General features: G+C 60.2%; 39 protein-coding genes and 2 pseudogenes (1 of these 41 cut by a window edge). 11 read left to right on the top strand and 30 right to left on the bottom strand.

The window, feature by feature from the left end:
* The 17 genes from ABWL39_RS15135 to ABWL39_RS15055 form a co-directional block, all read right to left on the bottom strand.
* Window positions 1-149: transposase (locus ABWL39_RS15135; RefSeq protein ID WP_367792944.1), on the bottom strand; the 149-nt coding region annotated here is incomplete at its 3' end.
* 99 nt (window positions 150-248) lie between these two features.
* On the bottom strand, window positions 249-2,171 hold the full coding sequence (locus tag ABWL39_RS15130) for a polysaccharide biosynthesis protein (RefSeq protein ID WP_367792917.1): 1,923 nt from the start codon (window positions 2,169-2,171) through the stop codon (window positions 249-251).
* Window positions 2,164-3,180 carry a glycosyltransferase family 4 protein gene (locus ABWL39_RS15125; RefSeq protein WP_367792914.1) on the bottom strand — a complete coding sequence of 339 codons (1,017 nt, stop codon included), beginning with the start codon at window positions 3,178-3,180 and terminating at the stop codon, window positions 2,164-2,166. The genes ABWL39_RS15130 and ABWL39_RS15125 overlap by 8 nt, the downstream gene beginning before the upstream one ends.
* 1 nt (window position 3,181) lies before the next feature.
* Window positions 3,182-4,144: an NAD-dependent epimerase/dehydratase family protein gene (locus tag ABWL39_RS15120; protein ID WP_367792911.1), complete on the bottom strand. Its 963-nt coding sequence runs from the start codon at window positions 4,142-4,144 to the stop codon at window positions 3,182-3,184.
* On the bottom strand, window positions 4,141-5,295 hold the full coding sequence (locus tag ABWL39_RS15115) for a glycosyltransferase family 4 protein (RefSeq protein WP_367792908.1): 1,155 nt from the start codon (window positions 5,293-5,295) through the stop codon (window positions 4,141-4,143). The genes ABWL39_RS15120 and ABWL39_RS15115 overlap by 4 nt, the downstream gene beginning before the upstream one ends.
* Before the next feature lie 172 nt (window positions 5,296-5,467).
* Window positions 5,468-7,468, bottom strand: coding sequence for an asparagine synthase (glutamine-hydrolyzing) (gene asnB, locus ABWL39_RS15110; RefSeq protein WP_367792905.1), 2,001 nt, complete (start codon window positions 7,466-7,468; stop codon window positions 5,468-5,470).
* Between the two features lies 1 nt (window position 7,469).
* Window positions 7,470-8,867: a hypothetical protein gene (locus ABWL39_RS15105; protein ID WP_367792902.1), complete on the bottom strand. Its 1,398-nt coding sequence runs from the start codon at window positions 8,865-8,867 to the stop codon at window positions 7,470-7,472.
* Window positions 8,864-10,018 (bottom strand): glycosyltransferase, encoded by a 1,155-nt coding sequence (locus tag ABWL39_RS15100; RefSeq protein ID WP_367792899.1) that lies wholly within the window; start codon window positions 10,016-10,018, stop codon window positions 8,864-8,866. The genes ABWL39_RS15105 and ABWL39_RS15100 overlap by 4 nt, the downstream gene beginning before the upstream one ends.
* A gap of 81 nt (window positions 10,019-10,099) precedes the next feature.
* The gene (locus ABWL39_RS15095; RefSeq protein WP_367792896.1) at window positions 10,100-11,233 is read right to left on the bottom strand and encodes a glycosyltransferase family 4 protein; all 1,134 of its coding nucleotides are present in this window, start codon (window positions 11,231-11,233) and stop codon (window positions 10,100-10,102) included.
* Complete coding sequence (murJ, locus tag ABWL39_RS15090) at window positions 11,230-12,693, bottom strand: murein biosynthesis integral membrane protein MurJ (protein WP_367792893.1); 1,464 nt, start codon at window positions 12,691-12,693, stop codon at window positions 11,230-11,232. Before murJ ends, ABWL39_RS15095 begins: the two co-directional genes overlap by 4 nt.
* A 196-nt stretch (window positions 12,694-12,889) precedes the next feature.
* On the bottom strand, window positions 12,890-13,927 hold the full coding sequence (locus ABWL39_RS15085; protein WP_367792890.1) for an SDR family oxidoreductase: 1,038 nt from the start codon (window positions 13,925-13,927) through the stop codon (window positions 12,890-12,892).
* Between the two features lie 15 nt (window positions 13,928-13,942).
* Window positions 13,943-15,229, bottom strand: a complete 1,287-nt coding sequence (locus ABWL39_RS15080; protein ID WP_367792940.1) for a nucleotide sugar dehydrogenase — start codon at window positions 15,227-15,229, stop codon at window positions 13,943-13,945.
* Between the two features lie 379 nt (window positions 15,230-15,608).
* Complete coding sequence (locus tag ABWL39_RS15075; RefSeq protein WP_367792887.1) at window positions 15,609-16,868, bottom strand: aminotransferase class I/II-fold pyridoxal phosphate-dependent enzyme; 1,260 nt, start codon at window positions 16,866-16,868, stop codon at window positions 15,609-15,611.
* A 131-nt stretch (window positions 16,869-16,999) separates the two neighbouring features.
* Window positions 17,000-17,386, bottom strand: coding sequence for a glutaredoxin domain-containing protein (locus ABWL39_RS15070; protein ID WP_367792884.1), 387 nt, complete (start codon window positions 17,384-17,386; stop codon window positions 17,000-17,002).
* A 68-nt stretch (window positions 17,387-17,454) separates the two neighbouring features.
* Complete coding sequence (locus ABWL39_RS15065; protein WP_367792881.1) at window positions 17,455-18,621, bottom strand: sorbosone dehydrogenase family protein; 1,167 nt, start codon at window positions 18,619-18,621, stop codon at window positions 17,455-17,457.
* Window positions 18,622-18,785: 164 nt separating this feature from the next.
* Window positions 18,786-19,448 carry an MOSC domain-containing protein gene (locus ABWL39_RS15060; protein ID WP_367792878.1) on the bottom strand — a complete coding sequence of 221 codons (663 nt, stop codon included), beginning with the start codon at window positions 19,446-19,448 and terminating at the stop codon, window positions 18,786-18,788.
* Between the two features lie 387 nt (window positions 19,449-19,835).
* Window positions 19,836-21,560, bottom strand: a complete 1,725-nt coding sequence (locus tag ABWL39_RS15055) for a helicase-related protein (protein ID WP_367792875.1) — start codon at window positions 21,558-21,560, stop codon at window positions 19,836-19,838.
* Window positions 21,561-21,954: 394 nt separating this feature from the next.
* Between ABWL39_RS15055 and ABWL39_RS15050 the strand changes: the two genes are divergently transcribed.
* On the top strand, window positions 21,955-23,175 hold the full coding sequence (locus tag ABWL39_RS15050; RefSeq protein WP_367792872.1) for a GGDEF domain-containing protein: 1,221 nt from the start codon (window positions 21,955-21,957) through the stop codon (window positions 23,173-23,175).
* A 63-nt stretch (window positions 23,176-23,238) separates the two neighbouring features.
* On the opposite strand, the gene ABWL39_RS15045 is transcribed toward ABWL39_RS15050, so the two are convergent.
* Window positions 23,239-24,165: a DMT family transporter gene (locus ABWL39_RS15045; RefSeq protein ID WP_367792869.1), complete on the bottom strand. Its 927-nt coding sequence runs from the start codon at window positions 24,163-24,165 to the stop codon at window positions 23,239-23,241.
* Window positions 24,166-24,254: 89 nt separating this feature from the next.
* Between ABWL39_RS15045 and ABWL39_RS15040 the strand changes: the two are divergent.
* A pseudogene (locus ABWL39_RS15040) lies at window positions 24,255-24,395 on the top strand (LysR family transcriptional regulator); the annotation flags it as partial.
* A gap of 232 nt (window positions 24,396-24,627) precedes the next feature.
* The gene (locus ABWL39_RS15035; protein ID WP_367792866.1) at window positions 24,628-25,152 is read left to right on the top strand and encodes a LysR substrate-binding domain-containing protein; all 525 of its coding nucleotides are present in this window, start codon (window positions 24,628-24,630) and stop codon (window positions 25,150-25,152) included.
* Between the two features lie 115 nt (window positions 25,153-25,267).
* Here ABWL39_RS15035 and ABWL39_RS15030 read toward each other — a convergent pair whose 3' ends face one another.
* Window positions 25,268-30,295, bottom strand: coding sequence for a diguanylate cyclase (locus ABWL39_RS15030; RefSeq protein ID WP_367792864.1), 5,028 nt, complete (start codon window positions 30,293-30,295; stop codon window positions 25,268-25,270).
* 271 nt (window positions 30,296-30,566) lie between these two features.
* Here ABWL39_RS15030 and ABWL39_RS15025 point away from each other — a divergent pair, with 271 nt between their 5' ends.
* The gene (locus tag ABWL39_RS15025) at window positions 30,567-32,207 is read left to right on the top strand and encodes a VRR-NUC domain-containing protein (protein WP_367792861.1); all 1,641 of its coding nucleotides are present in this window, start codon (window positions 30,567-30,569) and stop codon (window positions 32,205-32,207) included.
* Entirely contained in the window at window positions 32,204-34,486 is a 2,283-nt protein-coding gene (locus tag ABWL39_RS15020; protein ID WP_367792858.1) for an ATP-dependent DNA helicase, read from the top strand. The genes ABWL39_RS15025 and ABWL39_RS15020 overlap by 4 nt, the downstream gene beginning before the upstream one ends.
* Window positions 34,487-34,596: 110 nt before the next feature.
* Here ABWL39_RS15020 and ABWL39_RS15015 read toward each other — a convergent pair whose 3' ends face one another.
* The 3 genes from ABWL39_RS15015 to leuA all read right to left on the bottom strand — a co-directional run bounded on the left by ABWL39_RS15015 (window position 34,597) and on the right by leuA (window position 42,440).
* Window positions 34,597-36,735 (bottom strand): putative bifunctional diguanylate cyclase/phosphodiesterase, encoded by a 2,139-nt coding sequence (locus ABWL39_RS15015; RefSeq protein WP_367792854.1) that lies wholly within the window; start codon window positions 36,733-36,735, stop codon window positions 34,597-34,599.
* Window positions 36,732-40,280: an ATP-binding protein gene (locus ABWL39_RS15010; RefSeq protein WP_367792938.1), complete on the bottom strand. Its 3,549-nt coding sequence runs from the start codon at window positions 40,278-40,280 to the stop codon at window positions 36,732-36,734. Before ABWL39_RS15010 ends, ABWL39_RS15015 begins: the two co-directional genes overlap by 4 nt.
* A gap of 468 nt (window positions 40,281-40,748) precedes the next feature.
* The gene (gene leuA / locus ABWL39_RS15005; RefSeq protein WP_367792850.1) at window positions 40,749-42,440 is read right to left on the bottom strand and encodes a 2-isopropylmalate synthase; all 1,692 of its coding nucleotides are present in this window, start codon (window positions 42,438-42,440) and stop codon (window positions 40,749-40,751) included.
* A gap of 61 nt (window positions 42,441-42,501) precedes the next feature.
* On the opposite strand from leuA, the gene ABWL39_RS15000 reads away from it, so the two are divergent.
* Window positions 42,502-42,633, top strand: a complete 132-nt coding sequence (locus ABWL39_RS15000) for a hypothetical protein (RefSeq protein ID WP_367792847.1) — start codon at window positions 42,502-42,504, stop codon at window positions 42,631-42,633.
* Window positions 42,634-43,095: 462 nt separating this feature from the next.
* Here the strand turns inward: ABWL39_RS15000 and ABWL39_RS14995 are convergent.
* The 3 genes and pseudogenes from ABWL39_RS14995 to ABWL39_RS14985 all read right to left on the bottom strand — a co-directional run bounded on the left by ABWL39_RS14995 (window position 43,096) and on the right by ABWL39_RS14985 (window position 44,701).
* Window positions 43,096-43,362 (bottom strand): annotated as a pseudogene (locus ABWL39_RS14995) (DUF2798 domain-containing protein).
* A gap of 256 nt (window positions 43,363-43,618) precedes the next feature.
* On the bottom strand, window positions 43,619-43,960 hold the full coding sequence (locus ABWL39_RS14990) for an FKBP-type peptidyl-prolyl cis-trans isomerase (RefSeq protein ID WP_367792844.1): 342 nt from the start codon (window positions 43,958-43,960) through the stop codon (window positions 43,619-43,621).
* Window positions 43,961-44,065: 105 nt separating this feature from the next.
* Window positions 44,066-44,701: a hypothetical protein gene (locus ABWL39_RS14985; protein WP_367792841.1), complete on the bottom strand. Its 636-nt coding sequence runs from the start codon at window positions 44,699-44,701 to the stop codon at window positions 44,066-44,068.
* A gap of 78 nt (window positions 44,702-44,779) precedes the next feature.
* Here ABWL39_RS14985 and ABWL39_RS14980 point away from each other — a divergent pair, with 78 nt between their 5' ends.
* The 3 genes from ABWL39_RS14980 (at window position 44,780) to ABWL39_RS14970 (ending at window position 47,603) form a co-directional block, all read left to right on the top strand.
* Entirely contained in the window at window positions 44,780-45,820 is a 1,041-nt protein-coding gene (locus ABWL39_RS14980) for an AraC family transcriptional regulator (RefSeq protein ID WP_367792838.1), read from the top strand.
* Between the two features lie 112 nt (window positions 45,821-45,932).
* Window positions 45,933-47,282 (top strand): diguanylate cyclase, encoded by a 1,350-nt coding sequence (locus ABWL39_RS14975; protein ID WP_367792835.1) that lies wholly within the window; start codon window positions 45,933-45,935, stop codon window positions 47,280-47,282.
* Window positions 47,283-47,357: 75 nt separating this feature from the next.
* Window positions 47,358-47,603: a hypothetical protein gene (locus ABWL39_RS14970; RefSeq protein ID WP_367792832.1), complete on the top strand. Its 246-nt coding sequence runs from the start codon at window positions 47,358-47,360 to the stop codon at window positions 47,601-47,603.
* Between the two features lie 173 nt (window positions 47,604-47,776).
* Here the strand turns inward: ABWL39_RS14970 and ABWL39_RS14965 are convergent, their stop codons facing one another.
* A complete protein-coding gene (locus tag ABWL39_RS14965; RefSeq protein WP_367792829.1) occupies window positions 47,777-48,247 on the bottom strand; it encodes a hypothetical protein in 471 nt (156 codons plus the stop codon).
* A gap of 283 nt (window positions 48,248-48,530) precedes the next feature.
* Between ABWL39_RS14965 and ABWL39_RS14960 the strand changes: the two genes are divergently transcribed.
* Together ABWL39_RS14960 and ABWL39_RS14955 are read left to right on the top strand one after the other, a co-directional pair.
* Window positions 48,531-49,586: an RNA methyltransferase gene (locus ABWL39_RS14960; protein WP_367792826.1), complete on the top strand. Its 1,056-nt coding sequence runs from the start codon at window positions 48,531-48,533 to the stop codon at window positions 49,584-49,586.
* A 142-nt stretch (window positions 49,587-49,728) separates the two neighbouring features.
* Window positions 49,729-51,933, top strand: a complete 2,205-nt coding sequence (locus ABWL39_RS14955; protein ID WP_367792824.1) for an OsmC domain/YcaO domain-containing protein — start codon at window positions 49,729-49,731, stop codon at window positions 51,931-51,933.
* A 93-nt stretch (window positions 51,934-52,026) separates the two neighbouring features.
* On the opposite strand, the gene ABWL39_RS14950 is transcribed toward ABWL39_RS14955, so the two are convergent.
* The 4 genes from ABWL39_RS14950 to gyrB all read right to left on the bottom strand — a co-directional run.
* Window positions 52,027-52,902, bottom strand: coding sequence for a helix-hairpin-helix domain-containing protein (locus ABWL39_RS14950; protein ID WP_367792821.1), 876 nt, complete (start codon window positions 52,900-52,902; stop codon window positions 52,027-52,029).
* Window positions 52,903-52,931: 29 nt separating this feature from the next.
* Window positions 52,932-54,146 (bottom strand): DUF262 domain-containing protein, encoded by a 1,215-nt coding sequence (locus ABWL39_RS14945; protein ID WP_367792818.1) that lies wholly within the window; start codon window positions 54,144-54,146, stop codon window positions 52,932-52,934.
* Between the two features lie 17 nt (window positions 54,147-54,163).
* Window positions 54,164-55,465: a DNA methyltransferase gene (locus ABWL39_RS14940; RefSeq protein ID WP_367792935.1), complete on the bottom strand. Its 1,302-nt coding sequence runs from the start codon at window positions 55,463-55,465 to the stop codon at window positions 54,164-54,166.
* Between the two features lie 156 nt (window positions 55,466-55,621).
* On the bottom strand, window positions 55,622-56,995 hold the 3' portion of the coding sequence (gene gyrB / locus ABWL39_RS14935; protein WP_367792815.1) for a DNA topoisomerase (ATP-hydrolyzing) subunit B. 1,056 nt of this gene lie beyond the right edge of the window; only the last 1,374 of its 2,430 coding nucleotides appear in the window; the start codon falls outside the window, past its right edge — the gene reads right to left on this strand; its stop codon occupies window positions 55,622-55,624.

Genomic DNA, 56,995 nt, shown 5'->3' with positions numbered 1-56,995 from the left:
AACCGCTTGGGCAGGCCACGCCACTCGCAGCCGTGCTCGGCGACGTACAGCATGGCGTTAACCACCTGCAGATTGGTCAAACTGACATTGCCACACTGTCGCGGTAGGCAATGTTCGATGCGAGCGAATTGTGTGGGTGTGATTTCCATGACGACAGTGTTGCAGTCATGCCATTCGCTTGCTAATAGTGTTAACACACCCTAGGTCAAGATCAGTGGTAAGTGAGTGCTTGATCTGTCCACTATAATTCAGGCGCTACGTTGATATTTGGCGGCTTGGACTGGCCAAGCTATTTCCGTGTAGCGATCTTGAGTTGCCACACTCATTACGAGCTCCTTTGCCTTATCGCTATCTAATTGGTCAATCATTTTATGAAGCTGGCTCAATAGGCTAGTTAATTCTTCTGCCGTAGGGTAGGGCTCATTGGCACGCATAATTTTGGGATGATCTGTTCCACAGCCATTGGCACTGGAAATTAACAGTTCTTCATAGAGCTTCTCGCCTGGACGTAAACCTGTTACCACAATCTCGATATCTCCTTCTGGGTTATACTGATCGCGCACAGTTCTCCCCGCAAGGTGAATCATATTTCGTGCAAGATCGGCTATTTTTACAGGATCTCCCATGTCGAGTAAGAATATATCTCCACCGTTCGCCATACTGCCTGCCTGTATCACCAGCTCAACAGCCTCATGAATTGACATGAAGTAGCGAGTCACTTCCGAATGGGTAACTGTCACCGGCCCGCCTTGAGAAATCTGCTCCTTAAACAAAGGAATCACCGAGCCACTTGAGCCGAGAACATTCCCAAAGCGCACGGCACAAAAACGTTGATCAGTCCCAAGTTGTTGAGCCATTTGCGCAAAATTCTGCACAATCAACTCTGCCCACCGTTTCGTTGCTCCCATAACATTGGTTGGCCGAACTGCTTTGTCTGTGGAAATAAGTACAAAGGTACTCACTCCAGCCTTGAAAGCTGCGGAAGCTATAGTATTAGTACCAACAATATTGTTGTGAATTCCCTCGACGATATTGGCCTCAACAAGCGGAACATGTTTGTGCGCCGCTGCATGATATACCGTTTGTACCTTATATTTGCTCAGGAGTGACGATACAAGACGGAGATCCTCAACCGTACCAAGGCAACTCACAATCTCAGCATCGGTACTAAGTCTTACAATACGATCTATCTGATATAGAGCATGCTCGCAGGACTCGAGTAGAACCAATCGACGTGGCGATAGAGACGCAATTTGCCTACAGAGCTCCGATCCGATGGAACCCCCGGCTCCTGTAACTAAGACAGATTTACCTGTTATACATTTCCCAAGTAGTCCGGGGTCAGCAACTACTGGGTCACGGCCCAGCAAGTCTCCGACGTCAACCTCTCTTACCATATTGACCAAGAGTCTTCCACTTGCGATATCCGTTAACGCAGGCAGAATGCGTACCCTAATCATATGCTGCTCAAGAAAGGACACAACCTCACGACGCCTGAGGCCTGAGGCAGAAGGGAGGGTGACGATGACATCGCGAATCTCAAATCGCTCGATTAGCTTGGGCAACATTGACGGCGAATAGACGCGAAGACCCGCCACATCTGTTCCATGAATGCGTTGGTCATCGTCAAGGAAGCCTGCGGGAAAAAGCTCCTTCCCTTGGCGAAGGGTAGCTGCAAGTTGCTGCCCCGCAAGACCTGCCCCGTAGATCAACACTTGGTGGCCATTAAAGCGAGATCGCAAGGGGATCCAGAGTGCCCACCGCGCAATAATCCTGCTTCCACCAATAAATATCAGCCCTAACATCCAATAGAGTATAGGTACGGAGCGAGGAAGCCCGCCGTATCCAGTCATTTCCGTAAAGAAAGCGAGAATGGTCCATAGTATCGAAGCTAAAGTCATCGCCTTTACCATGGACCATAATGCATATTCGCTCATATAGCGAATTACCGATCGGTATAAGCCAAGCCGAATGAATATTGGGAGAGCAATTGCTGGTGCAGCGGCAATTAACAGCACCTGCCTCAAGTTTGGAGTGAAAATTTCGCCAAAACGTAGTACATATGCGCCCCATCCAGAAAATACCAAAAGCCATATATCTACTAGCCCCATTAGCAGTTGCTTGTGGCGCCGTTTCATTCCGCTTACTTTAGAAAGTAGCCGTTCAGGCATTATCTTGCCTCCCTGCACCTAATGCCAATGCCCCAAGTATGACTGGGACATAGGCCAATATTGTTATGCCGAGGGCGCATTGTGGGTTTCTGATGCTCAGTGTAGCCAGTGGTGCGAGCCAAAAGAGGTCTAGAGAAAGAACTAGCAAAGTTACTTGACGATGTGAATGCCATTTTCGAGATAAGCGCTGGTAGGCATGGTTGCGGTGTGCTTCATGCCAACGTTGCCGTGTCAATATTCTGGTTACTAGTGTTACCGTGGCATCAACTACAAACGGGCAACCCAAAATCATCCACATGAAATAAGTGGACCAGCCCTCATTTATGGAAATAAGAGCAAAGCCGTAAATTATAAACGCTAAATATGTGCTTCCAACATCGCCCATAAAGATTTTTGCAGGAGGCCAATTCATTACGAGGAAGCCAAATGTAGCGGTGGCGACCGTCAGCATTAACCACCATGCTAGAGAAGATGAAGCGGTGGAGTAATTAAAAGCCGAAATGCCACAGGCAAGAATGAGCATATATATAGCCTGGCCTCCAGCAATCCCATCTATTCCATCCATGAAATTGTACAAATTTATCCACCATACACCAGTAAACAAAAGCAACAAGAAGAAAACGCTTACGCTGGTGAATTGTATCGTTGGTGAAATGCCATCTGGCAGGAATCCAAGCGCCGCAATAAGGGCCGCACATAAGATGAACTGTATTCCAAATCGTATTTTTGCTTGCAGATGCCATATGTCATCCACCAGGCCAACGATAGCAAGTATCAGAGCTAAGAAGAACAGTGGGCCATACTGAGATGGCTTGGACCAAATTAGCAATATGCCCCCAAGTGTCGAACCTAGAACAACTCCTATCCCACCACCATGAGGAGTTAAGCAAGAATGAGAGGAGCGATGATTGGGCGCCTGTACTAGGCCCAATTTTAAAGCGTAGCGTTGAGTAAGATTTGTACTAACCCAGCTTACTACGCCTGCAACTACTAAGAAAAAAATATACATTCTATAAATTGAGATGCTTTTGTGTATCCAAATACCATCTGGCAGTTTGCCGAATACCTTCTGATAGTGAATACGGTGGTGACCAATTCAACCTATCTTGTATCTGTCGGGAATCTACAGTCAGCGAGCCAATTAACCGTTCAACTTGTTTACGTCTTCCTATTACAGTACCTATCCCTCGCAAAAGTCTCTCCGGGCAGGGTATCACTCGAGCCGGGCAATCAAGAGACGCTGCAAGTAATTTAATTAAATTAGAAGTAGATATGTGATCTTTGTCCGACACAAGGAATGTATTGATTTTCTCAATATCACAAACCAAACATGTATGTATAGCGTCTGCTAGGTTGCTGACATAGATCAGGCTTCTTGCATTCTCCACAGATCCAAGCGGAAGAGGTACGCCGGCCATAACCAGCTCTATGAGCTTCAGGAAATTGGCGCCGACTCCTGGGCCATAAACTAGAGGTGGGCGTAACACAACTAGCTTCATGTCAGAGGTGCTGATAATGTGTTTCAGCTGTTGTTCGGCTTCCCATTTTGACCAGGCATAAAGATCTTCTGGCGCTGGAGGATCCATTTCAGAGTATGGAATATCTCTTCCCTCCCCATTAACTTTAATCGAGCTAACAAAAAGAAAGCGTTTCACCCCGGCGACAATGGCTTGCCGCGCCAGATTCAAGGTTCCGTCTACATTTGTATGTCGATACTCTGCAGCCGGATCTGCGGCAGACTCATTCATTTTATGAACGCGGGCGGCGAGATGGACCACCATATCACACCCCGCTAGCGCTTTTTCCCAGCAAGTGTTTGGACCAATCTCTCCAACTATGCAAGTTTCCACGCCTGCTGGAAATGTAGCGCTCGTGGACCGCTGTGCAACGCGAACTTGATCACCGTTTTGTAATGCGAGCCGGACAAATGCACTTCCCACGAAGCCGCTACCACCGGTTACAAGAATCTTCATGGTTGAAGTAACTCTTTATATGTCGATAATGTCATGTCAATAGACATAGTAGAGGTGAACTCCATCTCAATGCGGCGTCTGCCATTGACCCCAAATCGGTCCCTCATCTCCGTATCTAAAATTAGTGTACGAATGGCATGAGCGAGGGCCTTTGCATCTCCAACGGGAACGAGCAGTCCATTATAGCCATCTTGAACAACATCTCTGCATCCGGGGGTGTCTGTTGTTATTATGGCTCGGCTACTGGCGGCCGCTTCCAGAAGTGCCTTGGGCAGCCCCTCTCTGTAGGATGGTAGGCAAACAATGTGCGTTTGCGAGAATACCTCCGCAATGTCAGATCTCCATCCCCAATACTCGATCGTCCCATCTGCAGCCCATGCGTGCAACTGATCCTCGGCTATCGAGTTTGGGTTCTGTGGATCGGGAGAGCCCACCAACGCAAAGCGTGCGTTGATTCCTTCATTGCGAAGGTCGCTTGCTGCCTGGACGAATTCATGTACCCCTTTGTCACGAAGCATGCGCGCAGGTAGTACGACCAAGCATGGCTGAGGTTGAGTCCTATTCTGAGTGGAATAAGTTGAGGGGTCTACGCCAACACCTCGAATAATTTTTATCGAGGATTGACGAACAACTCCCGCGTTAACTAATAGTTCCTGATCATCCCTATTTTGAAGAATTAGTGCACTGCGCTTGCCGTTGAGTGCGAAGCGGAGCAGTCTTTCGACTACTGGGCGAAGAAGGCGGGTCTTGATTGTTTGAGAGGTAAACACATAGCCAAGTCCCCCAAGCGCATTTACGATGGCCGGTACCCCTGCAAGTCTTGCTGCCAACGAGCCGATTACAACGGGCTTCATCGCGACGTGGTGAACCAGATCCGGCCGTAATCGGCGATATAGATTCAACACTCTGATGCTAAAAGCCAGCTCACGTAAAGGATTTAATCCCGACCGCTTGAATGGCAAGTCAATCAAATTGATACCAGCGCGTTCGATCTCTTGACGATATGAACTAACCTTGGTCGCCAACGTCACCCGGAATCCTGCATCAATAGCAGCTCGGGCAAGTGGTAATCGATGGGAGACAAAGTACCAATCCTCTGAAACTAAGAATACTAGATGTGGGCGGTCGTATGATTCGATGGAGTTACTCAAGAAACTACCTGCCTACTTTGATAATTAGCGGCCTAGATACTATCCATGGCTAGCGCGTCACAGATGAAATGAAATTGACAAGCGCCCTGTTGGATACTGCATACTTTCTTGGAGAAGTATGCCGCTTCCTTCAGGGTTTGATACTAGGAGTTCAAGCTGCCTAAATTAAGTACTAATTAACTCCAACGCTAAGTTCCTTTGCTGGGGTAGCGCTGCTAACGCGATTTGAATAGTGCTCCAGCCAGCTTTGGAACATCAATACATCCCAAAGCAGATACTGCCAGTTTCTCGCCCCCGATGTATGCTCATACCAAATACGTTGCACTACGTCTGCGTCGAAATATCCTTCCTGCCGGAGGCGATCAGGGGCCAGAAGCGTATACGCCCAATCTTTTAACGGACCGCGTAGCCAAGTGTCGATCGGTACGCCAAATCCCATCTTTGGGCGATCCATCAGGGGGCGCGGAACATACCGGTACAGTACCTGCCGCAGCGGCCACTTAGCTTCACCTTGATGTCTCAAGGTAGAAAGGGGTAGGCGCCAGGCGAACTCTACGATTCTATGATCTAGCAAAGGAATCCTGGACTCGAGGCTAACCCCCATCGACGCCCGATCGACTTTAGTCAGTATGTCATCCGGTAGATAGCTTACTAAGTCAAGGAACATCATTTTCTGTACGAAGTTTGATAGGTGAGGTAGCGCAAGCCCTCCTGTGAGAGCGGTGGTAGGCTCCTTCGCATTAAGTACTAAAGAGGCTGGATCGGTCCAATGCGATACCAATTGCCGGTAAAGTATCTCTGGGCTTGTAAGCCCAAGGATGCTCGCCAATTTATGTAGTTTGTCGCCGATATTCTTATGTCGGAATTTTGCCGGTGCCACTCGAAGAGGGAGTGAGAACAAGGAATTCCATGCCCCAGGAGATATGGACGTGATAAGTGATGCACTCGCCGTACGCAGGGGCTGCGGGATGCTAGAAATTTTCTTCCATAACTCGCCTGATAGGGCATAACGCGTATAGCCGGAAAATAGCTCATCTCCTCCATCACCAGATAGGGCTACTGTTACGGAGCGTTTGGCAAGCTGAGAAACAAGAAAGGTCGGTATTTGTGACGAGTCGGAGAATGGTTCGCTATAAATTTCTGGCAAGCGAGGAATAACATTGATCGCTTCCTTGGGGGAAACATACAGTTCGGTATGTTTTGTACCCAAATGCGTAGCCACTGCCTTTGCGTGTTTTGCCTCGTCATAGCCTTCTTCATTGAAGCCTATAGAGAACGTCTGAATGGGGCTCGAAGACATGGATTGCATAATCGCCACAACGGTAGACGAATCTATGCCACCGGACAAGAAGGCGCCTAATGGCACATCGGCCATCATTTGGCCTGCTAGCGATTGTTTGATTAGCGATTCAAGTTCATTTACCGAGTCTTCTGGAGATCCCTTAAATGGATGTTCCTGCCCTTCCTGAGCAACTTTTTTTGCATCCCAGTAGCTCTCAATGCTCTTTTGGTAGCCATTCTTGTCTAAGATAAGTAAATGCGCCGGCCGTAGTTTTGATATACCATCAAAGACTGAGTATGGGGCGGGAATGTAATTGTGACGCATTAGCAAAGCTAAGGCATCACGGTTTATATGACCTTGCCAATTCGGATGATCGTAGAAGCAGGCTAAGTCAGAGGAAAATACAAACGTATTTTTCAGCCAGCCATAGTACAAGGGCTTTTCGCCTATCCGATCTCTTCCAAGAGTAAGAGTCTCCGTTTCACGGTCCCACAGTGCAAATGCAAACATACCAACACAATGATCTAGTGCACTGCGCAACCCCCATGCTGAGATTGCAGCCAAGAGCACCTCTGTATCGGAATGCCCTCGCCAGCCCGCGCACCAACCCGAGGCCTCAAGCTTGGTGCGAAGGCTTGCGTGATTGTATATTTCTCCGTTGAAAGCGATGATCCAACGACCCGATGCAGATGCCATCGGTTGATGGCCTGTTGGTGACAGGTCGACAATTGAAAGCCTTCGGTGAGCAAGAGCTATTCCACTCTGAGGGTCAAGCCATATCCCCTCATCATCAGGGCCTCGATGGTGGATGGCACTGGCCATTTGACGAAGCCGAGTTTCGGCGCCACGTTGCAACCCACCTGACTCAATAAAGCCTGCAAATCCACACATATTAAGAGTTATATCCTTGGAAGCGTATTCTTGGAAGTACCGATTTGCCGATGGTATTGATAGCCAGCCCTAATAGCCAAGATACAGCAATAATGTATATGACCATTTTTAGAATACCTATTTCTATCAATACATCATTTCGGTGGAGATAAAGCCCCCACCATCCAACAATAACGGCAATGCAGGCGCGTAAAGGGCCACTCAAGTTAGAAAAGAGCCATGTCAGAAATGAAAGGCCAAAGGCATAGGCTACCGAAAAGATGAACACCATGCTAAATCTCCCTACAGAAAAGGCTTGGGCCCATGGGTTGTTCGCCATGCCAAACGTAGCCTTAGGGAAAAATTCTTTTTGGAAAAAATCATTGAATGATTTTGTGTCTGACACGTCAAGGCCAAATAGCGATTTCCCACCTGGCACGCCGCTTAATAGTTGATTAACTAGATTTTCGGCAGGTAGCTTGAAATCTCTATTTATTGTTTCATTCAGAGTTGCCTGAACCACCATGGGTTCTGAATTGCTGAATGCTGCTGTATAGGTTTCCTTGTGGGTCAGCAGATTCGCCGTATAGGTAACTTGTTCTCCACGAACTTGTAAAGGAGGTAGGGATTTTTCAATGGATGGTGTATTGGTTTTAGGTAAAACACCACTCTCATTAGAGGGGGCTGAAATAGCTGGGCAATCAATTGATACTGTGTATTTGATGTTCCATGCAAGTTGTTTTACTAAAAAGAGGCTGACTCCGCAGAATAGGATATAAGATAAATAAATAATCCTCTTTTTCCAGCCTTGGTAAAACCAACTGCCCTGCATAAGGCATAGAGCGATCAATGTCACTGAGGCGCTGCCACGGAATCCAACAAATAAGTCAGCGAAAATTAGTAGGAGCGATAAAGCAGCAATTGCACGAGACTTTGTTGATAGCGCAGAAACAAAGCATAAAGGAGCTGAATAGGTAGCAAGGTAGTACCAAGGATTGACTCTCGCAAGGAGAGCGGATTTTTCAGTGCAGAGGTAACCTTTGCCAATCGTAAGCAGTGAGGCAATAAAGCCTACAAGCATCATGATGGCAAGGGCTTGAGTTAGATAGGGGGTGCTTATTCTCAGTGTAGTGCCACGAATTGGTAATAATCTATCGTACGCTATCGTTGTTATGGCTAACGTGCTGACAACGATCGACATGCAAACAAGAGCCCCGGGAGCTAGAGCTGCTTGATAACTTCCCGCGCCTACTCCATACGAGAAACTAATGTACCCTACTAAGCCAGGGAGGAAATATATGAGAGAAGCTATGAAGCCGGTTAATAGCGGATCGATAGTCTTTCGCCTTAAGAATACGAGTAAGGTGAGAGTGATTGTGAAGTAGAAAATCCAGCTATATAAAGAAGGGGTGATGTTCATCTGATTTCACCTTCCTCATATAGTGTTTTGTATTGTTCAACCATTGTATTGACCGAGTAGCGCGTAAGTGTTCGTGCTTTTCTGGTGCAAGCCGCCAATTTTGCCTCAGCGATATTGTTGATTGTTGTACCTAGAGCATGGGCTAGTTCAACTGGGCTCTGTGGCTTCACAAGATAACAGTTGGGCATGTCGTCCAAGGCTTCGGGGTTACCTCCCACCGTTGTTGCTACAACGGGTAACCCCGCAGCCAGTTTCTCCAGCAACGCATTCGAGAAACCCTCCTCATGTGAGGCAAGTACGCCGATGTCCATTGCGGAGAGAAGTAAGGGGATATCCTGACGGCGGCCTAACATCACAACCTGCCTGTCTACTCCAAGCCGAGTAGCCTGTTCCATCAACGCTTTAGCAATTCCCCGATCTTCACCGGCAAAAAATAATCTAATAGAGGGGGAGTCCAATATTGCTAATGCCTCCAGCAATTCTGTATGGCCCTTGTAGGGAATTAGATTAGCAACACAAACTATTGCAAGCTGATCTGGCGTCAAGCCTAGCTCATGTCTAATGGATTCCCGGTTCGCTTCTAACCCTGGCTGCTGAATAAGCTCGATCCCATTGTAGATAAGGCGAATCTTACTACGATCAACGTGATCTCTTCGAATTGTGTCCTCAACTACTGCTTGAGAATTAGCAGTAATGGTTGTGGACAAGCGATTTGTCAGTCGATCCAGTTTTGCCCACCAAGGATGCCTTTCCTGGTGAGTACCTAGTGCGCGTCTTGAGGTAATGATGTGCTTGACACCCGCTAGACGGCCAGCGGATGCACCCATAAAATTGGTAAGAGGTAGGAATGCATGGAGCACTTTTGGGCGCCACGTTGCCGCAACCCATATTAGGCGGCACTCAGAACCTACAAGCAACATGAGTTTCTTCCAAAAGGGCGCCTGTGAGTTATAGCCACTATCAATGACTGTTACTCCGGCAGCTTCCAGTGGCTGGCGTAATGGGCCATCTCCCTCAAGGGAGAAGAGTTTCACAATCTTTCCTCGCTTTGCGAGCTCCGTGGCAAGTAGCACAATTTGCCGTTCTGCACCGCCTAGCTGAAGGGAGCCTATTACAAAAAGGATCTTGTCTACTTTTTCTTGTTCTGGCATAAGGTTAGTTGTGTGCAAAAGCTCAAGATGACATTCATAATATGAGGCATGTGCTGTCAATTATTTGAGTAAACTAGCTTGCTAGCGCAATCTTAATCTACGATAGCGTATAAGAGAGTGACAAAGGTCGCCCCAATGCCGATAGACTATCTGTGGAGACAGGCGATCTGCAATGCTTTTTGCCGCCTGTCCAAGTTGAGCTCTTAGAGCATTGTCATTGCTCAGTTTTGTCAAGGCATCGCTTAGCGCTTCGATATTGTCGTTTGGAACAAGCCACCCATCCACTCCGTGATGAATAATATCTGCGGGCCCGCTTTGGCAGTCAAATGCAATGCTCGGTACACCACTCTGCATCGCTTCAATCAGGACGTTTGGGAAGCCTTCATATCGCGAGCTCAGCACAAACAAATCGGCATATATCAGCCATTTTTCAGGTTGTAGCTGCATTCCGGCAAGGACAAGCTTGTCTGCTATGCCCAATTCCTCCGCCAATCTTGTTAACGGCTCCCGTTCACTCCCTTCCCCAAGTATGACGACAGACCAATTGCTCTCACGCAGAGTGGAGGCTGCAAAAGCATAGAGTAGGCGATCAAAGCCTTTTTCAGTACCTAGTCGGCCTATGCCAAGGACTATACGTCCTGGAGGCATGGCTGCCGGCCTTTCCCGTTGGGTATCGGTGGGGAATAGCCTCACAGCATTCGGAATTGTCTCAATTTTTGCAGATGGGATGGCGGCTTTTGCCCAAGCTGCAACTTGTGGTGTCTGCACAACAACGCGGGCAGCCAATGGATAGGAAATTCTTCTGAGCGCCCTCCAGAAACGGCCAATCTCATGATGGCGGGGATCTGTTCTTTCGGAAACAATGATAGGTATGCCTGAGCCGACTAATGCCAGCAATGTCCTTATGTTTGTGGTATCAATAAATGATATGACGATATCTGGTTGGCTGCTCTTAACTACCGTTCTCATTCTCCACAAGCGTTTAGTAGCGCTAGATAGGCGAGAGAATAATCCGTTGGACTCCCACATTATATTGCTGCATTTTCGCTCGACTTTCGGAGATAAGGGGTAGTAATCATCTTTGCTATCATCAAGGGTCAGTAGTGTGACAGTAAGACCCTGTTCGCCCAGTGCCGACGCTAGTTCACAAATTACGCGTTCAGCTCCTCCGCGCCCTAGGCTCGAAATGACTAGAAGGGCATGAGGTGGGGTCATGGCGTATTCCCCTCACGTATCCAGCGAGTTATATTAAAAAGCTTCGCAATAAATAGAGAAATGGCAACGAAGATTAGTGCGCGGGAAAAGAATAGTGTCTTGGCATTGATGGGTGAGAAATCTTTGAGCCCAAGAGTGTCAACGGCAATAGCTGGTGAAAATATCAATACTGCAAATCCAATTGTTTTTATCCAATCACGTAGTAATCGCTTCTCGTCAAATTGTTCACGGTATTTCCAGGTAAAAAAGCATAGTACGGCTGTCTGTGCCGAGAATGGCGCTAGCATAACTGCAGATAGACCGTATTGTTCTAGGCCAATCCAACATGTAAAACTAGTGATAATAAAAGACAGGAACGACGAAGTGGATAGAAGGATTGGCCGTTGCATTGCTTGAAATAATTTTGCAAAAAAAGTCGAGAGCGCAAATGGAAATATAGACAAACTTAATAGTAACCAAGAGTGACTTACCTCTAATGTGAGGCGCTGGTCAAATCTTCCTCGGCCAAGCAAGACGCTAATAGTATTTTCGCCAAGGAGCATCACTCCTATTACCACGAAAAGGGATACTAACAGGGACGCACGACTTATCTGTCCCATAAGAAGGCGAATTTCCTCACGGCGGCCCTCTGCAAGCATGCCTGCCAAGTGAGGGAGGAGAACGGTGCTAATTCCAACAACGATGATCTGTGTTAGCGCCCCGTGAAGTTTGGATGCATAGCCATAGATCGCGACAGCGCCTTCCCCAAGTCTGGAGCAGAAAACCTGAATAGTTGTTTGGGTTCCATTGGAGAAAACGACAGCTGGCAGCAACGGGAAGGCGACCTTTAGGGTGGCAACTATGTCCGCTTTAAGATGCGAGCCGCTAAGAGAAAATGGTAGCCCTATTCTGGTAAGCGTAATGATAAGTATCACCAGTTGCACCGTCAGGCCCGCTACTAGCGTCCATAAGAGTGAATCAAGAGTATGTGTTGGCCATATAAGAAGTCCCGCTGCGGCAACTATTGCATTTACGACTGGAGCCGCCGAGGCAGCGATGAACTTCCCATGGCAGGCAAGTAGCAAGGTGATGTAGTCAGAAAGCACGGTAGGAACAAGCGACCATCCAATAATTTTTATGGCGGCCACTGTTTGTATATGTGCTTGTTCGTGGGCTGTTGGTGCGAGAAACTGCGATATGGAGTGGCTTGTTAACACCATTCCTAAGGATAGGGTGAAGGTGATGGCAATTAATACCAACCCCATTGCAGTTCTGAATGTTGCTGCATTCGAACTGTTAGGCTCTCGATTCCGCTCCATGTATCGGCCCACAAATCCAGCTTGTAACCAACCACCAATCACTCCAGAGAGCAAAATAGGTATCGATAGGCCGAGATTGTATGCATCAACAATGCTAGAGGCACCAAATAGTGAGGCAATGATCGCCGTTCTGAAAAAGGCAACTAGCTGGGAAATCAGCATGAAGATCGAAACGATACGAGCATTGCCTAACAAAACGTTACCTTAATATTATTTCGAATATTTTACTTACCAACTAGCCAATATTCGAGTGTCTGTTATGATGATTCGTCAATGTTGCCAAGCAGGAGAGCCTGTCTTGATGGCCTTTCTGGAAATTACGAACCATATGTCGGGTAAGAATTCTGGCTTAATACAATTAAGCCATAGCTAGCCGTTTCACATACCAATCCATAGATTCGGCAAGGCCATCGCGTATCCGATGGCTTGGCGTGTACCCAAGTAAGCGTTGTGCTTTGCTAATGTCAGCAAGTGAATGCCTTACGTCTCCGGCACGGAATTCCCTGTAGCTTGGTTTCACTCCGCTCAGTGTGGGGATCCTCTGTGCTAGAAGCTCGTGAATTGCCGAGAAAAGTTGGTTTAGCGATGTTCGGTCGCCAACGGCAACGTTATATACCTGATTGATCGCTTCAACTGAGTTGACTGTAGCTGCAAGCAGGTTAGCCTGTACTGCATTCGCGACATAACAAAAGTCTCTACTAGTTTCTCCGTCACCATTAATCCAGATTGTTTCGCCTTTAATAATCGATGCTGTCCATTTTGGGATTACCGCTGCATAAGCTCCATCCGGGTCCTGTCGGGGGCCGAAAATATTGAAATAGCGCAAGCCGATTGTCGCAAAATTGTAGGCACGGCAAAATACATCCGCATAGAGTTCATTAACAAGCTTTGTAACCGCATACGGGGATAGCGGCGAACCAATTCTATCTTCCTGTTTTGGGAGTCCAGGGTGATCTCCATAGGTTGAGCTGGATGCTGCATATACAAAGCGTTCCACACCTGCATCGCGTGCTGCGACCAACATATTCAGAAACCCGGTGACGTTTGCTTCGTTGGATGTAATTGGGTCTTGCAGCGATCTTGGAACACTACCCAGTGCCGCCTGATGCAATACATAAGTTACCCCGTTACAAGCTGTCCGGCAGTCTTCTAGGCTTCTAATGTCTCCTTCGAGAAATTTGAAGTTCGACCATTGCTTCTCTGTTACTAGGTGTTTTACCTGCTCAAGGTTGTGCCGATGCCCAGTGGCAAAATTATCAAGGCCAACCACATGCTGATCGAGCTTGAGCAAGGTTTCAAGTAAGTTACTTCCAATGAATCCAGCTACTCCAGTTACTAGCCAAACTTTTGGGGTAAGGGGTAAGCGGCGCAACAGTTGGTCGTACGTATTTGTCATGGTTAATTGGCCGCCTTATAGACGCCACAGGCTAAAGCCTGCTTCTTGGATATGCGATGCGTTGTAGGTGGATTTGACATCCACAAATAACCCTCCTACACGAAGCTTGCTTAGAAGTTCGTCAATAGGCTTGGTCAGGTACTCGTGGTGTGATACTGCGGCGATAATCGCATCAGCCGAGTCTGGAAGTGATTCCCAGGAATAGAGGTCAATGTCGTATTCATGCTCGGCTTCACTGGCATCAGCGATTGGATCGTTGACGAACACATTACATCCAAACTCCTCGAGTTCTTTTACAACATCAGCAACTTTCGAGTTTCGTAGATCTGGGCAATTTTCCTTGAATGTTAGGCCAAGCAGAATAATTTTAGCCCCGCTAACCACTACACCGCCTTGAATTAGCATTTTTACAGTTTGCTGAGCAATATAGGATGCCATACCGTCATTAATGCGTCGCCCAGCAAGAATTACTTGGGGGTGGTAACCTACCAGGTCAGCTTTGTGAGTTAAATAATAGGGGTCTACTCCGATACAATGCCCTCCAACGAGGCCTGGGCGGAACGGAAGAAAATTCCATTTTGTCCCCGCAGCGTTGAGTACATCTTGAGTATCGATGCCTATCTTGTTAAAAATAATAGCCAGCTCATTCATTAACGCGATATTGAGGTCGCGCTGCGTATTTTCGATTACCTTGGCTGCTTCTGCTACCTTGATGGAGCTAGCGCGGTGAACGCCTGCTTCGATAATGGATCCATAAAGTTCGGCTACTCGATTCAATGTATCGTTGCTATCGCCAGATACTATTTTGACAATCTTTGTAATGGTTCGATTTTTGTCGCCTGGGTTGACGCGTTCAGGAGAATATCCAACATAGAAGTCCTGCTTCCAACGTTTTCCAGAGTGCTTTTCAAGTAGTGGAATACATACTTCCTCTGTTGCTCCAGGATACACCGTAGATTCGTAGACTACTGTTGCACCACGCTTTAAGTGGGAGCCAACGGTAATTGATGCACCAATAAGTGGAGAAAAGTCAGGTTGATGAGCGTCGTCAACGGGAGTTGGTACTGCAATCACAACATAATCAGCCTGTTGAATGGCTGAGGGGGCGGAAGAGAAGGAAAGCTGAGTTGCTGCATTGAACTGTTCTTTACTCACTTCACCGGTCGGGTCAATGCCACGCATGTAGCTAGCAATTTTTGACTCAGAAAGGTCATACCCGATCGTTTTATATTTTCTTCCAAACTCAACTGCAAGGGGCAAACCGACGTAACCGAGACCGACTACTGCAATAATGTTGGACACTTCTTCCTCTTTTCCTGCCAAAGCTTGCCAGAATGAAATTTTAAAAATTGAGTCCTGCCAGACTCTATAGTAATTAGGGGCCACGTTGCCTGCGAGCAAGCAGTTTGGAAAGCAGAGCACTTGGGTACTGTAATCGCAATATGTAGTATTGCGGTGCCGAAAGTAGGGCTTTCTTCCAGAAATGGAGGAGCATCCTTACCAAATATTCAAGGAGCTAAGGTATGGGTGCATTCTGGATACTGCTTGTAGTTCCCGCATACGCTGTGCCGAAATTGTATGCCAACTTTGGGGGCATAAGAATCGCCCCCGCATGTGGAAAAAGTTAGCTACAGAATCGGCCTGAGCAAATCGTTACTTCGTTGACACTTGAGTGTTAATGCTATTTCTCGGCAACGGCCAGCAGCACACACAGCGACACGCCTTCCGCTGCCTTGGTGATTTCCTCGAGGCCCGGGAAGCTCGGTGCGATGCGGATGTTGCGGTCGCGCGGGTCCTGGCCCAGCGGGAAGGTGGCGCCGGCCGGGGTCAGCACGATGCCGGCCTCCTTGGCCAGTTGCACCACGCGGCGGGCCAGGCCATCGGGCACGTCGAGGCTGATGAAGTAGCCGCCGGTAGGCTGCGTCCAGGTTGCCACGCCCCACTCGCCGAGTTCCTTCTGGAACACTTCGACGACCTTGTCGAACTTGGGCTTGAGGATGGCGGCGTGCTGCTTCATCAGCGCCTTCAGGCCGTCCTGGTCGCGCAGGAAGCGCACATGGCGCAGCTGGTTGACCTTGTCCGAGCCGATGGTGCGCTGGTTCATGCGCGCCAGCAGCCACTTCACGTTGGCGGGCGAGCTGCCGAACATGGCGACGCCGGCGCCGGCCAGCGTGACCTTGGAGGTCGAGGCGAACACATAGGCGCGGTTCGGGTTGCCGTGCTTGGCGCACAGCTCGACGATGTTGGCGATGGTGGCTGCTTCGCCGTTCAGGTGGTGGATCGCGTAGGCGTTGTCCCAGAACAGGCGGAAGTCGCCGGCGGCCGTCTTCATCCTGGCCAGGCGCTCGATCACGGCGTCGGAGTAGATCGCGCCGGTCGGGTTGCTGTACTTCGGTACGCACCACATGCCCTTGATGCTCGGGTCGTTGGCGACCAGCTGCTCGACTTGGTCCATGTCCGGGCCATCGTCGTTCAGTGTCACCGGGATCAGCTTGATGCCGAATTCCTCGCAGATGGCGAAGTGGCGGTCATAGCCGGGCACCGGGCAGAGGAAGGTGGTAGCGGACGGCTGCCACGCCGCGCCGTCGGCCGTGCCCTTGAGCAGTGCGAAGGCGATGCAGTCGTGCATCAGCGCCAGGCTCGAATTGTCGCCGATGACGACGTTGTCGGCGCTGACGCCGAGCACCGGTGCGAACAGCTCGCGCGCTTCGGGGATGCCCTGCAGGTTGCCGTAGTTGCGGCAGTCTTCCTTGTTCGATGCGGTGTAGTCGCTGGCGCCCGGCAGCGACAGCAGTTCCTTCGACAGGTCGAGCTGGTTCGCCGCAGGCTTGCCGCGCGCCATGTTCAGCGTGAGACCGGCGGCCTTCAGGGCGGCGTAGCGGGTTTGCAGTTGCTCGCGCAGCGCGCGCAGCTCGTTCACTCGGGCAGGGGTAGCGGCCATGTCAGTCTTCTTTCGTGATTCGGGTGGGGCGATGCCGCGAGCCACCGGCTCGGGCAGGAGAAATTGCGGTGCATAATGATAAGCAGGCTGAGGCGATGCCTCAACCGGGAATTACCATAAAACCGTCATATTTACGCGGCGTTGCGTTGCGGCCGGGCCAGCAGGCTGGCCAGCTCGCCGCTGTGGATCAGCTTTTGCAGGTCGTTGGCACCGCCGATCAGCATGCCGTCGACGAAGATCATCGGCAGGGTGGGCCAGCCCGTCCACATCTTCAACGCGTTGCGGCGGCGCCAGCCGCTCAGGTAGCTGCCGTACTCCAGGTAACGGTAATCGATGCGCGCCGCATCGAGCAGCTTGCGCGCCTTGCGTGGAAACGGGTTCTGCTTCATGCCCACCACCACGACCCGATTCTGCGCCACGGCGGCTTCGACTTCCGCGACGATGTCCGCGTGGCTGGCGGCGATAGCCGGCCGTGCGGCGGGGTGGATGCGGCTTTCGGGCAGGATGTGGCGGCTCATGGGCGTTCCTCGGCTGGGGCGGGCGGATCGCCGCAATATAACACGCCGGCATGGCCGCGTTGGCGCCCTTAGCGGGCCTCGATGCGGTACACCTTGCCGCCGTCGGACGACAGCAGGTACAGCTCTTTCTGCGCATCCTGCCCGAACGACAGCACCGGCCCGATCTTGTCCACCGGCCAGCTGACGGGGTCGGTCGGCAGGCCGTTCTTGTAGCTGAAGCTCCTGAGCCAGCCGCCGCAGTAGTCGGAATAGAAATAGCGCCCCTGCAGCGCCGGCAGTGCGGCGCCACGGTAGACGTAGCCGCCGGTGATCGAGCAGCCCTGGCTGTGGTCGTAGTCGAGCACCGGCAGCGTCAGGCCGGCCTGATTGCAGCCGCTGCCGGCGTAGCAGCTGTTGCCTTCCGTGAGGTTCCAGCCGAAATTGAGGCCGCCTTGCGCGGCGGATACCACATCCACCTCTTCGTGCTGGTCCTGGCCCACATCGGCGATGTACAGCGTGCCGCCGTCGAAGGCATAGCGCCACGGGTTGCGCAGGCCGTAGGCCCAGATCTCGCCGCGCTTGCCGGCCTGGTTCGCGAACGGGTTGTCGGCGGGGATGGCATAGGGCTGCGCCGCGCTCGCCTGGCTGACATCGAGGCGCAACAGCTTGCCGAGCAGCACCGCGAGGTTCTGCCCGTTGCCGGACGGATCGCCCGCCCCGCCGCCGTCACCAGTGCCCGCGTAGAGCTGACCATCGGGCCCGAAGGCCAGCAGCCCGCCATTGTGGTTGCCGAAGTCGGGATGCGCGATGGACAGGATGCGCAGCGCCGAGGCCGGGTCGGCCTGGTCCGCATTGGCGGCCGACACGCTGTAGCGCTGGATGGCGAGGTTGCCCTGCGGGTCGGTGAAATAGACGTAGAAATAGCCGTTGGCCGCATAGCGCGGGTCGAAGGCCAGCGACAGCAGCCCGCGCTCGCCGCCCGACGCAATGCTGGCGCTGATGTCGAGAAAGGGCGTGGCCAGCAGCGCGCCGCCCTTGACGATGCGCACGCGGCCCGGCTGCTCGACGATGAACAGCCGCGCATCATTGGCCGGTGCGGTCAGGAACAGCGGGTTGACCAGACCGCTGGCGATCTGGCGCAAAGCAAGCGTGGGCAGCGCGGGCGGCGGGTTGCCGTCATCGCCACCGCCGCCGCCGCAGGCAGCCAGCAGGGCGAGCAGCGACGACATCGGCAGCAAACGGATCGGAATCGACATGGCAGCGCTCCGGGCAAGGCGGCATTTGCAGTGTAGACCGTGGCGCCGGATTGGCGATCACGGCGGGCCGGATCGAGCACGCAAATCAATCCTGGCGCGCCTTTCAGGCCGGCTACAGGGCACGCCAGGACTGCGTCGCGGCGGCATCCGGATTGTTGGCTAGATTACGCCGTGTCGGCGAGCTTCCTGAGCCAGTCCAGCCGCTGGACGATCTTCTGTCGCCAGCCGCTGCCGATGCCGGCCACCCGCGACAGCGCATCGAGTGCGCCCAGCGCCGGGCGGTGCTGCTGCCACAGCAACATCGCGTCGTACAGCGTTGGCGCATCCGGCGCAGGCTCGATCAGGTCGAGCGTATCGCCGGGCGACACCTGCCCCGCTTCGAGCACGCGGAAATACCAGCCGGTCAGCCGCTCCTCGGCGATATGGGCCGCCATGCCATCGCAGCCGAAACGCTCGTCGATCTTCCAGCACGGGTTGCGCGGCTGGCACACCTGCAGCCGTGCCGTCCCGAGCCGCCAGACATCGCCGATGCGCACATCGCGCTCGTCCAGCTCCGGCGTCGACAGATTCTCGCCCAGCGCCCCCGCGCACAGCTCGCCGGCCGCCTCGGGGAATTGCGCCGCCAGCTTCTCGTAATGCCTTGCAGGATAAAGATGGACCGCCTTCTCCGGCCCGCCATGCACTCTGCGGTCCGCCTGCTGGTCGCCCACGAAGCCCTCGGTGTCAAGCTCGACCACGCCCGCCACGGGCGCCTTGTACATGCCCGTCGGCCGCCCCGATTGCGGCAGGGGCCGAATGCCGCCGATGAACAGGGAAACGCGTGCCATGGAGGGGCCTGTCTGAGAAGGGGAGGTCACGAGTGTCGCCCGGCGGGCGGGGGGACTGCAAGCGGCGGCGATGCCGGCTGGAGGTCGAGGCACGGCGCATGGAGTGGATAACAAATGTAGTCAGCAGGCGCAGCTCGAATGAAGCCGCAAGGCGCAATCTGGGTTTCGAATGGACGGCTTTATGGCCGCCTGCTTGATTCTGGCCATGGCATGCCGTGGCCCCGGATTCCGCTGCGCACCATCCGGGCTACATTGGGATGGGCTCGGTGGGAGTCGGGTTGGCGACAGGCCTCGTGCCGTCACGATCTTTCGCCCGCAAAGGTGTGGCTTGGACGCGACCTACCCCTCGCACCATACCAATTGGTGACCACCGAACAGGTCGTCGCCTCACCGCCGCCTGGGCTTTCCCCCCTGCCGTTTTTGCTGGCTCCTTTCCTGCCGCCCGCGTGCATTCTGCGCCTGCAGCATCTTGTCGACTTCGAACGAGGTGGCGCGGGCGAGGTCGATGGCGGCTTCGCCGTCGGGGAAGTGCTTGGGCATGCGGTAGCTGAGCCAGGCGTAGGCGGAGTAGAGCTTGCAGGCATCCTCGGCGGCTTGCAGCGGGTAGCGGCTGTGCTGGTAGCGCTGTTCTTCGAGCCCGCTGACCTTGCCCTGCGCGAGGTTCTTGGCCCAGCTGGCGAGGGCGTCGTTGAGGCGCGGGATGCGCGTGGAGATGGGCACCAGCGACAGCAGCAGGCGGTCGGCCAGCGACAACGGCAGGGCGTCGAGCCAGGCGGCGCGCTCGACCTGGTCGGCCAGGTTGGTGGGCATGAAGAATTCGTCGTTGACGTCGATGTTCTTCGCGAACAGCAGCAGCAGCTTTTCGAGCCGGGGCTCGCCGGTGGCGGCCATGATCTGGTTCAGGTGATCCATGCTCGGCGCGACGCGGAAGCCGCTGTCGCGCAGCGGGTCGATCTTGGCCTTGAGCAGCTTGCGCAGCATCTTGTGGGTGTTGTCGTCGTAGCCGGCGACGAAGCCTTCCTCGTGCAGGCCGAAGCGGCCGGCACGGCCGGCGATCTGCTGGGCGAGCCAGGCTTCGATGACATCCTGCTCCTGGCCGTCGAATTTCTCGGCGGTGGTGAAGATGATGCGCGAGATGGGCATGTTGAGGCCCATGCCGATGGCGTCGGTGCCGACCAGCACCTCGGCCTCGCCCTCACGGAAGCGCTTGGCCTGGGCGCGGCGCACCTCGGGTGAGAGGTTGCCGTAGACGGTGGCGACCGACAGGCCGGCGGCGGTGATCTGGTCGCGCCAGTAGAGTACGTCCTTGCGCGAGAAGGCGATCACCGCGTCGCCCTTTTTCAGGGCCTTGACGCTGCGCAGCGGCTGGGCTTCGACGGTGAGCGGCGATTTGCGCGAGAGCTCGGTGATCTCGAGCGGGCAGTTGAGCCGTGTGGCAAGCGCCTCGATGGCGGGGCGGGCGTTGAGCGCGCCGACCAGGTACACCGTTTCGGCCGGTGCGCCGCACACGGCGGCGGTCCAGGCCGAGCCGCGGTCGGGGTCGTCGAGCATCTGGATTTCGTCGATCACCGCGACTTCGACGCGGCGATGGGTGTCGAGCATCTCGATGGTGCTGGCGATGTGCGTGGCGCCCTCGGTGAGCCGGCGTTCCTCTCCGGTGACGAGGCTGACCTTGACGCCCTGCTCGTCGAGCCGCTCGTAGTTTTCGAGCGCCAGCAGCCGCAGCGGGGCGAGGTAGACGCCGCTGGCGGCCTTGGCCAGCGCTTCCATCGCGCGGTGGGTTTTGCCCGAGTTGGTCGGGCCCAGCACGGCGATGAAGCGGCGCGGCATCTGCCGCGCGGTGGTGAAGGTCTCGGGGTAGAAGGCGAGCTTGAGCGCGGATTGCGTGAGCGCCGTGCTTTCTTCCTCGCGCGCCTTGATGCCGGCCTCGATGATGCGGTCTTCGATCACCTGGAAGCGCTGGCTGGCCAGGTGCAAGTCGCTGACCAGCGCGCCAAAGAAGCGCGTCGCCTCGACGCCGTGCTTGTCCGCCAGCAGCATGGCCTTGAGCACGAAGGCATGCACCTCGCGGCGGAAGGTCTCGACGCTGTCGCCATGGACGCGCGACTGCACCAGCGCGAGCTGGGCTTCGGGCGTCAGCTTCTGCCATTTGCCGGTCTTGGCCAGCGTGCCCTGGGCGGGGATCAGCTGGTAGCGTACAGTGCGGCCGCCGGCATCGATCTTGCCGCCGAGCGAGACGGCGAGGGTGCCGTCGACGCGGATCAGGCGGGCGTTGTAAAGGCCGAGATGGCGCTCGAGATCGGCTGCGGCATTCGGGTTGGGGGCGGGGGGATGCTTGGCGTTCAGGGGGGAGGCTTTCGAGTGGGCCGCGCGGGCGGCGGGTGGAAATACAGGCGATGCGCCAGCATACCGCCTCGCCCGGCTCGCCGGAAGCCCTCGCCAGCCATGCGCCGTGTGCTATGTTGAGGCTAGGCGGGCAGGCTATGTCCGCGCTACACGGCCGACCATGAGCGAACACAAACAGAACAACATCGACGTCGATCAGCTGGAGCCGCTATTGCGGCACACCCTCGAGCGGGGCTTTCCGTGGCTGCGTTTTCCGCCGGCGCTCGAGGCCTGGTTCCAGCAGGTGGGGGCGGCCGCGCGGGGGCGCCATTTCCAGATGGCCGGCTTCATCGGCCTGCTGGTCTACAACCTGTTCAACATCACCGACCGCGAGATGCTGCCCGATGCCTACCATGCAGCGTGGCTGATCCGGCTCGGCATCGCCACGCCGCTGGCGATGCTCGGCCTGCTGTCGCTTGGTGCGCCAGCGCTGCTGCGCCATCGCGAGCTGATCGCGAGCCTCGTCACGCTGACGGTCAACCTGAGCGTCATCGTGATCTGGGAGCAGAGCCGCCATCCCTACGTGGTGTTCTATCACACCGGGCTGTTCCTGGCGGTGATGTACGGCATCATCGTCACGCGGCTCGGTTTCTGGTACGCCTGTGCGGTGTCGTGGATCACGTTTGCCTGCGCGGCCTACGCGATCTCGCAGCTCGAGGCGCTGCCGCCGACGCTGATGCTCAACGAGAACGTGGTGCTGTTCTCCGGCATCCTGATCAGCCTGGCCGCCAGCTACCTGATCGAGCGCGAGCAGCGGCGCGGCTTTCTGCTGCTCGCCTTGCAGCATATCGACAAGCGCAAGCTCGAACGCGCGAATGCCGAGCTGTCGCGGCAATCCACCGTCGATGGGCTCACCGGGCTCGCCAACCGCCGCCATTTCGACGAGCGCATGGCCGCCGAGTGGCGCCTGGCGCAGCGCGAGGGCAAGCCGCTGGCGCTGGTCTTCCTCGATGTCGACCACTTCAAGCGCTACAACGACCACTACGGCCACCAGGCCGGCGATGTCTGCCTGCAGCGCGTGGCCCAGGGCATGATGGCCAGCGTGCACCGGGCGCACGACCTGTGCGCGCGCTACGGCGGCGAGGAATACATGGCGTTGCTGCCGGACACCACGCTCGACGACGCCCTGGCGGTGGCCGAGCGCATCCGCAGCCAGGTCGCCGCGCTGCAGTTGCCGCATGCGGACTCGCCGACGGCGCCGTATGTGACCATCAGCCTGGGCGTCAGCGCCGGCCTGCCGGCGGCCTATGACAGCCCGCAGGCCTTGATCGAGCTGGCCGACCAGGCGCTCTACCGGGCCAAGTCGGGCGGGCGCAACCGCGTCGAAGCGAGCAATGGCTGACACCCGGCGCGCGGGCCGGGTGCCGGTCTGGTTGGGGTTGACTGCCTGAGCCGCCAGTAGCGCTTACTTGGCTGCCGGGCACAGTGCGCCGGTGTTCGGGGCCGTGACCTTGGGTGCGGCCAGGTTCGACGAGCACAGCACCCCGCCGACGACCAGCGCCGCGCCGATGAAATGGGTGGCGAGCACCGGCTGGCCGAGCGCCACGCCAATCAGCGTGGCGAAGATCGGCACCAGGTTCATGAACACGGCGGCCTTGCCCGCGCCGATCTGGCGCACTGCATCGTTCCACCAGAGGTAGGAGAGTGCCGAGCCGAGCAGGCTCATCACCAGCAGCGCGCCGACCACGCCGAGCGGCGGCACGGTGAAGAAGTCGCTCACTGCTTCCTGTGCGAACAGGCTCATGAACACGCCACCGAGCACGATGGTGGCGGTGGTCACCTGCAGCGGCGCCAGGCCCTTGATGAAGCGGCGCGGGATGGTCGAATAGACCGCCCAGGCCACGCTGGCGAGGAACACCAGCAGGTCGCCCGTGGTGAAATCGAGCGCCAGCAAGGCCGCCAGCGAGCCATGGCTGACCACGACGGCAACCCCGGCCAGCGCGAGGCCGAGCCCCAGCAGCTGGCGCCCGCCGATTGCCTCGCGGTGCAGCAGCGCCGACAGCATCGCCGTCAGCGCCGGGCTCAGCGCGATGATCAGCGAGCCGTTGACCGGCGACGTCAGGCGCAGGCCGTAGAACAGCGCGATGTTGAAGCCGCCGATGCCGACGATGGCCATCGCCAGCAGCGGCAGCGCGTTGCGCCGCAGCCCGGCCCAGTCGATGCCCTCGCGCCAGTGGAGCAGCGGCGCCAGCACGGCCCCGGCCAGCAGGAAGCGCCAGCCGCCGATCGATACCGGCGACATGAAGGCGACCGAGTATTTGCCGAGATGGAACATCATGGCCCAGAAGAAGGTGGTCAGCCCCAGTTGCAGCAGGACGAGAGAATTTCCCATGGTCTGGCTCCTTGTTTGTATCAGGCTCCGAGTATAATTTTCTGAAATTGGAATATCTCTAGCAGCAATAGCAAAATCGTTTTTTAAATATGAAAAATGCTTCGGCCCTCGACTGGAACGACCTCAAGTACTTTCTCGCCGTGGCGCGCAGCGGCGGGCTCACGCCGGCTGCCGCCGAGCTGGCGGCCAGCCCGTCCACCGTGTCGCGCCACATCAACGCGATGGAGGCGCGGCTCGGCGCCCGGCTGTTCCTGCGCCAGCAAAGCGGCTACCAGCTGACCGACCAGGGCAGCGCGCTGTTCGAGCACGTGGCGGAAGTCGAGCGTGCGATGCTGGCCGTCGAGCGCCGCGGCGGGCAGCTCGGCGCCGCCGAGGAGGCCGCCGGCCTGGTGCGCCTCGCGACCTCGGAGATGCTGGCCAATTCGCTGCTGGCGCCGAACCTGTGCGAGTTCGCGCGTGCAGGTGGAGCTGATTGCCGGCCGCACGCTGGCCGACCTGTCGCGGCGCGAGGCCGATCTGGCATTGCGTATCGTCGACCCGAAACGCGTCGAGCACCCGCCCGACTACATCGCGCACCACCTGGGCGCCATGCCCTTCGCGCTGTACGGCGAGCGCGGCCTGCTTGCTGCCAGCGGCGACTGGCGCACGCTGCAGTACATCTCCTGGGACGAATCATGGTTGCACAGCCCGCGCGGCCAGTGGCTGGCGACGCTGTTTCCGGGCCGGCAGCCGGTATTGCGTGCCAACACCATGCAGGCCCAACTCGCGGCCACCCGCTCGGGCCTCGGGGTGGCGATGCTGGCGTGCTACGTGGGGGATGCCGACCCGGTGCTGCAACGCATCGGCGCGGCCGAAGCACCGCTCGAGCGCGACCTGTGGCTGGTCTACCACCGCGACCTGAAGGCCAGCCGGCGCGTGCAGGTGATGCGCGATTTCGTGCAGACGCTGGTGCAGCGCCATGTGCTGGCGGGCCAGCCGCCCGGCTGAAGCCTGGCTACGGCGCCACCGTGTCATTCGTGCGATGGGCGTGATCGGGCGGGGAAGGGGCGAGCACCGCATCCGCCAGCGCGGCCGATGTCCTGCCCCGCCGCCGGTAGCGGCCTCAGCCGGGTGCGGCGGCGGGCGGCACGAACACGCAATAGCGGTTGCGCCCGCCCTGCTTGGCCTGATACAGCGCCTGGTCGGCCTGCTTGATCAGGCTGTCGGGCGTCAGCGCCGGCGTCAAGCGCGTCAAGCTAATGCCGATGCTGACGCTAACGTGGCCGTGCCTCGATTTGGCATGCGCCATGCCTAGCGCGGCGATGCCATCGAGGCAGGCGCGCGCCACCTGTTCCGCCTCGCCGGGGTGGGGGTCGGCCAGCAGGATGGCGAATTCCTCGCCGCCATAGCGCGCGACGAAATCGGTGCCGCGGCTCGCCGATTCCGCCAACGTCCGCGCCACGCTGCGGATGCAGTTGTCGCCTTCGACGTGGCCGTAATGGTCGTTGTACTGCTTGAAGTAGTCGATGTCGATCATCAGCAGCGCGATCGGCCGCCCCGTGCGTAGCGCGCGCCGCCATTCGCTGTCGAGGTGCTCGTCGAAGGAGCGGCGGTTGGCGATGCCGGTGAGGCCGTCCTTCATGCTCATCTGGCGCAGCTGCTCGGTGCGCTGGTGCACCTTGTCTTCGAGGCTGTCGTAGAGGCGCGCGTTGACGAGCGAGATGGCTGCCTGCGAGCTCAGCATCTCCAGCGTCTTCTGGTGTTTGGCGGTGAAGGCGTTCTCGAACAGGTCGTTTTCGAGGTAGAGCACGGCCACCAGCTTGCCCTGTGCGACGATGGGCAGGCACATGATCGACTTCGGCCGATGCTGTCCGAGGTAGTGGTTGCGCGAGAAGCGCTCGTCCTCGGCCGGCTGGTTCAGCAGCAGCGTCTCCTGCGTGCGCTGCACGTAGTGGATGATGGCGTCGGGCAGCGGTGGGTCGGGCGTGTCGCAGGCCTCGTCCAGCGGCCGGTTCACGCGCTGGTAATTGACCTGAAAGCCGCGTGCCATCTCGCCCATCACCTCGACGATGAGCTTGTCCTCATCGCCGAGCACGATGGCGCCACGCTCCGCCCCGGCGTTTTCGAGCACCACGCCCATCATCTGGCGCAGCAGCGATTCGAGCTGGATTTCGCTGGCCAGCAGCTGGTTGGCCTTAAGGATGGATTGCAGGTCGAGCATGTCGTTCTGCTCGGAGATGCGCCGGCTGCTGCGGCTCCTGCTCGATGTCGTGCGCAGCTTCTCGCCGACGCGGAACACCACGCCGGGCCAGGCCGCTTCGAGCGCCGCGCACTTGGCCTGCGCGCCCCACGACTGGTAGTGGTAATACGCCTCCTGGATGAAGCTGGCCGCCAGCTGCTTTTGCTGGCGGGTGAGCCAGAAGCGCGCATAGAGCTCGTTGGCGAGTGCTTCACAGGCCAGGTAGCCGGCCTGCTTCGCCGCGTCGATGGCCTCTGTGTAGCGGGCCATCGCGGTGTCGGGCGCGCCCTCCACGCGGGCGATCTCGGCCGCCAGCAACAGTTGCTTGTGTTCGAAGTTGTCGCGACAGCCCTGCGCCCAGCCGGAAAATTGATTGCAGGCCGCGTGGGCCTCGGCCAGCTGCTGCTCGGCGTTGTCGCCCGGCCAGCGCAACTGGCCGAGCGCGCGGTAGAACGTGGCTTCCACCATCGACGGGCTGTCCGGCAGGCAGGCGGCGACGATGGGCAGCCTGTCCGCGGCCGACTGCCAGCCGTCGTGGTCGTCCAGCAGGTAGGTGTGGCGCAGCATCGCGCTGCTGTACAGCGCGAGGTGGATCGACGGTGTGGCGTAATCGCCGTTGAAGAAGCCCGTGCTGCTGACCGCCTCGCTGTCGAACGATAGCGGCGCCAGTGTCTTGCCCTGCAGCGCGAGCACGGGCTGCAGCACGCCGTAGCGCAGCATGTTCTCGGTGTTCGGCTGGTGGCTCTGCTGCAGGAATTTCAGGCCCTGCTCGCATTCGGGTGCCAGCTCGGGCAGCGGGACGCCGTAGACGAACTTGTTGACCGAGCGCAGCAAGGCGCAGTAGCCGGCCGCCAGCGGGTTGATCCCTTGCTGGCCCCACTCCAGCCCGCGTTCGAGGAAAGCGAAGGACTGCCTGAGCGGCGTGCCCCAGTGCTGGTAGAAGGCCTGGAAGTACTGGTAGATGGTCAGCCGGAAATACTTGTTGTCGCGCTGTTCCGCCATCGCCTGCGCCAGCTGCCCCATGCGGTAACACTCGGGATAGGGCTTGCCCATCGCCGACATTGCCGTGACATAGGCCACGTAGCCTATGCTGCTGAGATCGCCCTGGCCGTGCCGGAGCGTCGTCTGCACCAGCTTGCAGGCATCGACGGCGAACGAGGCGAAACGGCCGCTCTGGTAGGTGGCATAGGACAGCGCGAAATAGATGCGCATCTCCAGCAGGTGCTCGGGCCGGCTCATCTCGCCGGCATGCAGCAGCTCGTCATGGCTGAACGGCGCCAGCAGCGCTTCTGTCCGGGCGAACTCCTGCGGGAACAGCGGCCCGGCGTCTTCCTCCGATGCCGGAAAATCGCCGCCGAGCAGCCCGAGCGCGAACAGCAGCACCGGGAAGGATTCGGCGAAGCGCCCCTGGATCAGGTATTGCTCGGCCTGCACCAGGCTGATCGTGACGCGCGCGATCACGTCGTCGGTGGCGGCGATGGCCTGCGGGTACAGTGCCTCGGCGTGCTCGAAGTTGCCGGCCAGGTATTCGGCCTCGGCCAGCTCCTGGTACAGCGACAAGGTCTGCGCGGGCGCGGCCTGCCAGGCATTATCGGCCAGCAGGGCCCTGGCCTGGCGTAGCAGCGTGCCGGCCGTTGCATAGGCCGATGCGCCCTTGGCCTTGATGCCGCCGCGCAGGTTCAGCGCCAGCAGGTGCGCGCGCTCGGCGGGGTCGTCGATCAGGCTCACGGCCTGATTGAGCGGCTCGAGGATGGTGAACAGCTGCTCGTCCAGCTGCTCGGGCGGGGTGTGGGCCAGCAGCAGGCGGCCGGTTTCGAGCTGCAGCGCTGCCCGCTCGCTCTCCGGCGTGAGGCTGTGGGCGGCCTGTTGCACGCGGTCATGAAGAAAGCGGTAGCGCGACCGGGCGAGCCTTTCCGGCATCTGGTCGAACTTGTAATCCTCGTCGAGCGGCACCACCAGCCCAGCCTGCAGCGCCGGCCACAGCAGCGCGGCGGTGGCGCCGGCATCGTGCCGGCTGACCAGCGCCAGCTGGCGCATGTCGAAGCTGCCGCCGAGATGCGCCGCCAGCGACAGCAGCGATTGCGCGCCAAGGTCGAGCTGGCGCAGCTTGTCCAGCATCAGCTCGACCACGTTGTCGGTCATCTCGCGCCGGCGGATGTCGGCCATGTCCCATTGCCAGGCACCGGCATCGCGGTCGTAGCGGATCGCCCCGCCGTCGTGCAGCGCAAGCAGGAACTGGTTCAGGAAGAACGGGTTGCCCTGCGTCTTTTCCATGCACAGCGCGGCGAGCGGCGCCACGTGGGCGGGCGTGTCGCGCAGCGTGTCGGCGATCAGCTGTTCGACGTGTTCGAGCCGCAGGTTGTCGAGGCGCAGCTGGTGCAGCACGCCCTGCACCTGCCCGATCGCAGTGATCGCGGCCCGCAGCGGGTGGCCGTCGCCGACCTCGTTGTCGCGGTAGGCGCCGACGATCAGCAGACTGCGTTCGTGGTCGTCGGCGACCAGCTGCTGCACCAGCTTCAGCGTCGACTGGTCGGCCCATTGCAGGTCGTCGAGGAACAGCAGCAGCGGCTGTTCGCGCGAGGCGAGGGCGTCGATCAGGTGGCGGAAGGCGATATGGAAGCGGTTTTCCAGCTCGGCCGCCGGCAGCGGCTGCAAGGGCGCCGGCTCACCGATGATCTGGGCCAGGCTGGGCAGGATCGCCGTCACGGCGGCGGCATGGTCGCCCAGGGCCCGTGCGAGCCGCTGCTGCCAGTAGGCCAGGCGCGCGCCGCCCTCGCTCGTCAGGGTGCTGATCAGCGGCTGGAAGGCCTGGATCAGGCCGGCATAGGGCTGGTTGCGGCGGTACTGATCGCACTTGCCGCGGATGAAATAGCCGCGCCGCGCCACCACGGGCTTGTGCAGCAGGTTGACGAGGCTGGTCTTGCCGATGCCGGAATAGCCGCTGACCAGCAGCAGCTCGGCCCGGCCGCGGCTGGTGCGTTCGAACGCGGCCAGTATCGCGGTGCACTCGGCCTCGCGGCCGTAGAGCTTGTGCGACACGCAGAAGCGCTCGGGAACATCCGCCGCCGCCAGCGTGAACGGCTCGATGCGGCGCTGCGTCTGCCACTGCGTCAGGCAATGCTGCAGATCGTGCATGAGGCCATGGCTGCTCTGGTAGCGGTCGTCGGGGTACTTGGCGAGCAGCTTCTGCACGACGTCGGACAGCGGGCGTGGAATGGCCGGGTCGGCCTCGTGCAGCGGTGTCGGCAGCAGCGCCAGGTGGGCGTGCAGCAGCGCCGCCGTGTCGTCGGAGACGAACGGCCGCGTGCCGAGGAACAGCTCGTACAGCGTCACGCCCATCGAATAGAAGTCGCTGCGGTAATCGACCTCGAGATTGGTGCGGCCGGTCTGCTCGGGCGAGATGTATTCGAGCGTACCGCGCGGGTAGCTGTCCGGCGCCTGGCGGGGCTCGCGGTCGAGCCGCGTGGACATGCCGAAATCGCAGAGCTTGACGCGCAGCGTGGCGGTGTCGACGAGCACGTTCTTGGCCGAGATGTCGCAGTGGATCAGCCCGTGGCGATGCACGTCGCTGAGCGCGCAGGCCAGCTGGATCGCGATGCGGATGCGTTCGGCGAACGACAGCCGGTTGTGCGCGGCCAGCTGCGACAGGTTGGTGGCGGAGAACGATTCGAGCGCCAGCACCTGGATGTTGTCGACCTGCCGCAGGCCGTAGGTCTTGATCACCCAGTCGGAGTCGATGCGCTTCAGCACCTCGTGCTCATGCTGCCAGCGTGCGCGCAGTTCGAGCGAGGGGTGCGGGGTGTTGTGGTACTTGAGCACCACCGGCTCGCCCGCTTCGTCCTCGGCCTGGGCGATCACGGTCTCGTCGATGGAATAGATCACATCCCTGATGGTGTATCCGGCCAGCTTCATCTGTCCCTGCCCATGCTATCCAGTGTCAAGGCAACGTCGTCGCGGGGTAGTTACGCGCGTTGCCATATTTTTGATTTATGAGTATGGATGGTAACGCAAGGAAATACACTGCGCCCGGCTGATGGCGATGGCGGACGGCCCGCCGCGCGCCATCGTGGGTTTTTGCCATATTGCGATTCGGCCCGCTGCGCATGCTGCCGGCTTGCCCTCGGCGGCCGCTGCCGCGATACTGATGGATATATTTCCAGCCCGCCTCAGTGGATGCCTGATCATGCCGGCGCTGCCCAACCCTTTCTACTACCTCGACAACTTCCGCACGGTGCTGGCCTGGCTCGCCGGGCGTTACGACGACCTGTTGAGCGACGACGAGCGCCGTTTCGTCGCGGGCTTCGGTGCGCTGCCGGCTGTCTCGCAGGCCTTGCTGGTGCGCATGGTGATGCGCAAGGGCGAGCTGTTTCGCGCGAGCAAGCTGCGTTACGCCGAGATCGGCGATGCGGGGGCCGCCGCCGTGCCGCTGGTCGAGGCCGGCTGGCTCGATGCGCAGCCGGAGCTGACGCTGCCGCAGCTGTTCGGGCTCTTCACGCTGGGCGAGCTGGCTGAGGTGTTTGGCACGGTGGCCCGCGGCGCGCGCAAGGCCGAGCTGCTGGCGCGGCTGGCTCCCGAGCACGTTGCTGCGCGCCGCTTGGCCGACTGGTGGCCCACCGCTGGCGACACGGTATACTGCGTCAGCGTCGATGCGCTGTGCGAGCGGCTCAGGCTGATGTTCTTCGGCAATCTGCGGCAGGCGTGGTCGGAGTTCGTGCTGGCCGATCTCGGCATTTACCGCTACGAACCGGTGCCGCTGGCGCCATCGTCGCGCGGCTTTCAGACACGGCAGGACATCGACGACTACCTGCATCTCCACCGCTGCCGCGAGCGGCTGGCGCAGGGTGAGGCGCCCGAGGCGCTGTTCGCCGACATCCCCGCCACAGCGCTGGACAACGCCTGGCTCGAAGCACGCCGTGCCCGGCTGTTGTTCCAGCTCGCCCAGCAGCATGAAAAGGCCCGTGCGTGGCCGGCGGCGCTGGCGCTTTACCAGGCTATCCGCCACCCCGGCGCGCGCGGACGGGCGATCCGCATGCTCGAACGCTGTGAACGCTACGCCGACGCCTTGGCACTGGCCGAGGCTGCCGCGCTGGCTCCCGAGAGCGAGGCGGAGAGCCAGCAGCTGGGCCGCATCATGCCGCGGCTGCGGCGCCAGCTCGGGCTCGCGCGGCTGCCGGCGCCGGCCAGCGCGGCGATCGGGCAGTTCGAGCTGAGCCTGCCGCAGCCGGCGCCCGGCGTGCCGGTCGAGCAGGCCGTGCTCGCGCACCTGCGCCGGCCCGAGGCGCCGGTGCACTATGTCGAGAATACGCTGATCAACTCGCTGTTCGGGCTCCTGTGCTGGGATGCGATCTTCGCGCCCGTGCCCGGCGCCTTCTTCCACCCTTTCCACAGCGGCCCGGCCGACCTGCTCGCGGCAGATTTCGCGGCGCGGCGGGTGGCGCAGTTCGATGCCTGCTTTGCGCTGCTCGACAGCGGGGCCTACCGCGAGGTGATCCGCCAGCGCTACCGCGACAAATTCAACACCCAGTCGCCCTTCGTCTACTGGGGCGTGCTTGATGAGGCGCTACTGGCGCTGGCGCTCGATTGCCTGCCGGCCAGCCATCTGCGCCTGTATTTCCGCCGCCTCATGGCCGACATCGGCACCAACCGCGCCGGCCTGCCGGACCTGATCCAGTTCTGGCCCGCCGAGCGGCGCTATCGGCTGGTCGAGGTCAAGGGCCCGGGCGACCGGCTGCAGGACAACCAGATCCGCTGGCTGCACTATTGCATCGAACATGGCATGCCGGTATCGGTGTGCTACGTGCAATGGGCGGATGCCGCGCCATGAGCCATGTGGTCGCGGTGCGTGAGCTGTGCGAGTTTGTCGCCAAACGCGGCGACCTCGACCTACGCTTCACCCCGGCCCCTACCGCACAGGAAGGCATCATGGGCCATCAACTGGTGGCGGCGCGCCGTGGCGCGGGCTATCAGGCCGAGGTGCCGCTCAGCAGCGACTATGGCCCGCTGCAGGTGCGCGGCCGCTGCGATGGCTATGATCCGGCGCGCCGGCGGCTGGAGGAGGTGAAGACCCACCGCGGCCGGCTCGATGCCATCCCTGACAACCACCGCCAGCTGCACTGGGCCCAGGCCAAGGTCTACGGCTGGCTGCTGTGCCGGCAGCTGGGGCTCGACGAGATCACGCTGGCGCTGGTGTATTTCGACATCGGCAGCCAGAAGGAGAGCGTCCTCGAAGTGCTGCACACGGCCGAGTCGCTGCGCGCGTTTTTCGAGCAGAGCTGTCAGGCCTTCCTGCAGTGGGCCCTGCAGCAGGCGGCCCACCGTGCCGCGCGCGACGCGGCGCTGACGGCGCTGCGCTTCCCACACGAGACATTCCGCCTCGGCCAGCGGCAACTGGCCGAGGCGGTGTACAAGGCGGCCAGCACTGGCCGCTGCCTGATGGCGCAGGCGCCCACCGGCATCGGCAAGACCGTCGGCACGCTGTTTCCGCTGCTCAAGGCGATGCCGGCGCAGGCGCTGGACAAGGTGTTCTTTCTCGCCGCCAAGACGCCGGGCCGCCGGCTGGCGCTCGATGCGCTGGGCCGGCTGGCGGCCGGCGAGCCGCGCCCGCCGCTGCGCGTGCTCGAACTGGTGGCGCGCGACAAGGCCTGCGAACACCCGGACAAGGCCTGCCACGGCGAATCCTGCCCCTTGGCACGCGGCTTCTACGACCGGCTGCCGGCCGCGCGCCAGGCGGCCGTGTGCGGCGCGGGCCCGATGCTCGACCAGGCCACGCTGCGCGACATCGCGCTGGCCCACGCGGTCTGCCCCTACTACCTGAGCCAGGACCTGGCGCGCTGGGCCGACGTGGTGGTGGGCGACTACAACTACTATTTTGATCTCGGCGGGCTGCTCTACGCGCTCACCCTCGATGGCCAGTGGCGCATCGGCGTGCTCGTCGACGAGGCGCACAACCTGGTCGAGCGGGCGCGCAAGATGTACAGCGCCGAGCTCGACCAGGCGGCGCTGCGCCAGCTGCGGCACAGCGCGCCCGAGCCGCTGAAGAAGCCGCTCGACAAGCTCTGGCGCCGCTGGGCGGAGCTGGCGCGGGCACAGGCGGAGGACTACCAGGTCTACCCGAGCGCGCCGGAAACGCTGCTCACCGCGCTGATGCAGGCCACCAGCGCGATCACCGACTTTCTGGCCGAGCACCCGGCCCATACCGACGCGGCACTGCAGCAGTTCTATTTCGACGCACTGCATTTCTCGCGCATGGCCGAGTTGTTCGACCTGCACTCGCTGTTCGATATCAGCAAGGCAGATGCACCGCATGGCCGCAGCCACGCCACGCTGTGCCTGAGAAACCTGATCCCTGCGCCTTTCCTTGCCCGGCGCTTCGCCGACGCGCGCTCGACCGTGCTGTTCTCGGCCACGCTGAGCCCGCCGCGCTATTACCAGGACCTGCTCGGCCTGCCCGACGCTACCGTCTGGATCGACGTCGATTCGCCGTTCCGCGCCGAGCAGCTGGCAGTACACATCAGCCGCCGCATCTCGACGCGCTACCCGCACCGCGCCGCCTCGGCCGGGCCGATCTGCGAGCTGATGACCGCGCAATACACGCGCCAGCCGGGCAACTATCTTGCCTATTTCAGCAGCTTCGACTACCTGCAGCGGGTGCTGGCTCAGTTCACCGAGCGCTACCCGCAGATCCCGGTCTGGGCGCAGTCGCGCGGCATGCCCGAGGCCGAGCGCGAGCAGTTTCTCGCGCGCTTCACCGAGGGCGGCCAGGGCATCGCCTTTGCCGTGCTCGGCGGCGCTTTCGGCGAGGGTATCGACCTGCCCGGCGAGCGGCTGATCGGCGCCTTTGTCGCCACGCTCGGCCTGCCGCAGGTCAACCCGGTCAACGAGCAGATCAGGCTGCGCATGGAGGCTGTGTTCGGTGCCGGCTACGACTACACCTACCTGTATCCGGGCCTGCAGAAGGTGGTGCAGGCGGCGGGGAGGGTGATCCGCACCCCCAGCGATCGCGGCGTGGTGTGGCTGATGGACGACCGCTTTGCCCAGCGCCGTGTGGCGGCCTTGCTGCCGCGCTGGTGGTCGGTCAGCACCGAGCCGGGAGCCGGGGCGTAGCCGCCCGGCCCGCGCTGCCCGTCACGAGACTTGCGCTTTGTCGTCCTGGGCGCACCGAAACGGTAGGCGTCGCCTGCATCCGCGTCAGGCGCGAAACTGGCGGCGTGCCGTCATGGCAGAAGGGGTGCCTGGTATTGCCGTGGCAGGTGACTGGTGACGAAGGCCTGCACCTGGTCCGCCGGCAGGGGCTTGCTGAACAGATAACCCTGCACCGTGTTGCAGGCGATGCTGCTCAGATAGCGCAGCTGCTCGACGGTTTCCACGCCTTCGGCGACGACGTTCAGGCCCATGCGGTGGGCCAGGTAGATGATGATCTCGCACAGCACGGCATCGTTGCTGTCGTGGCAGACGTCCGTGACGAAGGAGCGGTCGATCTTCAGCGTGTGGATCGGAAACTGCTTGAGATAGGACAGCGACGAGTAGCCGGTACCGAAATCGTCGATCGAGATGGTGACGCCGAGCTGGACCAGCTTGCGCATCAGCGCGATGGCCTTGTCGGGCGACGACATCGCACTCGATTCGGTGATCTCGAGGTCGAGCCGCGAGGCGGGCAGGCCGGTGGCCGCCAGCAGCGACTGGATGTACTGGATCAGGTTGTCGTCCTCGAAGTGCGAGGCGCTGATGTTGACCGACACGCTGACCGCCTCCATACCCGCCTGCTGCCAGGCCTTGAGCTGGTGGCAGGCGCGGCGCAGCACCCAGCGGTCGATCTGCGGGATCAGCCCGGTCTGTTCTGCCACCGGGATGAAGCTCGCCGGCGGCACCATGCCCTTTTGCGGGTGTTGCCAGCGGATCAACGCCTCCAGGCCGACCACGCGGCCGGATGCCAGCTCGACCTTCGGCTGGTAATGCAGCACCAGCTGCTCGTGTTCGAGCGCGGTACGCAGTTCGGATTCCAGCGTCAGGCGCTGGAGTAGCGCGGCATCCATGCCCGCATCGTGAAACTGGTAGCGCCCCTTGCCGATGGACTTGGCATGATCGAGCGCCAGGTCGCAGTGCTGGATCAACTCGGTATGGTCGGCTGCATCGTCGGGATAGACGCAGATGCCGATGCTGGCGGTGCAGGCGACCTCCAGGCCGTGGATCAGGTAGGGCACCGTCAGGCTGCGCAGGATTTCCTCCGCCAGGGCGGCAATGTCGGCCTGCTGATCGAGCTGGGTGAACACCGCGACGAATTCGTCGCCGCTCTGCCGCGTGACGAAGCCGCGGCCCCGCGCCAGCTCCTTCAGCCGGTTGGCGACCTGGATCAGCAACAGATCGCCGTAATGATGGCCGCGGATATCGTTGATGTACCTGAAGTTGTCGAGGTCGATCATCATCACTGCGTGGCGCTGTGCGCCCGCCGTGCTGTCCTCGGTCACCTGGGCGAGCTGCTTGCGCAGGCTGATCTGGTTCGGCAGCCCGGTCAGCGTGTCGTAGTGAGCCAGATAGTCGAGTTGCGCGGCGGCAGCCTTGCGCTCGGAGATGTTGATCAAGCTGGCGCGCAACAGCCGCCGGTCGTCGGGTGGCATCGCCACCAGGCGGACCTCGACGGGGATGTCGGCGCCGCCGGGCGTGCGGACCAGGCGCTCGAACACCACCTCCTCACCCGCCAGCGCGCGCTGGACGTGTTCCTCTATGGTCTCCCCGAGCGAGCGCTGGCCTGGCTGCTCTGGCGCATACATGACGGCAGGCGAGTGGCCGAGCAGCGCCGCCCGCGGCAGGCCGCTGAGCTGCTCCACCTTGCTGTTGACCTGCACGATGCAGTCCTGGTCGACATCGAACAGGAGAATTGCCTCCGGCGCGCGCTCGATCATCGTGCGCAGCCTTGCCTCGCTGGCGCCGAGCTCGCGCGTCCGCGCCTCGATCTCGGCCTCGAGCCGGCTGCTCAGCCGGTGCAGCAGCAGATGGGTGCGCACGCGGGCAAACAGCTCTTCGTGCTGGAACGGCTTGGTGATGTAATCGACCGCGCCTAGCGCGAAACCCTGCACCTTGTCCTCGGATGCGCCGCCGGCGCTCAGGAAGATCACCGGGATGTCGCGGGTTGTCGGGTCAGCCTTGAGCCGGCGACAGGTCTCGTAGCCATCGATGCCGGGCATGCGGATGTCGAGCAGGATCAACTCGGGAGGGTTGAGCGCGGCCGCGCGCAGCGCCAGCTCGCCGCTCTGCGCGGCGCGCACGGTGTAGCCTTCCGCCTTCAGCGTGTCGGCGAGCAGTTTGAGCGAGGCCAGCGTATCGTCGACGATCAGGATGATGCCGTGCTCGCTCATGATGGCGCCCCTGTCTGCAGAGATTGCAGCGCATCGAGGATGGCCGCGTAGTCGAGTTTGTTGGCGTGGTAGGCGAGCAGGCTGCCCAGTGCCGGCGCCGTCTGCGCGATGTCGGCGATGGCGTACCCGATTTCGTCCGCGTCGAGCGCGACCAGCGCGTTTTCGAGCGACTGGCGCCGGGCGGGCGACAGCGCTGCCAGCGGCTCGGCGAGCGAGCCCGCCGGCGGCGAGGCGGCCGTTGATGCCTCGCGGTACTCGTAGCGCACGCCGAGGAGCCGCGCCAGGCAGTCATGGATGTCGCGCGCATGGTAGGGCTTGCTGATGAAATCGTCGGTGCCGGCAGCGAGTATCTCGTCGCGCTGCTCGATGAAGGCCGAGGCGGTGACGGCAACGATCCTGACGGCCTCGCCGCCCGGCAGCCGGCGGATCTGCCGCGTGGCTTCGAGGCCATCGAGCACCGGCATGCGCTGGTCCATCCAGATCAGCTGCGGGTGCCACTGCAGGAACACGTCGATGGCCTCGGCGCCGTTGCCGGCCGTGCGCACCTCGAAGCCGGCCCGGGACAGCAGCGTTTCGAGCAGCAGCCGGTTGTCCGCCTGATCCTCGACCACCAGCACGCGCCATGGCGGCTGCCCCGGCGCCAGGCGCACCACCTCGCGCGGGTCGTCGGCCGGCGGCGGCAGTGGCGCCGCTTCCGCCTGGCCGACATCGACCTCGACATGGAAGGTCGAGCCCAGGCCGGGCGAGCTCGTCGCGCTGATCTGCCCGTTCATCATGTGCGCGAACTCCTGGCTGATGGCGAGCCCCAGGCCCGAGCCACTGCGTGACGCCTGGCGCCCGCCTTGCACGAAGGGCTCGAAGATGTGGGCGAGGTCGTCGGCGCGGATGCCCATGCCGCTATCCTCCACGTCGATAAGCAGGCGGATGTCGGCGCCGGTGGGCCGGGTGGCGAGCCGCAGGATGATGCCGCCCTCGTGCGTGTGGCGCAGCGCGTTGCCGAGCAGGTTGACGATGATCTGCCGCAGTTTGCCCTCGTCGCCGCGCACGGTGTGCGGCACGCCGGGCGCGAGTTCGAGCGACAGGCGCAACCCTTTCTCCTGCGCCTGCGCGCTCAGCATGTCGGTGACGTCGCGCACCAGGCCCGCCAGGTCGAAGGGCTCGATACGCAGCTCCACGCGGCCCGATTCGATCTTCGACATGTCGAGCACGTTGTTGATCAGCGTCAGCAGGTGTTCGCCGCTCTTGTTGATGATGGCCAGCTTCTCGCGCTGTGCGTCGCTGATGTCGTCGTCCCGCTGCAGCAGGCCGGAGAAGCCCAGGATCGCGTTCATCGGCGTGCGCAGCTCGTGGCTCATATTGGCCAGGAAGGCACTCTTGGCGCGGCTCGATGCCTGTGCGCGGTCGACCGCGACCGACAGCGCGGCGGTGCGCTCGCCGACCAGCTCCTCGAGGTGCCTGCGGTGCTGGATCAGCTCCTGCTCGGCCAGCTTGGCCGCGGTGATGTCGTAGTTGACGCCGACCATGCGCATGGCCTTGCCCTCTGCGTCGCGGATGGTCTGCGCGATCGCCCTGATGTGGTGGATCGAGCCGTCCTGCCAGCGAATCCTGAACTCGGTGTCGTATTCGCGCTCGCCCGCCAGCGCGGCCGCGCTGTCGGCCAGTGCCTGCACGCGGTCCTCGGGCAGCAGGCTGTTCGACCAGGCCTCGAAGGTGCCGCTGAAGCCATCGTCGCCGACACCGTACAGCTTGCGCATCGAGTCGTCCCACATCAGCTGGTTGCGCGCCACGTCCCAGTCCCAGATGCCCATCTGCGCCGCCCGCGTGGCCAGCTGCAGGCGCTCCTCGCTGGAGCGGGCCCGCTCGTCGCTTTGCCGCAGCTCGGCCTCGCGCTGCTTGCGCATATTGACCTCGCCGATCATCTCGTCGAACGAGCCCTGCAGCCGTTTCGCCATCTCGTTGAAGGCCTGGGCCAGCGCATCCAGCTCCTCGATGCGGCTGCCGCTGGCGCGCTGCGACAGGTCGCCCATGGCCAGTGCGTGGCTGGCGCGCGAGAGGCGGCGCAGCGGGCCGGTGACCAGCGTGGACAGCAGCCCGGCGACGCTCACCGCGATGGCGAGGGCAAAGGCGATCATCATCGCCGCCCGGCTGTTGCCTTGGAACACGCCCTCCAGGTAATAGGAGGCGGGGATGGCGGTGATCAGCATCCAGTCGGTGTGGTGCCTGTCCTTGTCCTCGTATGGCGTGGCCTGCACCAGCCAGGTCTCGCGCGCCAGCGGCTTGGCGGTGACTACGTCCATGCGGAACTGCAGCTCCCGCTGCAACTGGCCCTGGCTGCCGATGCGCGCCCTCAGCGCGTGATACACCGCCACCACCACCGGGTCGGCGCTGTCCCGCGCCTGGCGCGACTGGGGCACGGCGACGGCCGGCTCGCGTGACGAGGCGATCAGCTTGCCCGCGGCGTCGAGGATGAAGGCATGGCCGTGGCGGGCCAGCTCCAGGTCGTGCAGCAGGCTGCGGATGCCGGCGATGTTCTGGTCGCCGCTGCCGCCGGCGTGCTCTTCGAGAAAATCATCGAGCTGCAGGTTGATGTTGTCGGCGACCTCATGGTGCAGGCGGCTGGCCAGCTTCTCCGAGCTGTGCTCGGCACTTTTCAGCGTCAGGTAGGCCGTCGCGCCCACCACTGCCAGCATCAGCAGCATGAAGGGGGCCGCCAGCATGATGCGCACCGGCAGGCCGCCCTTGGCCGCCGTGCCCTGGGCCGGTGTCTGGCCGTCGCCGCTGCTCCACAACAGGCGGTGGTGGCCGAGCTTCCATTCGCTCGCATGGTGCGGGATGTCGGCCCAGAACAGGCTGAGCTTTCTGGTCAGCGGCAGCGCGCCCAGCATGACGAGCGGTACCAGTGCCCAGGTGATGGCGAGGGTAAAGAACAGCGCCGGCGTGATGGCGCGGTAGGAAATCTCGGTGGTGAATTTCTCGGAGCAGATATAACCCCATTGCTGCGGATCGAGCATCATCTCGATGGCGACGAACACGAGATACCAGAGCCAGGTATGCAGGCGGCGGAAGTCCGGGTTCTTGCCGATGAACTGGTACAGCAACCAGAAGAAGGCGCGCGAGGTGAAGTAGCCGAAAAACCAGTTGTGGATGAAATCCGGCGGCACGCCCTCGATCATGTCCGACAGCATATAGGCCGGCGGCGCCGCCAGCAGCGCGGGGTAGCCGAACAGCAGCAGGCACACGCAGACCACCAGGTCCTTCAGCGACTCGAAGGTCTGCGCGCCTTCCACCAGTACGATGCTGGCGCCGATCCAGCCTGCCAGCGGGATCAGCACGAAGGTCAGCGTGGCGCTCCACAGCGCGCGCGCATCCCATGTCTGGCGCGCCCTGGCCAGCCCCCAGCCGTTGCCGGGACGGAAGGTGAAACCGGCAAACGCGAAGACGGCGACGATCAGCCCGATCACATAGCTGAAACGGCCCCATACCTCCAGCACCGGCAGCGGAATGGCGCGGAAGACGGACTCGATCCAGTGGATCGCTGCGATCATCGCGTTCACGCGCGGCCCCTGGCCCCTGGCCCTGGCCCGGCCGTGGCGTGGCCCGCGGCGAGCGCCGGCTCAGCAGCGCTGCGATGGCCCTGGCGTGGGGGCGGCGGTACAGGGCAGGCGGCGGTGGCGAGCCTCACGATTCCTCGGGTCCGTTGTTCTCGTTCTGGGGCGGCGCCTGGCGACTCGCGCGTGACAGGGCAGGGAAGCGGGGCGGGAATCTCCCGTCGGCAGCGGCCAGGCATGCTTATTTATAGACATCTCCCGCACAATGCCACGGCAAAGCTGCGCCAGGGCTGGCAATCGACGCAGCCGTGACGGGCCGCCAGCGGGTGTCTGACGCGCGAACGGGGGCAGCCGGGCTGGCGGCGTTGAACGCGCAACCCGGCTGCGCCCGGAACCGCCCTGCGTGATGCCATGAGCCGCGCATGAGCCAGAATCAAGCCCATGCAGCAAGCACTGGGCCGGCGCTCAGACTGCCGCGAGCTGCGGCTGGGTTGCCGCCTGTGCCTGCAGGTGCCGGTTCAGGCCGCTCAGGATGGCCTTCAGGGCCGCCGCCACGATATTGCCGTCGATGCCGACGCCGAACACCACGCCGCCCTGCGCCACACGCATCTCGATATAGCACACCGCGTCGGCGCCCGCGCCGGCATCGACCGCATGCTCATGGTAGTCGACCACCGCCAGCGGCAGGCCGAGGCTCGCCACGAAGGCGTCGATCGGCCCGTTGCCGTGCCCGCTGAGCTGCTGCTCGACGCCGTCACGCCGGATTGTCGCCGCCAGCCGCACCTGCTGCGCGCCTGTTCCGGCCTGGTCCTCCATGCGGTGGCCGAGGTAGGCATAGGGCGCGGCGCCGTCGAGATACTCGTGGCGGAACAGGCGGTAGATGCCCTCGGCCGTCATCTCCTTGCCCTGGGCATCGGTCTCGCGCTGAATCGCGCGGCTGAACTCGATCTGCAGCCGGCGCGGCAGGTCGAGGCCGTATTCCTGCTGCAACAGGAAGCTCACCCCGCCCTTGCCGGACTGGCTGTTGACGCGGATCACCGCATCGTAGCTGCGGCTCACGTCGGCCGGGTCGATCGGCAGGTAGGGCACCTCCCAGCAGGCGTCCGGTCGCTGCTTGGCGAAGCCCTTCTTGATCGCGTCCTGGTGCGAGCCGGAGAAGGCCGTGTAGACGAGATCGCCGGCATAGGGGTGGCGCGGGTGCACCGGCAGCTGGTTGCAGCATTCGACCACCTCGCGCACCTGATCGATGTCGGAGAAATCGAGGCCGGGGTGCACGCCCTGCGAATACAGGTTCAACGCCAGCGTCACCAGATCGACGTTGCCGGTGCGCTCGCCATTGCCGAACAGGCAGCCCTCGACGCGCTCGGCACCCGCCATCACCGCCAGTTCGGCCGCGGCCACGGCGGTGCCGCGGTCGTTGTGCGGGTGCACGCTGAGGATGATGCTGTCGCGCCGCGCGAGGTGGCGGTGCATCCACTCGATCTGGTCGGCATAGGTGTTCGGCGTGGACATCTCCACCGTGGCCGGCAGGTTGATGATCATCTTGCGCTCGGGCGTCGGCGCCCATGCCGCGCTGACCTCGTCGCACACCTCGAGCGCGAAGTCGATCTCGGTCGCCGAGAAGGTCTCGGGCGAATACTGGAACACCCACTCGGTCTCCGGCATTGTCGCGGTAATCTGCCTGATCAGGCGCGTGCCCTGCAGCGCGATCCGTTTCACACCGTCGCGGTCGCTGTCGAACACGATGCGGCGAAACGACGGCGCGATCGGGTTGTACAGGTGCACGATGGCGCGGTGCACGCCACGCAGCGAATCGAGCGTGCGGCGGATCAGGTCCTCGCGCGCTTGCGTCAGCACTTCGATGGTCACGTCGGGCGGGATCAGCCCGTTATCGATCAACTGCCGCACGAAGTCGAAATCGGTCTGCGACGCAGACGGGAAGGCCACCTCGATCTCCTTGAAGCCGGCCGCCACCAAGAGCTCGAACATGCGCAGCTTGCGCGCCACCGACATCGGCTCGATCAGCGCCTGGTTGCCGTCGCGCAGATCGGTGCTCATCCAGATCGGTGGATGGCTGATCGCCTGGCTGGGCCAGGTGCGGTCAGGCAAGGCTATCGGGGTGAAGGCGCGGTATTTGCGGGCTGGGTGCGTGAGCATGGTGCTTCCTTGTCGGTTGAAATGGATGGAGGGTTGGGGGGGGGCTCAGTCGGAGCCGCCTGTGCTATTGGTCGATGGCGGCACGCGGTACCAGGTGCTCGGGGAGGTGGCGGTTCAGCGCTTTGGCCTGCCCGGTGATGTCGTCGAAGTCGAATGCCAGCTTGCCTACGCCTACCCTGGCGAAGCACGATAGACAAAACGTCTATTTATGCTGGATTTTGCGTGCGTTTCCATAAAAGCCCGCAAGATTCATCAGATATTATGTCTGATAATGTCGAATGCACAAGTGTATTCAATCTGCTTCTCTAGATTTTCTTCTGAAAAAGACATAATGTCCGAACTTTGATTGTGGCGGGGTCTTGTTCAGAGGCTGGTCTTCAGTGATTGCCGGTATGGAGCGTGACACTATATGAATGGCAAAATGGCCCGTCAGGCGCGGAAAAGCGGCAAAGTCAGGTGCAAGCGTGGGAGAGGGGAAAGGGGAGAAAGTGACCGGCAGCGACCCTGCCGGCAAAGGAATAGCCGCCCAACCCATGCAGATCGAGCGGGGGCGGCATACGGATTATCAGACGTTACGTCTGATTTTCGGCGGGGTTCAATGTTGCCGATACGGCTCCGTCATGCAGCTGCACCGGGGGCGTACCTGATCCGGCGCTCAGGCCGACCGTACCAGCAGGGCGGTCAACCTGCGCACTACCGGCAACACCAGCAACAGCACCGGGAACGCGATGAGTCACGACAGCGCCCAGGCGCCAGGCCATACCTGCAGGAAATGGACGCCCCAGCCTATGCTCTTGAACGTGCTGATGAGTGAGACGATGCAGGTCATCAGCAGCGACAGCAGGAAGGGCATGACGATGCCGGCGTAGCGTGCCGGCAGTTTGCGGGTGGCAAATAAGGATTGCGATGTCGAAGGGCTCATGACAGCTCCATTAAGCCGGCCAGGCAAGGCGCCTTCTCCGCCGCGGGCGACGGAGAAATACAACCCCGACAAGAGCCGGTGGAAGTCGCGCGTTGATTGACGTAAACGCTTACGGCTGTCTTCGAATGAAGATCGCGCAGCCATGCTGGCAGGGAAGCCGGGGCGGCGCCACTACTTGCCGCCACGCGAATGCCCTGGCGCCGGCCATGGGCGCGGCGCTGCCGTCGGCCGTCCCTGGTGCGCAGGGAAGGGCGCCTCAGTCATCCCGCGTCAGCACTTCGAGCAGCTCGATCTCGAAGATCAGGTTCGAATTGGGCTGGATATGGGCGCCGACCTGGCGCTCGCCATAGGCCAGGTGCGCGGGCACGAACAGCTTGCGCTTGCCGCCCACCTTCATCCCCATCAGCCCCTGATCCCAGCCCTTGATCACGCGGCCGGTGCCGATCACGCACTGGAAAGGCTTGCCGCGGTCGTAGGAGGAATCGAAGCGGGTGCCGTCTTCGAGCCAGCCGGTGTACTGCGTGGTGATCAGGGCGCCCTTGACGGCTTCCTTGCCGTCGCCGAGCTGGAGGTCTTCAATCCGAAGTTCGTCGTTCATCGGGGTTCCGTGCCGCTTGCGGTGAGTGGCCAGCCCGCACGGCGTGCAGGCTGGGGTTGACCGCCATTTTAACCGAGCGGACGGCGCCGGCCCCTGTTGTCTGGCTCAGATCCAGCCCAGCCCGCCGGCAAACACACCGAGCCCCGCCGCCACGATGCCCGCGAGGCTCGCGACGACCGCGATCTGGCGCCGGTGCGACGCCATGTCGTGCACCCAGTAGGCGACGACGAAGAACGGCATGTAGCCGATCAGCCAGATCAGCAGCGGCGCGCCTGCGTTCCAGCCGCGCCACTCCCAGGTCAGCGCGCCGATGTGGTTGAGCCACAGCTCGACGATCACGCACAGCACCGAGTTCACGCAGGCGAGCAGCCAGCGGTTGTTGATGCCGAATAGCGTCAGCGAGCGGTCGCGCGGCAGCAGGCGCACCGCGAACAGCCCCATGATCGCGAACATGAAGCTGATCTCGATATTGAGCCCGATCAGGATCACGTAGGCCGAGCTGCCCGGCGTGCCCCAGGCCGGCGCGAAGCCTGAGAAATGGAACAGCAGGCCGTTCCAGATCTCGTTGATCCAGTCCATCAGCCAGAACGCGAGCCCCGCCAGCACCACGCTCCAGCGTCGCTCGGCGGCCTGCTCGCCGTAGGCGTAAAGCACCAGCAGCAGCAGCGGGATCACATACCACTGGAAATGCGACGAATCGCGTAACAGGGACTGGGCCTGGGCGGCCGATGCAGCCATCATGATGGTCTCCTTTGTCGTTGTGCCGCCAATATTAGGGCGCACGCACGCGGCGAGGCTTGACAGAGTCGGACAGATTTTTTGACACTTCAGGCCATGTGCCCGACCGCCACTCCGCCGCCCACCGCCCCGCTTGCCGGCAGCGTGCCGGGCTCCTACGCCCGCCTGCTGTTCGACCACCTCGCCGCGCGGGGTCTCGACAGCGCCGCCGTGCTCGGCGAGCCGACACCGGCGCCGGGCAGCGAGCCAAGCTACCCGGCCGAACGCTGGCGCAGCCTGCTCGCGCTGGCTGCACGCCAGCTTGGCGACCCCGCGCTCGGCCTGCATCTCGGCGCCGCCATCACGCCCGCCCACCTGGGGCCCCTGGGCTACGTGCTGCTGGCTTCCAGCACCGTCCCGGCCGCGCTGGAACGCTATATGCGCTACCAGCGGCTGGTGCACGACGTGAGCCCGGTGCGCCACTATCTCGCTGGCGAGGCGCTGGTGCTCGAATGGAGCGACGACTCGCGCGCCATCGGCCTGCTCGCCAACCAGTGCGGCCTGGCTGCGCTGGTGCAGTTTGCGCGTCACATCACCGGCACCGCGGCCACGCCGCTGTCGGTGCACTTCGTCGAGCCCGCGCCGGCCGATTGCACGGCGTATGCCGATTTCTTCGGTTGCCCGGTGCACTTCGGCCAGCCGGCCACCTGCATCCGTTTCCCCGCCACCTTGCTCGGCCTGCCGCTGCGCCAGTCCGACGCCGCGCTTGCCGCCATGCTGGAGCGGCAGGTCGATGCCATGCTCGCTGCGCTGCCGCAAAAGGATCATCTGCTCAACGACGCCCGCCGCCTGATCACGCGCCACCTGCTGCAGGCAGACCCCTCGCTCGACAGCATCGCGGCCGAGCTCAACCTGTCCGGCCGCACGCTGCGGCGCCGGCTCGGCTCCATCGGCTGGCATTACCGTGCGCTGCTCGACGACACGCGCCGCCGCATCGCCGAGGATTATCTGCGCGATCCGCGGCTGACCCTGCCCGAGGTCGCGCTGCTGCTCGGCTATTCGGAGCAGAGCGCCTTCAACCGGGCGTTCCGGCGTTGGACGGGGATATCGCCGCTCAACTGGCGCAAGGCCGGCCGCGGCTGAGCCGGGTGGGGCGCATTGCCGGAAAATGGCCGTGGGGACCTGTCGAGCACACGCAATCCGCAAGCAGATGATGCATACTGAGTGCAGTGCACAAGAAGGATGTTTCAAGCCCATGGTGGCCAAAGGTGACGTACCGCTCGCCAGCTTCATCGACTTGCTGCTCGACGCCGTCTGCGTGGTCGACAAGGCGGGGCGCTATGTGCATGTCAGCGCGGCATTCGAGCGCATCTTCGGCTACCGGCCGGAGGAGGTCGTCGGCAGGCCGATGATCGAGCTGGTGGTGCCGGAAGACCGCGAGTCCACGCTGAGCGCCGCCAGCCAGATCATGGCGGGCCAGCCCAACCCGCACTTCGAGAACCGTTACATCCGCAAGGATGGGGGTGTCGTCCACGTCATGTGGTCGGCGCGCTGGTCAGAAGACGATCAGGTGCGCATCGCCGTTGCTCACGACATCACCGCGCGCAAGCAGGCCGAGGCGCGGCAGGCCGTGGTCTACGCCATTTCCGAGGCGGCTCACCGGGCAAACGACCTGCCCGCGCTGTTTCACCACATCCACCAGATCATCGGCAGCGTACTGCCCGCCCGCCAGTTCACCGTCGCGCTGCGGGAGGAGGGCTGCGACGAGCTGAGCCTGGCTTACCACATCGATGCCAACGGCGATAAACCGGCCGACGCGCGCTTGGCGACCGAGGCCATCGCCGCCGAGATCATCCACAGCGGCCTGCCGCTGCTGATCACACCCGAGATCACCTCGCTGCGTCCCGATCCGGCCTGCCCGCCCGACGGCCACCGCACCCTGTGCTGGCTAGGCATCCCGCTCAGCGCGCAGGATGGCGTCATTGGCGCCGTCATCTTGCGCCGCACCGGCTGCGAGCTGCGCTACACCAACGCCGATAAAGAATTCCTGCAGTTCATCTCGGCGCAGATATCGGCCGCCGTCGAGCGCCAGCAGCTGTATTCGCGGTTGCAGCGCATGGCGCAATACGACGAGCTGACCGGCCTCGCCAACCGCAGGCTGCTGCAGGACCGCCTGAAACTCGCCTTCGCCCGCGCCCGGCGTGATGGCAGCTGCTTTGCGCTGCTCTACCTCGACCTCGACAAGTTCAAGCTGATCAACGATACCCATGGCCACGGCGTGGGCGACCTCCTGTTGCGGGAAGTGGCCGAGCGCCTGAAACGCTGCATACGCGAAACCGACACCGCCGCACGCATCGGCGGAGACGAATTCGTCGTGCTGCTGGAGGACATCGATCGGCTCACCCACGCCGAAGCGGTGGCGGAAAAGATCCGCTCCGACGTTACGCGGCCGCTCACCCTCGGCCCCGCAGCGCTGGACGTCGATGTCAGCATCGGCATCGCCCACTACCCCGAGCATGGCAGCGACGAGGCGCAACTGCTGCGCCACGCGGACGCGAATATGTACCAGGAAAAGAGCGGGGCCCGGGCGCGGCCGTCGATCTGACGTACGGCGAGCCGGGCCGTCTGCGGCCACGCATCGCCGCCATGCATGTACACCTTGCAACGGAGGAGCGACCGCGTGAAAAACCCCTACGCCTCGGCCCCCAGGCCCGACAACGCCTGGCAGGCCAAGGCCCGCAAGCTGGCCGAGTGGCACGAACAGGAGGCCGCCGCCTGCGAGCGTGCAGCCCAACTCGCCAGCGATGCCGGGCAACAGGCAGACTGGCAGCAAAAGGCCGCCTGGCATCGCGAGACAGCCGAGGCTTGGCGGGCCTTGGCGGGCAGCGAGCCACCGCGTGGCGGTGGATTTTCGGCGCGCGGGTGACTGCCGCCACTGCCGCGCGCAATATCAAGCAGGGCTAGCACGACCCAGCCAGTGCTAGGCCTGTCTGTCAAAACCGTCTATCCACACAGAGCCCCCGACGCAGGGCACGCCGGCGGCCTGCGCCGCGCTGACTGGGAGCGAGGTGCCGGGCGGCGGTCCCGCACCCGCCTTTGTCAGCGCGCGGCTTGCCGCTGGAAATACTGCTCCGCGTCGTCGAGCGCTTGCAGCAGCTCGGCGGCGCCAGCCTGGCGGATCTGGGGCTTGGCAATGCTCAGCATGTCGAAGCCGTGATTGGCCCGATCGACGATCGCGCCGAGTTCGCGATCCGCCTTGGTGCCAGCCGGCAGCATGGCCATGGCCGCGTCGAACAGCGCCTTGGCCTGCCGCCGCTGGGTGGCCGTGTCGCCACCGTCGAGCGACACAATCTGCTGGCGGACGATGTCGCGTGCCAGCGCAATATTGGTGAGGATGGGCTGGGCCGCGACGGGCTGCCCGGCGGTGCCGGCCACCACCGGCCGGTGGTGCTGGACTATCCAGTGTATGCCGCTGGGGATCACCAGCAGCATCGCGATCATTGCCGCCGCCAGCAGCTTCAGCATCGTGCCTTGTTGGCCCGCCGGGACCAGGGGAGTGCGAGTCGTCATGGGTCGTCTTTCTGTCGATATGTGCCGGCCGTGGGTGCGTTCTCGGCCACGGGTCATCGTGATGATAGAGGCGAATATGGATGGTAGGGCTTAATGCGTGCTTAAGTGCCTACGCGGCATTGAAACAATGTCGAATCGCTTGATGCAGGTCAAGCCGTGCCAAGCGCGTGGCGAAGGCGTCCAGTGTGCCGGCTGGGAAAGCGGTACGGTGGCCTCGACAGCCTTTGTTTACAAGCGCTTAGCTTTGTCGCTTGCACGGGCCGGGTGGTAAGATGCGAGCCCCATGCGACTCACCGACCTCCACCAACGCTTCGCCGATCTCAACGCGCTACCGGTTCACCGCGACCGGGTCGTGCGTGCCTGGCTGCAAGGCCGTCCGCTGGACGCCTGCCGCCGGCAGCTGGCCGAGCACTTCCTGCCGCTGTCGGTGCGCGACGGCTTGCCGCAGCTCGCCGCCGAGCTCGACCGGCTGGCCCGCGTCCACACCGAGCACCCGGCCGCCGATGGCTCAGCCCGCCTGCTGGTGGCGCTGGCCGACGGGCAGATGGTGGAAAGCGTGCTGCTGCCGCGCGATGGCGTCTGCGTCTCGACCCAGGTCGGGTGCGCGGTGGCCTGCCGCTTCTGCATGACTGGCAAGAGCGGCCTGCTGCGTCAGCTCAGCAGCACCGAGATCGTCGCCCAGGTCGTGCTGGCGCGGCGGCACCGGCCGGTCAAGAAGGTTGTGTTCATGGGCATGGGTGAGCCCGCGCACAACCTCGCCAACGTCCTCGAAGCGATCGACCTGCTCGGCACCGACGGCGGCATCGGCCACAAGAACCTGGTGTTCTCCACCGTCGGCGACCCGCGCGTGTTCGAGCAATTACCGCTGCAGCGCGTCAAGCCGGCGCTGGCGCTGTCACTGCACACCACCAAGGCCGAGCTGCGCGAACACCTGCTGCCGAAAGCCCCGAAGATCACCCCGCGCGAGTTGATCGAGCTGGGCGAGCACTACGCACGCCAGATCGGCTACCCGATCCAGTACCAGTGGACCTTGCTCAAGGGCATCAACGACGGCCAGGACGAGCTCGACGAAATCCTGCGCCTGTTCAAGGGCAAATACGCCGTGCTCAACCTGATCCCCTTCAACAGCCTCGAAGGCGACGACTACCAGCGCCCGGACGGCGCGCGCATCGTCGAGATCGTCCGCTACCTGCACAGCCGCGGCGTGCTAACCAAGGTGCGCAACAGCGCCGGCCAGGATGTCGACGGCGGCTGCGGCCAGCTTCGCGCGCGGACGGTGGAGGTGGTGGATGTCAGCCGGCTGGGCCGCGCCAGCCGCGCGGTGCAGGGCCAGGCGTGATGATGAACGACGACACCCGCCGGCCTGCGCTCAAACCCGTTGCCGGCGCGGCCCGACGATAGCTACGAGCCGCGCTACCACCCGGATAGGTAACGCTATAATGGCGGCCGATCCGTCTTAAACGTTTTTTTGGAATGCCCGCATGGAAATCAAGGTCAACTTTCTCGACAAGCTTCGCCTCGAGGCCAAGTTCGATGACTTCACGGTCATCGCCGATCAGCCCATCCGCTACAAGGGCGATGGCTCGGCGCCGGGGCCGTTCGATTACTTCCTGGCCTCATCGGCCTTGTGCGCGGCTTACTTCGTCAAGTTGTACTGCGAGACGCGCAACATCCCGACCGACAACATCCGCCTGTCGCAGAACAACATCGTCGATCCCGAAAACCGCTACAAGCAGATTTTCAAGATCCAGGTCGAGTTGCCGGCGGACATTTCCGACAAGGATCGGCAAGGCATCTTGCGCTCGATCGACCGTTGCACGGTCAAGAAGGTGGTGCAGACCGGGCCGGAGTTTGTGATCGAAGAGGTCGAGAACCTCGATGCCGACGCGCAGGCCCTGCTGACGCTGAGCCCGGCCGCAGAAGCGAGCACCTATATCCTCGGCAAGGATCTGCCGCTGGAACAAACCATCGCCAATATGTCGGGCGTGCTGGCCGGCCTCGGCATGAAGATCGAGATCGCCTCGTGGCGCAATCTGGTGCCCAATGTGTGGTCGCTGCATATCCGCGACGCGCACTCGCCGATGTGTTTCACCAACGGCAAGGGCGCGACCAAGGAAAGCGCACTGGCCTCGGCACTGGGCGAATTCATCGAGCGGCTCAACTGCAATCATTTCTACAACGACCAGTTCTGGGGCGAAGACATCGGCAACGCGGCCTTTGTGCATTACCCGGACGAGCGCTGGTTCCAGCCCGGCCCCGGCGATGCGCTGCCGGCAGGCATGCTCGACGAACACACCCTGCAGATCTACAACCCCGATGGCGAATTGCTCGGCTCGCATCTGTACGACACCAACTCCGGCAATATCGAGCGCGGCATCTGCGCGCTGCCCTACGTGCGCCAGTCGGACGGCGAGGTGGTGTATTTCCCGACCAACCTGATCGACAACCTGTTCCTCAGCAATGGCATGAGCGCCGGCAACACGCTGGCCGAAGCGCAGGTGCAGTGCCTGTCCGAAATCTTCGAGCGAGCGGTGAAACGCGAAATCCTCGAAGGCGAATACGCGCTGCCCGATGTGCCGCAGGACGTGCTGGCCAAATACCCCGGCATTGTGGCCGGGATTCAGGGCCTCGAAGCGCAGGGCTTTCCCGTGCTGGTGAAGGATGCCTCGCTGGGCGGGCAGTTCCCGGTGATGTGCGTCACCCTGATGAACCCGCGCACCGGCGGCGTGTTTGCCTCGTTCGGCGCGCATCCGAGCCTCGAAGTCGCGCTCGAACGCAGCCTGACCGAGCTACTGCAGGGCCGCAGCTTCGAAGGCCTGAACGATCTGCCGCGGCCGACCTTCGAAAGCAACGCCGTCACCGAACCGAACAACTTCGTCGAGCACTTCATCGATTCGAGCGGCGTGGTGTCGTGGCGCTTCTTCAGCGCCAAGGCCGATTTCGAATTCGTCGAGTGGGATTTCTCCGGCCATGGCGAAAACTCCAACATCGACGAAGCCGCAACCCTGTTCGGCATTCTCGAAGCGCTCGGCAAGGAAGTGTACGTGGCGGTGTACGACCAGCTCGACGCCACGGCCTGCCGCATCCTGGTGCCAGGCTATTCGGAAGTCTACCCGGTGGAAGACCTGATCTGGGACAACACCAACCGCGCGCTATCATTCCGCGACGACATCCTGAACCTGCACCGCCTCGACGACGCCAGCCTGGAAGCCCTGCTCGAACGGCTGGAAGACAGCGTCATCGACGACTACTCCACCATCATCACCCTGATCGGCGTCGAGTTCGACGAAAACACCGTCTGGGGCCAGCTGACGATTCTCGAACTGAAACTGCTGATCCATCTCGCCCTGAAGCAATTTGAAGAGGCGCACGAGCTGGTCGGCGCCTTCCTGCAATACAACGACAACACCGTCGAGCGCGGGCTGTTCTACCAGGCCCTGAACGTGGTGCTCGAGGTGCTGCTCGACGACGAGCTCGAGCTGGACGACTACGAAGCCAATTTCCGCCGCATGTTCGGCAACCCGCACATGGACGCGGCGTTGGGCTCAGTCAACGGCAGTGTGCGCTTCCACGGCCTCACGCCAACGAGCATGAAGCTGGAAGGCCTCAATCGGCATCAGCGGCTGATCGACAGCTACCAGAAACTGCATGCGGCGCGGGGCAGGGTGGCGGGGTTGTCTAGCTAGGGTGGTGAGGGCTGGAGGGATCGGCACGGGAGGGGGGGGCTGTTACAAGTGAAGAACGAGCTACGGGGAGACTAAGTCGATCTCCTGCGTGTTCTATACGTGAGCATGTAATCTGATCACATCAAACAGTTTCTTCCCTATCCCCGGAATTTTCAGAACGTCCTCTATCTTTGATAGCCGGCCATAAGTCGTACGGTACTGAATTAATGCATCAATTTTTGCTTGGCCAAGCCCGGGTATTCTAGACAACTCGGATGCTCCTGAATTGTTAATGTCTACTCCCAAAGGAGATTCAGATAATTTTATTTCGAGCACGGCAACGATCGCCGCGCCGATCGTAAACAATAAGTCACAATACTCGACTAGTCTTGCAGATGTAGGAATGTTTAAGGAGCTTCCTGTATGGGCGCATTCGTTTCTAACCTCAATGAAAGACCCCAACGCTAGCTTTAGTGTTGAATACTTTCCTCCCGTCACGGCATCTAAGCGAAGATTTCGCTGATCCACTCCAAGAGTGTCAAGTATTTTATCAATTACTACCGGGCTAGGATTGCCTTCAGTGTTAGCATAAGCTTCCCATAGGAGAATATAATCGTTTCCAGGGCTTGCTGGGGAGGATAGCCTCCTAGCAATATCAAGATGGTCTGATTTAACCCAGGAAACTCGCCCTTCTTTCCTGTATCTTTGCCCCAATAGCTGCCCACCTGCGACGAAGTGGTGAGATTGCATTTTGCCTGCCAAGAGCGCAAAGGGAATATTTCTTTGGCATATGGCCGTCACATAGGCTTGAGTGCAATCCTTAAGAAAACTTTCAAAAAAGCCACTAAGAATTACTGTAGAAGCGCAACGCAATGTTTCATCTCGGAGCCGTTCCTCAGGAGGTGCGGCCAATATCCGAGTCTCCATATCCTTTGCTACATCACGAATTCGATTTAGGGAATCGTCAAAACTGGAGAGGGCTGCCTGCATTCTGTCTATTTAAACTAGTGCAATCGACTTTATTGTTTGACCAATATAGCATTTACTACAGTTTCAATTCTGTAGTCAGCCGCTGTTCTCGCATTTGTTCCAACTGTAATTGATTTTACAAAAGCCTTGTCATTGAGGCATAAATTACAAAGAGTTTCACGAATTTTCAATCCATTTTTCTCAGTAATCTGCTCATTCGAGAGTTTTGATACGGTGTAAAGGATTGCATCTGCATAAGGGGCGGAAGGAAATTTTGAAACGCTATCTTTCGATATTGGTCTATGTAGAGCCTTGTCCCCGAGCAAAAACAAAACACGCTTCATTGTTTCAAGGAAAAGCTCATGATCCTTGTCTAGAAGAGTTTTATTTGTTGTATACTCTTCGTTTCTTTTGGACATAAAGTTATTTAAAAAAACCTTCAAACTTCCATCAAATTTCTTGTAGTCCTGAAATGCAAAAAACCGAAGAACCATTTCCAAATCGGCCATTCTCTTATATATTCCATTCCTTTCCCTTCCTTTTGTATCAAGAGGTATTCCCCATAAACGTCGGAATTCCTCTAATTCTGATGCTTCATGAAGAAGTTTATTGAATGGTCCATAATATATAGCATTTCTCACCTCCATTGGCTCTGCTATTACACCGCCAGTGTTAAGTCTATCAAACACCTCGTACTTAACCTCAGGAACAGATTCATGAAGGATCAAAACCGCGGGTACAAATCGCCGCGTTATTGCCTGAGCAGGGCTGCTTAGACCCTGTACATGCATTTTTTGTAGATTTGAGAATTTTTTTCCAACCAGTTCTGTCCAGACCTCCAATCCAGAGAGCTTAAAATTTCCGGTAAGATATTCATACAGCGCCGTAAGGCGTTGACGGCCATCCAACACCAAATACTTGCCAGGTTCATATTCGCCCAAAAAAACCGGGGGTATAGGCACGTTCATGATTACGGACTCGATTAAGCGAGACTGCTGTGAGCGAGTCCACCTCAACCGGCGCTGAAACGTTGGTGCAAGATCGATTTCTCCATCGTCAATCATCGCTGCCAACTTAGAAATTGGAAGATCTACCTTTTGGGTAACGATTTGGCGCATTAATTGGCGCGCTTTGTTTTCCCAAGTAGAATTTCCAGTTGTCTCTGGCTCAATGCCTTCAATCTCTGGAGGGTCGTCAGAAATTGACTCTTCATCTTTCTCTGATGCGGGTACCTCATCATCATGGTCCATAGCACTGAAATTCATTTGCCAATCCTAAAGTTTTATAATGGGCAATTGTAGGCAGATTTCTGAAGACAAATAACACTTTCAGTTGCCCGACGCAGCCCGTACTTTTTAGTTGATGGGTGTTTATTACCCATTCTGGCTTTTGCCGGAAAGTCCAAAGAGGTGATTTTTTTTAACCCTATCGAGCTAAACATCTCCGCGGTAATCAAGGGGAGGTTGTTGTGGATTTCTTTGTAGTATGAATCTTGAACCACCAGCACACACTTACCCCCATCTTTCATAACTCTGGCTATCTCCTTTAGCGAGTTATAAATACTTGCATAGTATTGTGCATGGCTCTTGTAGTAATAAGTGCTCGATGCTTTTGAATCGTGTAGCCGCAGACGTTCAAGAAATGTTAAACACTCTTCTCCCCACTCCCTCATTATTGTAGGGGCGGCAACTGGAACCGTGGACGTACCTATCATTTTGCGCCGCAAATCCTGAAAACTATCTTTCGGCCGATATCCCAATATTGCCAACTCTGGCATTGTCGCAACGGCATAGTCTATCCGCGTACAATATGGTGGCGATGTAACCACCATATCAATTGATGAGTCATCGACAGCTAGTGCCTCGGAAGTGCCCGTCGCTATTGTGGTTTTCGCTGATAGGGCTGTTAGCCCCCAACTCTCGAATTGAAGAACAGAAGCCATTTCATTTACTTGCTTAATATATAAAGCAAATACCGATTGCTCTTCAATCGAAAGACGGTTATTTAAATTCGGTCGCTTTGTCCAAGTAGGATTCGATGGAATGAAAGGCTTCAATACATCTCTCAGAACTCTAAACATTGCCGTATAAAAGAATGCAGCAATATCCGACATGCAATTAACGCCTCTTTCACCATCTATTGAATGTTGCTCAATAGGGAGTAAAAGCTTCTGTATTGCTATATCGATTCTCCGAAAGATTCCTGCGCCTTGTGGGTAGAGCCAAGTCGTTAAAGGATCGTCAAATTGAATATCAAATTTTTCTTTACCGGCTTTCTCAATGATGTCCGCTGCCAAGGGAGAAAGGCTGTTGCAATCTCGTGGGTTGATCGAACGGGCCTTGGCGGCAACGACCATCGCCGGATTAAGGTCAAACCCAATCGATTCATAACCAAGTTCGAGGGCCGCCATTGTTGTCGTTCCCGCACCATTCCATGGATCAAGAATAGTGGATTTGTGTGAAAGCTCCGCAGAGTTTAGGAGCGCACGAACAAAATCAGGTGAATAGCCTGCGTAGTATGGAAACCACGAAACTCGCCCAGAGTTAGATGCCCCTGATTGTTTTGGATTCTCTATAGCTAGCACAATAGTCAATACTGCTTCTGACGGTGAACAGCAGAGATAAATAGTTCACATTATATTGAATAATCCAGCTACGGAAATGATTCAATGCCGTCGTGCGAAAAATGCCGTTGAAGTTTACCCAAATAGTATGTTTGTACCAGTTAGGCATTGCCAACATCACACATCAATATTCCGCGCCACCAACGCATTCTGCTCAATAAATGCGCGTCGCGGCTCGACCTGATCACCCATCAGCGTGGTGAAAATATCATCCGCTGCCATCGCATCCTCGATCTGCACTTTCAGCAGGCGGCGCACGGTGACGTCCATCGTGGTTTCCCATAGCTGTTCCGGGTTCATCTCGCCCAGGCCTTTATAGCGCTGGATGGTGAGGCCACGGCGGACTTCGGAGAGCAGCCAGTCGAGGGCCTGCTTGAAGTCGGCGACAGAGCGGCGTTGTTCGCTGCGTTTGGCGTAGCTGCCTTCGCCGAGTAGGCCGAGCAGGGCTTCGCCGGTTTTCTTGAGCTGGGCGTAGTCGCCGCTTTGCAGGAAATCCTGGTCGATGTACCAGTAGCTCAGGTTGCCGTGTTGCTGGCGTTCGATCTTGAGCACCCAGACGTCGTTCTTGGTGTCGTGCACGGCGCGCACGGCGAAGTTGGGTTCGCCGATCGCGGCTTGCAGCTTGGCGGCGCCGGCTTCGGCCTGGGCCTGGGTGGCGATTTCGATCAGGCCGGGGTCGCGGATCAGGGCGTAGAGCACGGCCTGGTCGATGACGCGGCTCTCGCGTTCGATCACGGCTTCGGCCAGCAGGTATTCGCGCGCCAGGGCGTCGAGCGCGTCGCCGCTGATCGGCTGCGCGCCTTCGCTGGCGTACAGTTCGGCGCCGTCGAGCGCCTGTTTGAGCAGGAACTGCTTGAGCTCGTGCTCGTCCTTCAGGTAGCGCTCGGTCTTGCCGTGCTTGACCTTGTACAGCGGCGGCTGGGCGATGTAGATGTGGCCGCGCTCGACCAGCTCGGGCATCTGGCGGTAGAAGAAGGTCAGCAGCAGCGTGCGGATGTGGGCACCATCGACGTCGGCATCGGTCATGATGATGATACGGTGGTAGCGCAGCTTTTCCGGGTTGTATTCGTCCTTGCCGATGCCGCAGCCGAGCGCGGTGATCAGCGTGGCGACTTCCTGCGAGCTGAGCAGCTTGTCGAAGCGCGCCTTCTCGACGTTGAGGATCTTGCCCTTGAGCGGCAGGATGGCCTGGAACTTGCGGTCGCGGCCCTGCTTGGCGGAGCCGCCTGCGGAGTCGCCCTCGACGAGGTAGAGTTCGCTGAGTGCCGGGTCTTTTTCCTGGCAGTCGGCCAGCTTGCCGGGCAGGCCCAGGCCGTCCATCACGCCCTTGCGGCGCGTGATTTCGCGGGCCTTGCGCGCGGCCTCGCGGGCCCGGGCGGCGTCGACGATCTTGCCGGTGATGATCTTGGCGTCGGACGGGTTTTCGAGCAGGAAGCTGCTGAGCGCTTCATTGAGGATTTCCTGCACGACCGGGCCGATCTCGCTGGAAAC

The sequence above is a fragment of the Chitinivorax sp. PXF-14 genome, assembly GCF_040812015.1.
GTDB lineage: Bacteria > Pseudomonadota > Gammaproteobacteria > Burkholderiales > SCOH01 > JBFNXJ01.
Note: the sequence above shows the minus strand (reverse complement) of the source record. Positions and strands in the feature narration are given on the sequence as shown.

Coding starts and splice junctions, on each gene's coding strand:
- ABWL39_RS15130 (WP_367792917.1), bottom strand. CDS start 2,171: ATGCCTGAACGGCTACTTTCTAAAGTAAGCGGAATGAAACGGCGCCAC.
- ABWL39_RS15125 (WP_367792914.1), bottom strand. CDS start 3,180: ATGTATATTTTTTTCTTAGTAGTTGCAGGCGTAGTAAGCTGGGTTAGT.
- ABWL39_RS15120 (WP_367792911.1), bottom strand. CDS start 4,144: ATGAAGATTCTTGTAACCGGTGGTAGCGGCTTCGTGGGAAGTGCATTT.
- asnB (WP_367792905.1), bottom strand. CDS start 7,468: ATGTGTGGATTTGCAGGCTTTATTGAGTCAGGTGGGTTGCAACGTGGC.
- ABWL39_RS15105 (WP_367792902.1), bottom strand. CDS start 8,867: ATGAACATCACCCCTTCTTTATATAGCTGGATTTTCTACTTCACAATC.
- ABWL39_RS15100 (WP_367792899.1), bottom strand. CDS start 10,018: ATGCCAGAACAAGAAAAAGTAGACAAGATCCTTTTTGTAATAGGCTCC.
- ABWL39_RS15095 (WP_367792896.1), bottom strand. CDS start 11,233: ATGACCCCACCTCATGCCCTTCTAGTCATTTCGAGCCTAGGGCGCGGA.
- murJ (WP_367792893.1), bottom strand. CDS start 12,693: ATGCTGATTTCCCAGCTAGTTGCCTTTTTCAGAACGGCGATCATTGCC.
- ABWL39_RS15085 (WP_367792890.1), bottom strand. CDS start 13,927: ATGACAAATACGTACGACCAACTGTTGCGCCGCTTACCCCTTACCCCA.
- ABWL39_RS15075 (WP_367792887.1), bottom strand. CDS start 16,868: ATGGCCGCTACCCCTGCCCGAGTGAACGAGCTGCGCGCGCTGCGCGAG.
- ABWL39_RS15070 (WP_367792884.1), bottom strand. CDS start 17,386: ATGAGCCGCCACATCCTGCCCGAAAGCCGCATCCACCCCGCCGCACGG.
- ABWL39_RS15065 (WP_367792881.1), bottom strand. CDS start 18,621: ATGTCGATTCCGATCCGTTTGCTGCCGATGTCGTCGCTGCTCGCCCTG.
- ABWL39_RS15060 (WP_367792878.1), bottom strand. CDS start 19,448: ATGGCACGCGTTTCCCTGTTCATCGGCGGCATTCGGCCCCTGCCGCAA.
- ABWL39_RS15050 (WP_367792872.1), top strand. CDS start 21,955: ATGAGCGAACACAAACAGAACAACATCGACGTCGATCAGCTGGAGCCG.
- ABWL39_RS15045 (WP_367792869.1), bottom strand. CDS start 24,165: ATGGGAAATTCTCTCGTCCTGCTGCAACTGGGGCTGACCACCTTCTTC.
- ABWL39_RS15030 (WP_367792864.1), bottom strand. CDS start 30,295: ATGAAGCTGGCCGGATACACCATCAGGGATGTGATCTATTCCATCGAC.
- ABWL39_RS15025 (WP_367792861.1), top strand. CDS start 30,567: ATGCCGGCGCTGCCCAACCCTTTCTACTACCTCGACAACTTCCGCACG.
- ABWL39_RS15020 (WP_367792858.1), top strand. CDS start 32,204: ATGAGCCATGTGGTCGCGGTGCGTGAGCTGTGCGAGTTTGTCGCCAAA.
- ABWL39_RS15015 (WP_367792854.1), bottom strand. CDS start 36,735: ATGAGCGAGCACGGCATCATCCTGATCGTCGACGATACGCTGGCCTCG.
- ABWL39_RS15010 (WP_367792938.1), bottom strand. CDS start 40,280: ATGATCGCAGCGATCCACTGGATCGAGTCCGTCTTCCGCGCCATTCCG.
- leuA (WP_367792850.1), bottom strand. CDS start 42,440: ATGCTCACGCACCCAGCCCGCAAATACCGCGCCTTCACCCCGATAGCC.
- ABWL39_RS14990 (WP_367792844.1), bottom strand. CDS start 43,960: ATGAACGACGAACTTCGGATTGAAGACCTCCAGCTCGGCGACGGCAAG.
- ABWL39_RS14985 (WP_367792841.1), bottom strand. CDS start 44,701: ATGATGGCTGCATCGGCCGCCCAGGCCCAGTCCCTGTTACGCGATTCG.
- ABWL39_RS14975 (WP_367792835.1), top strand. CDS start 45,933: ATGGTGGCCAAAGGTGACGTACCGCTCGCCAGCTTCATCGACTTGCTG.
- ABWL39_RS14965 (WP_367792829.1), bottom strand. CDS start 48,247: ATGACGACTCGCACTCCCCTGGTCCCGGCGGGCCAACAAGGCACGATG.
- ABWL39_RS14960 (WP_367792826.1), top strand. CDS start 48,531: ATGCGACTCACCGACCTCCACCAACGCTTCGCCGATCTCAACGCGCTA.
- ABWL39_RS14955 (WP_367792824.1), top strand. CDS start 49,729: ATGGAAATCAAGGTCAACTTTCTCGACAAGCTTCGCCTCGAGGCCAAG.
- ABWL39_RS14950 (WP_367792821.1), bottom strand. CDS start 52,902: ATGCAGGCAGCCCTCTCCAGTTTTGACGATTCCCTAAATCGAATTCGT.
- ABWL39_RS14945 (WP_367792818.1), bottom strand. CDS start 54,146: ATGAATTTCAGTGCTATGGACCATGATGATGAGGTACCCGCATCAGAG.